44 protein-coding genes are annotated in these 57,671 nt (G+C 46.5%); 28 read left to right on the top strand and 16 right to left on the bottom strand.

Going from position 1 to position 57,671, the window contains the following annotated elements; genetic code table 11:
* The first annotated feature begins 62 nt into the window (after nucleotides 1-62).
* A complete protein-coding gene (locus tag QUA07_RS07870; RefSeq protein ID WP_333324001.1) occupies nucleotides 63-857 on the top strand; it encodes a pseudouridine synthase in 795 nt (264 codons plus the stop codon).
* Nucleotides 854-1,735, top strand: coding sequence for a RodZ domain-containing protein (locus tag QUA07_RS07865; protein WP_333323895.1), 882 nt, complete (start codon nucleotides 854-856; stop codon nucleotides 1,733-1,735). Before QUA07_RS07870 ends, QUA07_RS07865 begins: the two co-directional genes overlap by 4 nt.
* A 385-nt stretch (nucleotides 1,736-2,120) precedes the next feature.
* Here the strand turns inward: QUA07_RS07865 and malQ are convergent, their stop codons facing one another.
* From malQ to QUA07_RS07845, 4 genes are all read right to left on the bottom strand, one after another.
* Nucleotides 2,121-3,629, bottom strand: coding sequence for a 4-alpha-glucanotransferase (gene malQ, locus QUA07_RS07860; protein WP_333323893.1), 1,509 nt, complete (start codon nucleotides 3,627-3,629; stop codon nucleotides 2,121-2,123).
* Nucleotides 3,630-4,091: 462 nt separating this feature from the next.
* On the bottom strand, nucleotides 4,092-4,217 hold the full coding sequence (locus tag QUA07_RS07855; RefSeq protein WP_333053037.1) for a photosystem II protein Y: 126 nt from the start codon (nucleotides 4,215-4,217) through the stop codon (nucleotides 4,092-4,094).
* 175 nt (nucleotides 4,218-4,392) lie between these two features.
* Nucleotides 4,393-5,151 carry a MinD/ParA family protein gene (locus tag QUA07_RS07850; protein ID WP_333323891.1) on the bottom strand — a complete coding sequence of 253 codons (759 nt, stop codon included), beginning with the start codon at nucleotides 5,149-5,151 and terminating at the stop codon, nucleotides 4,393-4,395.
* 71 nt (nucleotides 5,152-5,222) lie between these two features.
* Nucleotides 5,223-7,013 carry a CHASE2 domain-containing protein gene (locus QUA07_RS07845; protein ID WP_333323888.1) on the bottom strand — a complete coding sequence of 597 codons (1,791 nt, stop codon included), beginning with the start codon at nucleotides 7,011-7,013 and terminating at the stop codon, nucleotides 5,223-5,225.
* Between the two features lie 336 nt (nucleotides 7,014-7,349).
* Here QUA07_RS07845 and QUA07_RS07840 point away from each other — a divergent pair, with 336 nt between their 5' ends.
* The 5 genes from QUA07_RS07840 to QUA07_RS07820 all read left to right on the top strand — a co-directional run bounded on the left by QUA07_RS07840 (nucleotide 7,350) and on the right by QUA07_RS07820 (nucleotide 11,971).
* A complete protein-coding gene (locus tag QUA07_RS07840; protein WP_333323886.1) occupies nucleotides 7,350-8,090 on the top strand; it encodes a DUF928 domain-containing protein in 741 nt (246 codons plus the stop codon).
* 142 nt (nucleotides 8,091-8,232) lie between these two features.
* Nucleotides 8,233-8,970, top strand: coding sequence for a DUF928 domain-containing protein (locus QUA07_RS07835; RefSeq protein WP_333323884.1), 738 nt, complete (start codon nucleotides 8,233-8,235; stop codon nucleotides 8,968-8,970).
* 227 nt (nucleotides 8,971-9,197) lie between these two features.
* Nucleotides 9,198-9,992, top strand: coding sequence for an HAD family hydrolase (locus QUA07_RS07830; RefSeq protein ID WP_333323999.1), 795 nt, complete (start codon nucleotides 9,198-9,200; stop codon nucleotides 9,990-9,992).
* Nucleotides 9,993-10,403: 411 nt separating this feature from the next.
* On the top strand, nucleotides 10,404-11,621 hold the full coding sequence (locus tag QUA07_RS07825) for a DNA double-strand break repair nuclease NurA (RefSeq protein ID WP_333323882.1): 1,218 nt from the start codon (nucleotides 10,404-10,406) through the stop codon (nucleotides 11,619-11,621).
* 131 nt (nucleotides 11,622-11,752) lie between these two features.
* On the top strand, nucleotides 11,753-11,971 hold the full coding sequence (locus tag QUA07_RS07820; RefSeq protein WP_006633087.1) for a hypothetical protein: 219 nt from the start codon (nucleotides 11,753-11,755) through the stop codon (nucleotides 11,969-11,971).
* A 140-nt stretch (nucleotides 11,972-12,111) separates the two neighbouring features.
* Here the strand turns inward: QUA07_RS07820 and QUA07_RS07815 are convergent, their stop codons facing one another.
* Entirely contained in the window at nucleotides 12,112-14,202 is a 2,091-nt protein-coding gene (locus QUA07_RS07815) for an ABC transporter ATP-binding protein (RefSeq protein WP_333323881.1), read from the bottom strand.
* A 445-nt stretch (nucleotides 14,203-14,647) separates the two neighbouring features.
* Between QUA07_RS07815 and QUA07_RS07810 the strand changes: the two genes are divergently transcribed.
* Nucleotides 14,648-15,166, top strand: a complete 519-nt coding sequence (locus QUA07_RS07810) for a GNAT family N-acetyltransferase (RefSeq protein WP_333323879.1) — start codon at nucleotides 14,648-14,650, stop codon at nucleotides 15,164-15,166.
* 73 nt (nucleotides 15,167-15,239) lie between these two features.
* On the opposite strand, the gene QUA07_RS07805 is transcribed toward QUA07_RS07810, so the two are convergent.
* On the bottom strand, nucleotides 15,240-16,574 hold the full coding sequence (locus QUA07_RS07805; protein ID WP_333323877.1) for a tetratricopeptide repeat protein: 1,335 nt from the start codon (nucleotides 16,572-16,574) through the stop codon (nucleotides 15,240-15,242).
* Between the two features lie 21 nt (nucleotides 16,575-16,595).
* On the opposite strand from QUA07_RS07805, the gene QUA07_RS07800 reads away from it, so the two are divergent.
* From QUA07_RS07800 to hisC, 4 genes are all read left to right on the top strand, one after another.
* Nucleotides 16,596-17,876 carry an esterase-like activity of phytase family protein gene (locus QUA07_RS07800; RefSeq protein WP_333323875.1) on the top strand — a complete coding sequence of 427 codons (1,281 nt, stop codon included), beginning with the start codon at nucleotides 16,596-16,598 and terminating at the stop codon, nucleotides 17,874-17,876.
* Between the two features lie 179 nt (nucleotides 17,877-18,055).
* Nucleotides 18,056-18,910, top strand: coding sequence for an alpha/beta hydrolase (locus tag QUA07_RS07795; protein ID WP_333323873.1), 855 nt, complete (start codon nucleotides 18,056-18,058; stop codon nucleotides 18,908-18,910).
* Nucleotides 18,907-19,620, top strand: a complete 714-nt coding sequence (locus tag QUA07_RS07790; RefSeq protein ID WP_333323871.1) for a glycerophosphodiester phosphodiesterase family protein — start codon at nucleotides 18,907-18,909, stop codon at nucleotides 19,618-19,620. The genes QUA07_RS07795 and QUA07_RS07790 overlap by 4 nt, the downstream gene beginning before the upstream one ends.
* Before the next feature lie 127 nt (nucleotides 19,621-19,747).
* A complete protein-coding gene (gene hisC, locus QUA07_RS07785; protein WP_333323869.1) occupies nucleotides 19,748-20,794 on the top strand; it encodes a histidinol-phosphate transaminase in 1,047 nt (348 codons plus the stop codon).
* Nucleotides 20,795-20,883: 89 nt separating this feature from the next.
* Here the strand turns inward: hisC and QUA07_RS07780 are convergent, their stop codons facing one another.
* The 7 genes from QUA07_RS07780 to QUA07_RS07750 all read right to left on the bottom strand — a co-directional run bounded on the left by QUA07_RS07780 (nucleotide 20,884) and on the right by QUA07_RS07750 (nucleotide 27,059).
* Nucleotides 20,884-21,351: a type II toxin-antitoxin system VapC family toxin gene (locus tag QUA07_RS07780; protein WP_333323867.1), complete on the bottom strand. Its 468-nt coding sequence runs from the start codon at nucleotides 21,349-21,351 to the stop codon at nucleotides 20,884-20,886.
* Complete coding sequence (locus tag QUA07_RS07775; RefSeq protein ID WP_333323864.1) at nucleotides 21,345-21,650, bottom strand: antitoxin family protein; 306 nt, start codon at nucleotides 21,648-21,650, stop codon at nucleotides 21,345-21,347. The genes QUA07_RS07780 and QUA07_RS07775 overlap by 7 nt, the downstream gene beginning before the upstream one ends.
* A 46-nt stretch (nucleotides 21,651-21,696) precedes the next feature.
* Complete coding sequence (locus tag QUA07_RS07770; RefSeq protein ID WP_333323862.1) at nucleotides 21,697-22,497, bottom strand: class I SAM-dependent methyltransferase; 801 nt, start codon at nucleotides 22,495-22,497, stop codon at nucleotides 21,697-21,699.
* Between the two features lie 143 nt (nucleotides 22,498-22,640).
* The gene (locus tag QUA07_RS07765) at nucleotides 22,641-24,281 is read right to left on the bottom strand and encodes a 2-isopropylmalate synthase (protein ID WP_333323860.1); all 1,641 of its coding nucleotides are present in this window, start codon (nucleotides 24,279-24,281) and stop codon (nucleotides 22,641-22,643) included.
* Nucleotides 24,282-24,476: 195 nt separating this feature from the next.
* Nucleotides 24,477-24,998: a LabA-like NYN domain-containing protein gene (locus tag QUA07_RS07760; RefSeq protein ID WP_006633075.1), complete on the bottom strand. Its 522-nt coding sequence runs from the start codon at nucleotides 24,996-24,998 to the stop codon at nucleotides 24,477-24,479.
* Nucleotides 24,999-25,336: 338 nt separating this feature from the next.
* A complete protein-coding gene (locus QUA07_RS07755; RefSeq protein ID WP_333081102.1) occupies nucleotides 25,337-25,987 on the bottom strand; it encodes a response regulator transcription factor in 651 nt (216 codons plus the stop codon).
* A gap of 646 nt (nucleotides 25,988-26,633) precedes the next feature.
* Nucleotides 26,634-27,059, bottom strand: a complete 426-nt coding sequence (locus QUA07_RS07750; protein ID WP_333323858.1) for a ferredoxin — start codon at nucleotides 27,057-27,059, stop codon at nucleotides 26,634-26,636.
* 404 nt (nucleotides 27,060-27,463) lie between these two features.
* On the opposite strand from QUA07_RS07750, the gene groES reads away from it, so the two are divergent.
* The 9 genes from groES to QUA07_RS07710 all read left to right on the top strand — a co-directional run bounded on the left by groES (nucleotide 27,464) and on the right by QUA07_RS07710 (nucleotide 35,258).
* Nucleotides 27,464-27,775: a co-chaperone GroES gene (gene groES / locus QUA07_RS07745; protein WP_332945088.1), complete on the top strand. Its 312-nt coding sequence runs from the start codon at nucleotides 27,464-27,466 to the stop codon at nucleotides 27,773-27,775.
* A 145-nt stretch (nucleotides 27,776-27,920) separates the two neighbouring features.
* Nucleotides 27,921-29,561 carry a chaperonin GroEL gene (groL, locus tag QUA07_RS07740; protein WP_333211804.1) on the top strand — a complete coding sequence of 547 codons (1,641 nt, stop codon included), beginning with the start codon at nucleotides 27,921-27,923 and terminating at the stop codon, nucleotides 29,559-29,561.
* A gap of 190 nt (nucleotides 29,562-29,751) precedes the next feature.
* Nucleotides 29,752-29,934, top strand: a complete 183-nt coding sequence (locus QUA07_RS30010; RefSeq protein WP_445305876.1) for a DUF6888 family protein — start codon at nucleotides 29,752-29,754, stop codon at nucleotides 29,932-29,934.
* 113 nt (nucleotides 29,935-30,047) lie between these two features.
* Entirely contained in the window at nucleotides 30,048-30,407 is a 360-nt protein-coding gene (locus tag QUA07_RS07735; RefSeq protein ID WP_333323856.1) for a hypothetical protein, read from the top strand.
* Nucleotides 30,408-30,509: 102 nt separating this feature from the next.
* Entirely contained in the window at nucleotides 30,510-30,695 is a 186-nt protein-coding gene (locus QUA07_RS07730) for a hypothetical protein (RefSeq protein ID WP_333323853.1), read from the top strand.
* Nucleotides 30,696-30,893: 198 nt separating this feature from the next.
* Complete coding sequence (locus QUA07_RS07725) at nucleotides 30,894-31,556, top strand: glutathione S-transferase family protein (protein WP_333323851.1); 663 nt, start codon at nucleotides 30,894-30,896, stop codon at nucleotides 31,554-31,556.
* Complete coding sequence (locus QUA07_RS07720; protein WP_333323849.1) at nucleotides 31,553-31,981, top strand: hypothetical protein; 429 nt, start codon at nucleotides 31,553-31,555, stop codon at nucleotides 31,979-31,981. The genes QUA07_RS07725 and QUA07_RS07720 overlap by 4 nt, the downstream gene beginning before the upstream one ends.
* Nucleotides 31,982-32,499: 518 nt before the next feature.
* A complete protein-coding gene (locus tag QUA07_RS07715; protein ID WP_333323847.1) occupies nucleotides 32,500-32,769 on the top strand; it encodes a hypothetical protein in 270 nt (89 codons plus the stop codon).
* Nucleotides 32,770-34,376: 1,607 nt separating this feature from the next.
* Entirely contained in the window at nucleotides 34,377-35,258 is an 882-nt protein-coding gene (locus tag QUA07_RS07710) for a glycerol acyltransferase (protein ID WP_333323845.1), read from the top strand.
* Between the two features lie 362 nt (nucleotides 35,259-35,620).
* Here the strand turns inward: QUA07_RS07710 and QUA07_RS07705 are convergent, their stop codons facing one another.
* Both QUA07_RS07705 and QUA07_RS07700 read right to left on the bottom strand, forming a co-directional pair.
* Nucleotides 35,621-37,030: a 2-polyprenyl-6-methoxyphenol hydroxylase-like oxidoreductase gene (locus QUA07_RS07705; RefSeq protein ID WP_333323843.1), complete on the bottom strand. Its 1,410-nt coding sequence runs from the start codon at nucleotides 37,028-37,030 to the stop codon at nucleotides 35,621-35,623.
* Between the two features lie 191 nt (nucleotides 37,031-37,221).
* Nucleotides 37,222-38,313 carry an RNA-guided endonuclease TnpB family protein gene (locus tag QUA07_RS07700; protein ID WP_333323841.1) on the bottom strand — a complete coding sequence of 364 codons (1,092 nt, stop codon included), beginning with the start codon at nucleotides 38,311-38,313 and terminating at the stop codon, nucleotides 37,222-37,224.
* A 301-nt stretch (nucleotides 38,314-38,614) separates the two neighbouring features.
* Between QUA07_RS07700 and QUA07_RS07695 the strand changes: the two genes are divergently transcribed.
* Together QUA07_RS07695 and QUA07_RS07690 are read left to right on the top strand one after the other, a co-directional pair.
* Nucleotides 38,615-41,713, top strand: a complete 3,099-nt coding sequence (locus tag QUA07_RS07695) for an MFS transporter (RefSeq protein ID WP_333323839.1) — start codon at nucleotides 38,615-38,617, stop codon at nucleotides 41,711-41,713.
* An 857-nt stretch (nucleotides 41,714-42,570) separates the two neighbouring features.
* Nucleotides 42,571-47,112 (top strand): response regulator, encoded by a 4,542-nt coding sequence (locus QUA07_RS07690; protein WP_333323837.1) that lies wholly within the window; start codon nucleotides 42,571-42,573, stop codon nucleotides 47,110-47,112.
* 130 nt (nucleotides 47,113-47,242) lie between these two features.
* Here the strand turns inward: QUA07_RS07690 and QUA07_RS07685 are convergent, their stop codons facing one another.
* Entirely contained in the window at nucleotides 47,243-48,904 is a 1,662-nt protein-coding gene (locus tag QUA07_RS07685) for a glycosyltransferase family 39 protein (protein WP_333323835.1), read from the bottom strand.
* Between the two features lie 74 nt (nucleotides 48,905-48,978).
* Here QUA07_RS07685 and QUA07_RS07680 point away from each other — a divergent pair, with 74 nt between their 5' ends.
* The 5 genes from QUA07_RS07680 to QUA07_RS07660 form a co-directional block, all read left to right on the top strand.
* On the top strand, nucleotides 48,979-50,466 hold the full coding sequence (locus QUA07_RS07680; protein ID WP_333323833.1) for a hypothetical protein: 1,488 nt from the start codon (nucleotides 48,979-48,981) through the stop codon (nucleotides 50,464-50,466).
* A gap of 68 nt (nucleotides 50,467-50,534) precedes the next feature.
* The gene (locus tag QUA07_RS07675; RefSeq protein WP_333323831.1) at nucleotides 50,535-50,708 is read left to right on the top strand and encodes a hypothetical protein; all 174 of its coding nucleotides are present in this window, start codon (nucleotides 50,535-50,537) and stop codon (nucleotides 50,706-50,708) included.
* A 118-nt stretch (nucleotides 50,709-50,826) separates the two neighbouring features.
* Nucleotides 50,827-51,231, top strand: a complete 405-nt coding sequence (locus tag QUA07_RS07670) for a hypothetical protein (protein ID WP_333323829.1) — start codon at nucleotides 50,827-50,829, stop codon at nucleotides 51,229-51,231.
* A 909-nt stretch (nucleotides 51,232-52,140) separates the two neighbouring features.
* Nucleotides 52,141-55,734 (top strand): DUF4347 domain-containing protein, encoded by a 3,594-nt coding sequence (locus tag QUA07_RS07665; protein WP_333323827.1) that lies wholly within the window; start codon nucleotides 52,141-52,143, stop codon nucleotides 55,732-55,734.
* Nucleotides 55,735-56,510: 776 nt separating this feature from the next.
* A partial coding sequence (locus QUA07_RS07660; protein ID WP_333323825.1) for a DUF4347 domain-containing protein occupies nucleotides 56,511-57,671 on the top strand: 1,161 nt, incomplete at its 3' end.

Here is a 57,671-nt window from a genome sequence, read left to right as displayed (position 1 = left end):
CAATTAACCGTGTCGTGTTTCCTCCCCACCGTTCGCTCGTTGGGGATTTCCACACTCCCGTCATGTCTGATGAAAGGCTGCAAAAAATCCTCGCCCAGTGGGGCATTGCCTCTCGCCGTCTTGCAGAACAGATGATTGTAGCTGGACGAGTCCGAGTTAATGGCAATATTGTTCGCTTAGGAGAAAAAGCGAATCCCGATCGCGATCTCATCCAAGTCGATGGAGTCCCGGTGAAACCAACGGATCGACCCGCAAAGGTCTATCTGTTGCTCAACAAACCGGCAGGCGTAGTTTCTACTTGCAGCGATCCAAGGGCCCGATCGAAAGTTCTCGACTTGCTGCCACCCCAACTGCGCTCGGGTCAAGGCATCCACCCCGTAGGACGCTTAGATGCGGATTCCACCGGCGCCCTCTTGCTCACCAATGATGGTAAGCTGACATTTTGTTTGACCCATCCGCGTCACTCGATCGCCAAAACTTATCAGGTTTGGGTGAGCGGCGATCCCCCGGAACCCATACTACAAACGTGGCGTCAGGGCATCATCTTGTCCGGCAGAAAAACTTTGCCCGCGAAAGTTAAAGTTCTCGATCGCGCGCGAGACCAAACTCTGTTAGAAGTCATTCTATCAGAAGGCAGAAACCGACAGATTCGGCGAACGGCCGAACAGTTGGGATATCCCGTGGTGCGCCTGCACCGCACAGCCATCGGCCCGATTCAATTGCAGCGGCCCGGTTCGCCAATATTGCCACCCGGCTGCTGCCGACCCCTAGAAGATGCGGAAATTATTTATTTATGGAATCTAGTCAACCTAACATCAATAAGCGTGCCAGTAAATTCCCAGGAGCACAGCATATGACAAAGAATTTATTGTTTTTATTCTTCAAAACCACTAAGCAGAAACTGCACTCCCAAGAGCCAGAAACAGCTCAGAAGAAGCTAGCGGAAATAGGAACTCAACTCCGCCAGTACCGCGAACAGCAGTCGATTTGTTTGGACAAAGTAGCCGTGGTAACAATGATTCGGCGGAATCTACTGCAAGCCATCGAGGATGGTCAACTAGACCAACTTCCCGAACCCGTCTACACTCAGGGTTTGATCAAGCGCTACGCTGAAGCAATGGGTTTGGACGGAACTCAGTTTGCCGACTTTTTCCCGATCGAACCGCCACCCCGATCGAGAACCAAGCTATCCTGGCAAGATGGGCCTCAGTTGCGGCCGATGCACCTCTACCTCTTTTACACATTTCTAATTATCTGTTCGGTCAATGTCTTATCTCAGTTGATGAGCGGTTCTGTTACCGCAAAAAACGGTGCCGGAACCGAAGAACTAGCACTTGGGCAGCAAGAAAAAGCTCGTTTAGCTGCTGAGGCATCAAGACCCTCACAAAATCAGAAACCGGATAGTTACGAGGCTGTCGAAGCAGTAAGAACCGGTCAAAATTTAAATAAATCTGGCAATAAACCAGTAATGGTTAGCGTCACTTTTAAAGCAGAATCGTGGATGCAGGTTGAAGTCGATGGTAAAACAGAGTTTGAGGGAACTTTGCCGACCGGGACTGTTCGCACCTGGGAGGCTCAAAAGCAATTAGTAGTGGTAGCAGGTAACGCCGGCGGGGTAATGGTTGCTCTTAATAACGGACAGGCCGAACCACTCGGAGATCCTGGAGTCGCCAAAGAAGTTGTTTTTAAAGCAAACGAACTCAAGCCTTCAGCACCGCCCAAGAATGAAGGTTGAGTGTTAATTGTTAATTGTTAATGGGTAATAGGTAATAGCGGGCAGTCCACAGAGTTTAATTAGAATGTCCGTCTTGATGCACTAATTACCAATTACCAATTACCAATTCTATCAAACCCGGTTGCATCGGAATAGTCAAATCCAGTCAACAGTCAACCACGGATGGTGCAACCGGAATTGATCTAATTCATCTGCGTTAATCTGTGTTTATCTGCCTGTCTCTGCGGTTTAAAAAAGAGAATTTCTTCACCGCAGATGACAAGGGATTGACGCTGATTCACGCAGATAAAGAGTAGAGAGATAGGAAGAATTCCGATGCTAACAGATTTGATATTACCCATTAACAATTACCAATTACCCACTGCCCACTACCCCTTACCGACGATCAATGTTTATTAGGAGCGCGCCCGCAGATGTAAGTCATAGTTTTTAGCCGATCCCTCACATCCCAATTCAAAGCTTCGGGTCGATACCGCCAGCCCCAATTTCCCTCTGGTTTCCCCGGAAAATTCATCCGCGCGTCAGTATCTAAACCCAACAAATCTTGAAACGGCACAATTGCCAAATTAGCAATAGAAATCCAGCCCATGCGGATTAAAGACCAGTGAATGCCTTGGGGATCGATGCAGCCCAAATAACGCAAAACCTCATCTCTTTCGTAGTGTTGCAGTTGATTGAACCAGCCGACAGTCGTGTCGTTGTCGTGGGTGCCCGTGTAAACTACGCAGTTGCGATCGTAGTTGAAAGGCAAAAAAGGATCGCCAGGGCCCGCGCCAAAAGCAAACTGCAAAATCTTCATTCCTGGAAACTCGTATCGATCGCGCAAAGCTTCCACTTCTGGAGTAATTACCCCTAAATCTTCAGCGATAATCGGCAAGTTGCCAAACTTCTCGTTAATTAGATCCAACAAAGCTGTTCCCGGCGCTTTAATCCACTCTCCCTCGATCGCAGTTTCTTGTCCGCGCTTCACCGCCCAGTAAGCCTCAAATCCTCGAAAGTGGTCGATCCGAGTCACGTCTACATAAGAGAAAATCGCTTCAAAACGCTGCACCCACCAGTCGAAATTAGTTGCTTGCAACTTCTCCCAATTGTATACGGGGTTGCCCCACAATTGACCTGTATTGCTGAAGTAATCTGGGGGAACTCCTGCCATTAAAGCTGGTTCTCCGCTGGCTTCATCCAAGCAAAATATTTCTGGATGAGACCATACATCGGCGCTATCGTGAGCTACATAAATCGGAATATCGCCAATAATTTTAATGTCCCGCATATTAGCATAGCGTTTCAACTCCGTCCACTGGCGAAAAAACTCAAACTGAACGTATTGGTAGTAATAAATCTCAGCATTTAGCTGCTGACGCCACTTCTCTACTGACTCTGGTTGTCGACGGGCAATTTCTGGTTCCCAATTGTTCCAGCTAACACCGCCAAAGTGATCTTTTAGTGCCATAAATAAGGCGTAATCTTCCAGCCAATTCTCTTTGCTTTGGCAAAAACCTGAGAATTCTTTTTGCTGGATCGGAGATGCTTTGGCTTTGAAGTTTTCGCAAGCTTTTTTGAGCAAAGGTACTTTCAGCGCGATCGCTCGATCAAAGTCTACATAATCCAGCGGAAATTCTGGCAAATTAGCGAAGTCTTCATCTCCGAGCAATTGCTGGTCCCGCAGCAGTTCTGGGTTGATCAGCAGCGGATTTCCCGCCATTGCTGAATAGCACGAATAAGGAGAATTGCCGTATCCTGTCGGCCCCAGCGGCAATACCTGCCAGTATTGCTGGTCGCTCTCTACTAAAAAGTCAATAAAGCGATATGCTTCTATTCCCATGTCTCCAATGCCAAATCGACTGGGAAAGGACGTGGGGTGGAGTAAAAGGCCACTCGATCGGGGAAAAAGCATAATCTATCTAAAGATATAGGAATTTAACATTGACAATTTGACCTCTCTTCCCTACTAATTAAACTTCGTAGTTTTGAGGGAGATTCTCAGGGCAAATTCTTTTGTGATTGTCTCATATTTTCTGCGATAACGTGCTTACCAAATATTTTTATAACACTCTACTCACAAGTCCTGAGTAGAAAGGAAAACATCACAATCTGAAGTTATGCGATCACCCTGCTTTCACAGCTAGGTTTTTTTACCCAGGCTCGTTTGCTGCAACAAAGTATTTTGCTTGAGCGTACCCGGTTTCTGCTTAATCTTTAAATATACTTTTCTTTTGTTTTCGCCCCATCTCTCTGCAGTCGTAAATTGCCCGCCAACAATCAGCCATCACTTAAGCAGAGCCAATGCACAAATCAGCCGGCTGTTTTGTATCTCAAAAAACAGCCGGCTGCGAAATTACGGGTGAAAATGCTTAGTTCACGCTTGCTTGTTCAACAATTTCTGCACTTGTTTGAGAGCTATAGCGCCGACGTTGTAAGCAGCCCAGCCGCCCGCCAACAATACGGGCATCAATACTATTAGTATGCGGAAGTCAAAATCCATGAGTTCTCCTCCTAAAGTTTTTTAACAAATTCTCATAATCTATTTGTATCTCATTTTGTCGCCATTCTCGTGACTCTTTAAGCAAATATTCGGGATACGCAGGAGCACATGGCTCCGCAAGAATTGAGAGCGAAAGCGAAACTCCTGGGCGGGCGATCGGCATTCGCTGCACCAATTATCCCACAATCTGTTTCGCAATCCCTTCCACAACCTTAGTTAGAGGGTCGTTAGGGAAGTGCAGCGCAAACACCCCCTTGCTGGCGAGCAGCATCATCTTGTCGCTGTGGGGCAGTACCCCTGCCACTGGGATTTTGTAAATATTCTCTACTTGCTGCTTCAAATCGTCGAAATCCAGCGATTCTGGGGCTTTGTTAATCGTCATCAAAATCTTGGGAACTTCTAATTTTCGGGCCACATCTACCGTGACAGCCGTTCCCTGAAAATCTTGCTGATCCGGACGCAGAATCAGCAGCAGGATGTCGGAAATGGTGATGCTGAGGAGGGTTTCTTCGTTGAGCCCCGGGTGCGTGTCTATAAATAGGTAGTCTAAGTTCAAAACCTCGATCAGTTCTTGAAAGCCGTCGGTAAGCAGTCCCACATCGTAGCCTTCCCGCAAAACTCGCGCTATCTCCCCTGCTTTAATGCTCGAAGGAATCAGGTAGAGGCTGCCGTTACTGGCTAATTTTGGCAGTAGCGAACTCACATTGTAGGCCGTATCCGCGATCGGACACCGGCCCCACAGGTAATCGTTCAGGCAGCGATCCATGTTGCTCTCGCTGAAACCGAACAGCACGTGAATCCCTGGTGATTGAATGTCTGTGTCCACAATGGCGACCCGATTTCCGCCGCGAGCGATAATAGATGCCAGGTTTGCTGTCGTGTTCGATTTGCCAGTTCCGCCCCGGTAAGAGTGGACAGAGATGATTTTGGACATGATCTGCGTATGAGGGTAAGAAACGGGGAGAACTCATTATGATGCAATTTTCGATGCATTCTAGTTCTCTGTCATTCTTCCTTGCCCCCCAAATCCTCCTTATCTGTTAAACTATCAATTTTTTCATCTTTTATCATCTTTTGGGCGCCCCTGCGCTGCCGCATCTGTTTGGCTTTGGTTTGCAAATCGCTGAACTCGTCATCATGTTTAGTTTCGGCTGAACTAGCACCACAACGGGTATCGTTCGGGACACCCGTTGGAGAACCGCTTTCCGATTCAGTCACGGTGGCGCGCTGCTTCTGGTGTTTGGATTTTTCCTGCAACTGAGCTAGGTATTCGTCTGTCTGACTTTCGACCTTGGGAAGCTCTGGGGTAATGGCAATTATTTCTTGGGGTTCGGAAGGTGCTTTTTCAGAGGTTTCTTGTTTGCTAATCCTCAGTTTATCTTTCTTTTGCTGCAATTCTTTAAAGAAATCAGATTCTGTGATTTCTGCGACTTGCTGTTCTTTTTTGGCTTGGTCTATTTCGATTTTGAAGACTTGTTTTACTCGATCGCTAATTGCTTTCCCGTATCCGGCTTTATTAAATCTTTCTGCTGATACAATGCTACCGCCAGTTAAGATTAATGCCAAGGCTGGCGCTGCCACAGGCACCCACCCTCCCAACAGAAAAATCCCAAAACTAATCGCGCAGCACCCGGACAGCACTGCTCCGAATGTCACCGTCAACTTCGCTGGGTGAGCCATCCGCGATGCCAACGTTCCTCCGACAATTGACCATGCCGAAATCCACAGGATTTCTGCCCATTCCGGCCAAAACCACAACATCGGTCTGTTGTCTAAAACGGCACTCAAAATTTGGCTGACTACTTGTGCGTGTGCCACAATACCAGGCATGAATTGGTTGCTTTGCTGTCGCCCACTGTAAGGAGTATAAAAGAAATCTTTAACGGTTTCTGTGGTGTAACCGATGAGCACTATTTTATCTTTAACTAAATTCGGGTCAACTTTCCCTTCTAAAACATCGGTGATTCTGACTTGGTGTGCGACTTGCTGCTTGGAACGATAGTTAATTAATATTTGATATCCCCTGACATCGGCATTTTTGTATCCTCCGTCATTGCTTGCTAGTTGTTTTAATTGGGTTTTTCCCAGCCATAAAGATTGATCTGGTGCAAGTTGGGGAGAGATTTTTTGCCCTTGCAGGTAGCGGAGTGCTAGCTGGAGGTTGAAGGAATATAAAACTTGAGAATCGTCATTGCAAAGATGTTTTTGGGCAGAAGAGTTGCCCTCAATTGTCGGTGGTTTCATAAATAATAAAGCCCTGCGGAGTATGCCACCCGGATCGACTCCGAAATCTGCAAATCCCACCCGGTTTTCTGGCAGCCCCGGCGCAGGCGGAGAACCTGGATTGTCGGGGTTCCCGTCGGTGACTAAACATACCCCGATAATGCGATCGCTTTTTTGTAAAATTTTGGTTAATTCCTCGCGCCCGTCTCCTAAAGGTACGTCTCGCAGTACATCTAAACCGATGACTGCCGGCTGCATTTTGTCGAGTTTTTGTAAGATTTCAGCTATTTTGCGATCGGATATTGGCCACTCTTTCAGTTTCTGAATGTCTGCTTCGGTAATCCCCACAACTAGCAAACGCGAGTCTGGCTGTTCATCGGGACGCCACCTCACCATTTGGTCGTAAGCGCTTAATTCTACTGGTTCGAGTATTCCTAGCTGTCTGGCCCCCATCAAGGATAATGTTACTGCCGCGCTGGCAATTAATACAGACTTAGCCAATGCTAGTGATGGTTTATACATTTGACTCAATTGAGCCACTGCCGATCGAATGTTGTTAGATATTTTACTCATTATCCCAGCATAAAAGTTTGACTCGTTTCTGGAACAGCAGTTGTTTCACATTTTCCGCCTGCTGGAGGCTTCCTCCATCTTAGAACACTCGGAAACTGCGACCACTTTGTTACAAAAATTTACAGTACATAGCGAGCAACTGTATCCAATGATACTTGCGGCCTAAGCAACCTGATTTTTCCGACAGAGAATCCCCTTGCCGCTCGAATTAATAAATGTTATTGATGATATGTCAAGGTATAAATTGTGTATCTGCGCCCTCGACTAGCAGCTCAAAAATATTTGTCGCCATCAGCCAATGCCTGTGTTTGGAATTATAGTGAAAGGTACAACAAAATGAAACGTTTTCTACATCGGGCTACACTTGCGGTCGCCGTATCTGCGATCGCAGCTACCGTACCCAGTTCACTTACACCGATGCGCGCACAATCTCAGCCGCTTCTACTGAGTCAAAATGTTAATTTCAAGCCTCCCGACGTAACAGCCCCGGCCGGCAGACAAGGAGGGACACATCGTGGCAACAAGCTTTGTCCAGCGGGTTTATCTATTACTCCTTTAGTGCCTCCAACTAATATCGGTTTAACCCTAACAGATTCTCCCACAATTTTTGTCTATATTCCTAACACCTCGCCCGAAATAGAGTTTACTTTGCTCAACGAAAAGGAGGACAAAGTGGTCTACGAAAAAACCTTTAAACTAGACAAATCCGGGATTGTTGGAGTTAGTATTCCGGCTACCGTGGACAACAACAAATCCCTTGAAGTTGGCAAGCGATACGTATGGTCATTTTCGATGGTTTGCGACCCCGATGACCGGTCTGCGGATTTAGTTGTTAAAGGGTTCGTACAGCGAATTGAACCGCAGGCAACTCTCAAGAGCGATTTGGCAAATCCCGACCCCATGACTAGGCTCAACGTTTATGCTCAAAATGGGATTTGGTACGAAACTCTCGCTACTTTAGCCCAAATGCGGCGTCAGACACCGGGGGATGTGAAGCTGACAGCTAAGTGGACGCAATTATTGCAGTCCCAAGGACTGGAATCTGTTGCAGCTCAACCACTGGTTGCGCCTCTTTAAATCTCGCTATTTCGGGAAATTTTGTCGGTCTGTCGATGGCGATGTGAAAATCGACCCATTTACTCGATCGCGCCCGGGGCTAAAACTCCGGGTTAACATTTAGAGATACGCTCTATAAATATTTCTACAAGTTGGTGAAAAAATGAAACGTTTTATACATTTTACTGCACTGGCGATGACTGTATTGGCGATCGCCGTTACTCTCCCCAGTTTGCTGACACCGATGCAGGCTGTGCCTGCACCCATGCTGCTGAGTCAGAATGTTAATTTCACACCTCCCGATGTAACAGCCCCCGACAACAGGCAAGGGGGGACGCATCGAGGCTGTAAGTTACGGGATGGTTTATTCATTACTCCCTTAATACCTGAAAGCAATATTGGCTTAACGCTAACAGAGTCGCCCACATTTTTTGTATATGTTTCTCAACCGGCGGCTCAAGTAGAGTTTATTTTGCTAAACGCAGATGAATCCGAAGTAGTCTACGAAACTACTTTAAAAAATGACAAAGCCGGAATTGTTGGAGTTAGCCTTTCTGAGAAAGACAAGACAAAAAATATTGAGGTTGGTAAACGATATGTGTGGTCGTTTGCACTAGCCTGCGATCCTCTGGAGCGTTCGGGAGATTATATTGTTAAAGGATGGATGCAGCGAATTGAACCCCAGGCAAATCTCAAGAACGATTTGGCAAATCCCGATCCTATGGCTAAGGTGATTGCTTATGCTAAAAATGGGATTTGGTACGAAACTCTTGCGACTCTAGCCGAAATGCGGCGCCGCGCACCCGATGATTCGCGGCTGACGGCCGAGTGGACGCAATTGTTGCAGTCCCAAGGACTAGAATCGATTGCCACTCAGCCGCTAGTTCAGTCTTTTGAATAACGACTCTTGACCAATCACTGCTGAGTGTTTGCATAGTCAATTCTTCAAGGATTCAATCCAGTGACCGAAAGCAGCCAGGGTACAAGCCCCCGTCTTTATCCTGGCACCACCAAAAAATAGTATCCGATAACAAGTCCCCGGATTCATCAGTGAGATCGCTTTCTTCAATTCTCAAATTCTTCAATTCTTCAATCCAAAATCTAAAATCTAAAATCTAAAATCGATTGATGGCTAATAACTTTCCGACAATTCTAGCTCTTGATTTTGACGGTGTGATTTGTGACGGACTAATCGAATATTTCCAAACCGCTTGGCGTACCTACTGTCAAATCTGGAAACCAGTCGAAACAGTGCCAGATCCAGATTTAGCTTTGAGTTTTTACCGAGTGCGGCCCGCCATCGAAACCGGTTGGGAAATGCCGCTGCTAATCCGCGCACTGCTGACAGGAATTTCCCCAGAGCAAATTTTGCTAGAGTGGCCCAATATAGTACCGCATTTATTGACCGAAAATAATTTAAAAGCGCAGTCTGTCGGTGCTATGTTAGACGGATTGCGCGATAATTGGATTGCTGAGGATTTAGCAGGGTGGCTGTCTTTGCACCGCTTTTATCCAGGGGTTGCGGATCGGTTGCACTCGTTGCAGGAGAGTTCGGTGAAAGTGGCGATCGTCACTACGAAGGAAGGCCGTTTTGTGCGGGAACTTTTGCAGCTAGCAGGGGTACAAATGCCGTCAGAGTTGATTTTTGGTAAGGAATACAACAAGCCTAAACACCAAATTTTGCGGGAATTTTTGGCCGCGTCTGGCAAAGATTCGACTATTTGGTTTGTGGAAGACAGGTTAAAGACTTTGCTGTCGGTGAAGCAGCAGCCGGATTTATCTCAGGTGAGGTTATTTTTGGCGGATTGGGGTTACAATACTTTACCAGAACGGGAATCTGTGGCTCAAAATCCACCAGTTCAATTGCTTTCTCTGTCCCAGTTTGCCGGAGATTTTGCAGATTGGCTGCCGATCGATTGTTGATGTTAGATTTGTTTACAGTAGTGATTTTTTTTTCGCTTTTCAGAGTCAAAAAAAATCACAAAATTTTACATCTTTTTTGTTGACTTTTGCGGCGTAGACATGGTATTTTAGTATAATGGGATGGTGGCAAAAATATTATTTTTGCCACCATCCCATTATAAAATAAATATAACAGAAATCCCTCATAAAAGCAAGGCGATAAACAAAAAAAAATGTTTTTTTTATAGACTATTGCAGGTACTCTTGACATCAAAAATCGGGTTTTTTTACTATTTATGCGGGCTGGTACGAAGTATTTTAGTTGCTCAAACCGCGTGGATGACAAAAAACCAAGCTTCGGAACCCAAAAATTGAAAAGTGTTTTGATAATTTCTCAGCTTGAAAGCTTTCTAATATTGAGACTTAAAACCCATGCTGGATTTAACTAAAGCAGCCAAGGCAATGCAGGGAATGAGCCAACATTTGAATGTGGAAGCGGCAGCCGCTCGCCAGCGTTTGGAAGTGGCTCAGAATTTGCTGGTAAAGGCTGCAGGCGAACAGGAAAAATTGGTGGAATTGCAAGAGAATTGGCGAGATCGCACTTTATTTAATGCTGCCACCCCGATCGAGCCATTGTCCGATCGCACCTACATCACCGCACCCCCCGCCGCTCACACAGTCTTTGCCACAGACGGATCGCAAATTTCCCCCAACCATCACGAAATAGCCTACTGCTACCTGCTAAACGTCGGCACAGTCATGCTGCACTACGGACAAAGCCGGCACCCAGTTTTAGACAGCGTACCCGAGGTTTTCTACAAAGCCGAAGACTTGTACGGTTCGCGGCAGTGGGGAATTAGAACCGAAGAATGGATGGGATATCGGCGCGCAGTTTCCGAAGCAATTGCCTTAGCAGAAATGGGCTGCAATTGGGCAAAAGTTAACGACAATAAATTGCCCGCGCCAGCTTTAGCAATGGTAGACGGTTCCCTAATTTATTGGTTTTTGGAACAGTTACCCACCGATGCGCGCGATCAAATTTTGCTACCAATTTTAGAATCTTGGGACAAGTTGCGTTTAGCAGGAATTCCGCTGTTAGGATACTTAAGCGCTTCTCGCAGCAGCGAAACCTTATCTTTTTTACGATTTGAAGCTTGCACCCACGAAGTACCAGACTGCATGACAAATTGCCCGAACGTCGGATTTGCCGCCACAATTTCTTTCGCCGAAAAAGCACCTTGTCAAGAATTTGAACCTTTGCGAGATGCCATATTGTGGGCAACAATCCTGTCACCGGGACAAAGAAGCCCTTTATGGAAGTCCCAAGCTCGAATTTTAGATTTGTACGGCGTTAATTCCGTCTATTTCTGTTACGTTCACGTTGGCACAGAAATTGCTAGAATAGAAGTGCCGGAATGGGTAGCACAAGATACAGCACAGCTAGATTTAGCATTAGGAATGATGCTGGCTCAAGTACACAAAGGCGGCGGGTATCCGGTGACGCTAGCAGAAGCTCACAATCAAGCGGTAGTCACGGGGGGCGATCGAAGTCGCTTTTTCGCTTTGTTAGAGCAGCAAATGATTAAAGCTGGCTTAAAAAATGTGGGAATTTCTTATAAGGAAACACGGAAACGCGGCAGTATTGCTTAAAGTAATAAGTAGAGTCCTGGAGGCAGAAACCTGGTTTTTTACGAAAATACTGAAATTGAGCCTTTAACACAGATAAAAAACCAAGTTTCTTTGGTTTTGATACGTAATTTATGTAGAGTTAAAAATGTTATATGCCAATAGAACTAATTATCTTAATTGCTTCGTTACTTGTATCTTGGTTAGTGTTTAATTGGGCGTTTAAAGTATTGAAAGCCAGCATCGGGACAGCGATTGGTTTAGCAGCAATTGTGCTGACGATGCAGTTATTGTTTGGCATCGGCCCAAATCAGTTGTTTCAACATATAATTCACCTGCCCGAAACCCTGGGGAAAATGATTTCGGGCAAGTGAGCCGATTTTAGATTTTAAATTTTAGATACCCGACTTCTTCCAGAAGCCGGGTATCAGGGGATTCCGAGAATTTTCCCTCTTCCTTCTTCCCTCTTCCCTCTTCCTTCTTCCTTCTTCCTTCTTCCTTCTTCCTTCAGATATTAACTTCCCAGCATTTGCAACTTGTACAAACTGGCATACAACCCTTCTTGCTGCAACAACTCTTCGTGGCTGCCAGACTCTACTAACTGCCCGCGTTTGAGCACTAAAATACGATCGACATTTCGGATAGTCGAGAGCCTGTGGGCAATAATTATCGCCGTTCTGTCCGCCATCAAACGCTCTAGAGCTTCTTGAATTAAAGCTTCTGTACCCACATCCAAACTAGCAGTTGCCTCGTCTAGAACTAAGATACTGGGATTGCGAATAGCGGCGCGAGCAAACGCTAATAATTGCTTTTGTCCCCCCGAAAGATTCGTCCCCCGTTCCCGCAATTGCGTGTCATAACCTTGAGGCAACTGTTCGATTAACCGGGCAACATTTGTCTTTTCTGCTGCTGCTTGAATTTCCTCAATCGAGTAACTTTCTCCCAGGCTGATATTGCTCTTCACGTCACCAGCAAATAGAAAGCCATCTTGGATAATTACGCCTATGTGCCTGCGTAACTCTGCTTGAGGCAAATCCCGAATATCGACATGATTAACCAGAATCCGTCCTCGGCTAGGTTCGTAAAGGCGGCACAGAAGACGGATAATCGAACTTTTGCCTGCACCGGTGGGGCCAACTAATGCTACTTTTTCGCCGGATTTGATGGTGAAATTGAGGTTTTGCAGGACATATTCGTCTTGTTTGTAAGCAAACCACACGTTGTCAAATTGGATTTCTCCCGATTCAGAATTCTGCGATTTGGCATTTTCTCCCCCCCGAAGCTTCGGGGGGTTGGCGGGGGGTGATGGGGGATTGTTGGGCAATAAACGATATTCTGAACTTGGTGGATTTTGAGGATTATCTGCCAATTCGCGATCGAACGGAGACAAGTTGTAAGCCGTTGCCTCTGGATGTCCAGTTATCAACAACGGTGAATAACCTGTCCTTCTTCCTTCTTCCCTCTTCGCTTTTCCTTCTTCCCTCTTCCCTCTCCCTTCAAACATCCGTGTATCCGTGTCAAAATCCGTGTTGTGCCCTTCCTTCTTTGCGCTGGTTGGATCTTTAATTTCGATCGGTTCGTTGAGAATATCGCTAATGCGTTCGACGGCGGTAAATCCTGCTTGAATGGCGGTAAATTTCTCAGCAAATTGCCGCAGCGGATCGAAGAGACGCTGAGCAAATAAAATGAATGCAGAGAGAGTACCAAAGTTAAGATTACCGGCTAAAACCCTTTGACCACCCATCCACAAAACCGCTGCAATAGCTACTAAAGCAATCCATTCTAAAGTCGCAGATACGGCTGAGTCGTAAAATATAGTTTTGTCAACTGCTTTAATGTAGCGTTTATTGGTGACGCGAAACAATTCTGAGTTGAATCTTTCGCGGCGGAATAGCTGCACTACGCCAATACCAGTCAAGTTTTCTTGCAGTTGGGCGTTGAGTTCGGAAAGTTCTTCTCTGGTATTGTAATTGGCTATGCGATATTGGTACTGGAAATAAATTATGACGGCGGTAATTGGTATCATCATCAGCACCAACATTAAAGCTAGTTGCCACTGCATGGTAAACATGAAAATAGCAATTACTAAAATTGAAAATAGATCGCTGACAATGCCGATCGCCCCTGAAGAGAAAACCTCTCCCAAAGCTTCTACATCGCTGGTGAGGCGAGTCATCAGTTTGCCGACAGGAGTGCGATCGAAAAATCTCACTGCTAGCGATGTGACGTGGGCGAACAAATCATTTCTAATATCTGTAGTAATTATTTGCCCTACTTTCGTGACGCAATAGCCTTGAAGTGATTGCAGTGCTAATCTAAGTGTTATAGTTAGCATCAGCAAAATAGCCAAAATATTCAAGGCAGCAGATAGAGGCAATCCCCGCAATAATTCGTAGGTAGGTTCCGAGCGAATTACCGAAATTGCCTGTCCTATGAGAATGGGTTGAATTGCTCCTGAGACTGCTAGCGGTACTAATAGTGCGATCGAAATAATCAGCAAGCGTTTGCTGCGGGTTGCATAAGATGCCAACCTCAGAAATAACCGCCAGTCTGTTTCCTGGCCGGATTTGTTTTTGGTGTCTGCTACTGGTGAGGAAATAGTCATCCGATTTTAGATTTTAGATTTTAGATTTTAGATTGCAAAAGCTATTATGCTGCTAAATTCGGCGGCTTTTGCTGAGGATATCGAGCGTTTTTTTCGCTGCGCGGCTTGTAGGGCGGGCGGCGAGATCGGTTCTGTCAGCTTTTAGCAAAAAAGCTGTACAATATATCCAACTAATAATTGTAGCAAATAGAGTCAGTCAAATTAGCAAATCTTCTACATAGCCAGCAAATTATCGAACCAGACAGCGCTCAGTCGCCCATATTTATTACAATTGCGGATACCCGCTACTTGCCACTTTATGCCTTTAGACATAGAGTTAGCCACGGGTTTTATTTGCTGGATCAAATGCTAGGTTTTCCAAAGGCAGTTCACTGCATTGAAGAGATTGATTTTACATTTCACCGTCGTCCCCAGGAAAGTGTATTAGACTTTTTGGTTAAAAGTTATGCAAGAAATAGAGACAGCCCGATTGTATCTGAGACAATTTACGCCAGACGACTTAGATGAGCTGTACCGTATTTACAGTGATGCAGAAATAATGAAATACTTGAGAGGAGTTAAAACTAGAGAAGAAACAGAAAGTGCCATTCATAACATGGTCCAACATTGGGCAGAAAACAATTTCGGAATGTGGGCTTTAGTACATAAAATAGACCGTAAAATGATTGGCCGCTGTGGACTGGCTTTTCTGGATCAGACACCGGAAGTTGAGCTGGGCTATGCGCTAGACAAAGTTTATTGGAATCAAGGATTGGTAACAGAAGCATCTTTTGCTAGTCTTAACTATGGATTTCAAATATTAAAGTTGGAGAGAATAGTTGCGATCGCCCGCCCAGAAAATATCGCCTCCCAGCGGGTGATACAAAAAGTTGGCATGAAATATGAAAAAAATGCTCGTTATTACGAAACTGATGTACTATATTACTCTATCTCGCGAGAAACCTACGAGTCAAAAGTAGTTTAGTAGGGTGTGCAATGCACACCTTACTGCATTTAAATTACTCACATTGCAAATTGTCATTATTGCCTGCTGACAACTACGAACTTCTTTGCAATTGCTTGTTAACTTTTTGAATTTTCTTAGCAAAATACTCTTGTCTGTGTCCCAATTTTTTAGCCACGTCTAACCCTTTTTGATAGGATTCCAAAGCTTTATCGTAAGCCTTCATCTCTTGATAAACTTGACCGATATTGTCATAAGTGTTCATCAATCCGTAGAAATTGTAAGCCCGCTCTTCTAACAGCAACTGCATTTGATAAATCCGCAAAGTCTGCTCCCACTGCTTTTGCGATCGATAAAGTAATGCTAATTTATCTAAAGCTTCGCTAGCTTGGGCATACTGTTGAATAGGGACGGCTAAATTGTAGGCTTCCTGATAGTATTGAGCGGCTAAATTGATTTGACCTATGGTTTGGTAATCACTGGCGATCGCAATTTTGAGCGGTGGTATAGCGCTGGGGTTTTGTAAGTTAAGATACACCGATGCTAGTTTTTCCCTAGCTGCGATCGCCTTTAGGGGTTGTTTCGACTGCTGGTAAACGTAGGCCAACTGTCTCAGAGTCTCTACCTCAGTTGGAGGAGTTACAGGCTGCGGCGGCGCACCGTTTCCCGCAACTACAGCAGAACTTTGCACAGCAGAATTAGCAGCAAATAAATCCCGGTTTTCCTGAATTAAAGTTGCCAATTCCTCATACACGGGAGCAGCTTTATCGTAACTCAACCAATTGATATGAATCAGCCCGATCGCCTTCAAAATCTGACCTTGAGCCAATATATCTTGGTTTTGGCGCGCATTTTCGAGAATTTCTTGGTAAACTTCTACAGTCGGCCCTTTAGCGCGCACCTGCTGAAAAGCCGCAGCGAAGACGGGGAGCAACTCAGTATTAAGTGGTACTTGGGATTTGACTTGTTTTTGAATTGCTTGCAACCGTTTGGTAATAAGCTGTAGTTCGAGGTTTTTACCATTACTCCAAGCAACACTTCCCACCCGACTCAAAGCAGCAATTTCCGCCGCCGGCCCCAGATACCTCCGCAGCCGCAATTCTCGGAACCAAATTTCAAAAGCACCCGCGCCGTCTCCAGCTTGCAGTTTAGCCGCTGCTTCTAAGTTTAACTCTTCCAAAGCCGCTGTCAGTTCGTCCCGCTGAGTGCTGCTCAAAGATTCGTTAGCGGGAGTTAGGGGATCGGGTGTGGTAATTTCTAGAGGATTAGGAGAAAATTGATCGAGGCCTGGTGAATTAGTTTGGGCGCTAGCAATAGAACCAGCACACAGCCACAAAAAAAGCAAGCACCCAATTGGCACAGAACTTCTGATTCTCAAAATTTGCTTGCCGCGATTCGGCATCTTTTCTGGAAACATCAAGTTTTGCATATCTACAAAACGGTATAAATTATGTCACAAAGATGGCACAAAAGCAAACTGTTCAACAAGAGCAACAAAATAAATTTTACCGCACTGAGCAATTGTTTTCAGTTCAATGCGTTGGGCGATCCTCTTCCAGGGCTTCGCCAACGTATTTTACGATTATTCAGTCTAGCCCTAATTCTCTTAACTGTTTCCACAGCTTGCGCCCCCCCTCCCGCAGTTGGAAAAGACCGCTCTTTTCCAGAAATGTCCCTAGAATTTTTGGGCGACTACCAATTGCCAAAAATGAATTTTGAAGGAGTACCAGTCGGCGGTTTGTCAGGAATTACCTACGATCCGAAAGGTATTAGTGCAGTCACTTCCAAAGCTTATCGCTTTTACGCTCTTTCCGACGACCCCAGCGAAAACGGAGAAGCGAGATTTTACAGTCTCAGACTCGACCTCACATCAAGTGATCCCGGCAATATTCGCTTGAAAAAAGTTACCGTTGAAGGCGTTACCTCCCTCAAAAAAGCAGACGGTGAAACCTTCTCTTGGGGCTCCATCAATCCCGAAGGCATCGCCCTTTCTCCCCGCAACTCAGTATTTGTCGCCAGCGAAGGCGTTACTCATGTGGGCATACCTCCTTTTCTCGGAGAATTCGACATCAAAACCGGGCAAATGCGGGGAAATTTGCCGATACCAAAGCGCTATATTCCCGATGCCAGCGATGAAAAACAGCAGCAAGGAGTTGTGGACAATTTAGGTTTTGAATCTTTAACCATCGACCCAGAAACTTTTAGTCCAGGCGGTCTCGATCCGTTTCGTTTGTTCGCAGCTACGGAAGCGCCGTTAATGCAAGATTTAGACCCCGAACAGGCAAGTAAACTCCGTATTTTACATTATATCATCGTCGATAAAACGCCGCAATTAGTCTCAGAAAATCTTTACAATCTCGACCAAGTTCCCATGACTATTTTGAACGGTTTAACAGAATTAGTAACTGTCGGTAGCGGTCAGATTCTGAGTTTAGAACGTTCTTTTGGGCTGTCGGGATACAGCGCTAGGATTTATCAAGTAGCGGTTGGGGCGGCTACAGATACTTCGAGAATCCAGAGTTTTAAAGGGCGAGTGGCGGTGGAACCTGTTAAGAAAAAGTTGCTCCTAGACTTAAGCGAACTCGGAATTCCGCTGTACAATTTAGAGGGGATGACCCTCGGCCCGCGCTTGCCAGATGGCAGCCAGAGTCTAGTTTTGGTCAGCGATGACAATTTTGATGAAGCGCAGAAAACTCAGTTTATCTTGTTGAGTTTGAAGGGCAAAGGTTAAGTTAGAAGGGCGGGCTAGGAGCAACGGCCCACCCCACAAAAAGATTTATTCTTTGTGAAACAGGCCCGCAAGCCTGTTTATGAAAACAGTAGAAAAAAATTCACTCTTTGTGGAACAGGCATCTTGCCTGTTCATAAAAAAGTTAAATCAAATTTATCCAAATATAAAACCCCATAATCATGCCAACTCGTAACACTTTGCACTTACCAGAAATCGAGCTTTCATACCTAGAATGGAATCCAGAAACAGGGAAAACCAAAGTTCCGCGTTTGCTATTGTTACACGGTTTAGCAGATAGTGCTTGTGTCTGGACTAACTTGGGCGATTATTTGTCGAACCGCTATCATATTGTAGCGCCAGATATGCGCGGACACGGAGAGAGTAGCAAACCGAAAACAGGCTATACTTTTGAAAGTGCGATCGCAGATTTAGAAGCTTTGATGACACATCTCAACTGGTCTGACGCACACATTTTAGGACATTCTTGGACGGGAAAACTAGCACCGATTTGGGCGAGGCAAAATCCCGATCGCTTTTGCAGTATGATTTTAGTAGACCCCATCTTCATCACCAAACTGCCCGCCGCGATGAAACTCACCCTGCCAATTGTTTACCGAAAATTAGACTGTCTCAAATGTGTGGGCCCGTTTGCGACTTTAGCCCAAGCAGAAGCAGCAGCAAAACAATCGGGAGAATACGCAGATTGGAGTGACGTGCAGCAAATGGTATTCCAAAACCAAATCGAACAAAAATCTGACGGAAATTGGGGCAGTAAATTTACAATGGCAGCCAGAAATCAGATATTTGCAGAAGTGATGAAAGTTGCGGGTTTAACTGAAAATATTGAGATACCGACTTTGTTTGTACAGCCGGAAAAAGGCGTAAATCGCATGGCTTGGCAAATGCAGCCATACAAGAGATACTTGAAAAATCTTACCGTTGCAAAAGTACCGGGGAACCACTGGTCTTTTTTGACTCAACCAGAAACTTTTAATCAAACTGTGGCAGATTTTTTAGAGGGTACAAGACAGTGAATTTAGAAATTATTGCACATCGGGGATTTTCGGCGATCGCCCCGGAGAATACTTTAGCAGCTTTTGAACTGGCGATCGCCCGTGGAGCTCATTCGATCGAATTTGACATCCAGCTATCCGCCGACAACGTACCAGTAATTTTTCACGACGCAACACTGGATAGAATTACTGGAGTTTCTGGCAAAGTTAGGGAAACAACTCTGTCTGAATTGCAGACACTTAATGCGGGAAAATGGTTTAGCGATGAATTTTCACCAGAAAAAATTCCTACTTTAAAAGCCGCATTAACCATACTCAAAAATGTTGGCAAATTTCTTTACTTTGATGTCAAGCCGCACTGCGACTGGTCTAACGCAGATGTCGCGGATTTTGTCAAGACTTTGAAGGGCGCAGAGATCCAACATAAATGCGTTATTAGCTCCTTTAACGATGGATTTCTGGAACAAGTGCGGCGGCTATCTGGCGATTTGGCGATCGGACATATTGTTGCTAATCTAGAAGCGTACAAAACTCAATTAGCTCAAGCTGTGACCTATCAGGATAATTTGATTAGCAGCCAGTATCGCGTTTTGCTGGAAAACCCCGCACTAATTCAAGAAAGCCGGAGTCAGGGAGTTGACATTGTGGCCTGGACGGTGGACGATCGAGCAGATATGCAAAAGTTAATTGATTTGGGTATAACGCGGATAGTCACTAATTGTTTGATATAATCTTTTTAACTTGATGTCTTGCACCATTATCAAGAACGGGCAAGATGCCCGTTCCACAAAACTCAATATATCTTGCACCATGATCAAGAACGGGCAAGATGCCCGTTCCACAAAACTCAATTAATAGATGAATTATTTTCGCAAAAGCATCCACGAAATGTCTGGCTATGTGCCGGGGGAACAGCCACCGCTAGGCACAAAAATTATTAAACTAAATTCTAATGAAAATCCCTATCCACCTTCTCCCAAAGCCTTAAAAGTGCTTCAGGAAATAGACGGAGAAATGCTGCGGCGCTATCCAGATCCAACTGGCAAAAGTTTCCGCATTGCTGCTAGTCAAGTTTTAGGAGTACCTGACGATTGGATTGCGGTAGGTAACGGCAGCGACGATTTATTAAACTTGATTGTTCGCGCTGTGGGCGAATCTGGGAAACAGATAGTTTGTCCCGCGCCTACCTACGTCTTATACCGCACTTTGGCAGAAATTCAAGATGCAGAATTTGTCGAAGTTCCTTATCCCGACGACTACAAGTTACCAGTCGATTTGCTAATAGCAGCCCAGGGTGCAGTGACATTTGTAGCTTCGCCAAACAGTCCATCGGGAACAGCCATATCTGTTGCAGATTTGGAGAAGCTGGCTAAAGAGTTATCGGGTATTCTTGTTATCGACGAAGCTTATGTAGATTTCGCCGAAGAAAATGCTTTGCATTTGACAAAAAAGTACAGTAATGTTATAGTTTTGAGAACGCTTTCAAAAGGTTATTCCCTAGCAGGACTGAGGTTGGGTTTTGGCATAGCAAACCCGGCGCTGCTGGCAGAATTAAATAAAATCAAAGACAGCTATAATGTGGATGCTTTAGCCTATGCAGTGGGGGCGGCTGCGATCGCAGATCAAGACCACAAAACAGCCAACGCCGAAAAGATTAAGGCCTCGCGAGCAAAACTAGCCGTTAGTTTCGAGGAATTAGGCTTTGAAGTTTGGCCCTCGCAAACCAACTTTTTGTTAGTTAGGCCACCAAACGGCGATGCAGAAAGAATTTATCAAACAATGAAAGTACGGGGAATCTTGATTCGATACTTCCATCAGCCGCGATTAGAAGACAAATTGCGGATTAGTGTAGGTACGGAGGAACAGAATCAAATATTGGTTAAAACTTTGAAAGAAATTCTCTAAATAACGATCGCACTAAAATTAGTTTCTAGTGATGACTTTAGTCCTCTGATTGGTATGAAGACTTGCATTCCTCACTACAAACAGCTTGATTACGGATAATCATTAGGATTATCAATCACCAACCCTTCTGAATGAGCAATATTCAGCAATCGATTGTCCGCCGAAACAAAAACCAGTTGAGTATCTGGCACGGAAACGAGAGTAGATTGAACGCGCAAAGCAGCCGCTAATTGCACAGAATCATAAGCCCGCAGTGGGTTTTGCATCACCAGTGCGCCGGCTATTTCTATCAAAGTGCGATCGACTTCAAGAACTTCATACTGGTTGTCAAAATCCGTGCGAAAATCTCCCATAAGTTGGTCAACCTCATCGACAGATAGAGTACCCTCTCGTTGACGGCGTGAAAAAGCGCTGCATACCTCCACCCAAGTAATCTGAGAAATCGCGAGAAAGTTACCTGCTGCAGGAACAGTAATGGATTGAATCCAATTACTTCCCAATTCAGGCACATACCGTTTAACCAAAGCGCTGGTGTCTAAGAAATAGGCATTTACCACGGGCCGCGATCCTCAATAACGATTTCAGAAAGAGGTTTCCCCACTCTTCCCTTGAGTTTTTCAAACAGGTCGCGCCGCTTTTGTTCTGCGGCTGCATCTAGCTTAAACTGTTTTGTTGGCAAACCCATCAATTTTCGTAAATCCATCAACTTAATCGCTTTTTCGCGATCGCCCTTGAGTTCTTCCGGCGACACTTCCGCTACAATTGTTATTTCCACAGTTTCCCCATCATTCAATGACAAAGGACTCAAGGGACGAAAAACCCCGTTTTCGTAGATAGCAGTAATAGTTTCTGGCATAATTAGCCTCTTAATTAAATGCTTTGACTTATTGTACTTCTTTTAATTACTTCGTTGCCACCACAGCCAAGTTCCAAGCCAATCGCTTCATCAAAGGCAACTTCTTCAAAAAGCCATCCCACCCTTCTAACCGAGAATATTCCGGTTTCAATCTCTCTTGTTCAATGATAATCTTTTTCCAATAACGCTCCTCATTGGGATGCACTTTTTCGATTAAATAAAAGCGCAAAAAAATCCACAACGATGTCAGCCAAAACGTATCATAAGCCGTCTCGGAAAACAAAGAATTGACAAAATTTACAATATTAATATCCAAAGGACTTTCATCCTCCGTCCGCACCTCAGTCGCCATCCTACGGTAAACATTAATCACCGGATTGTGCTTCATCGGGTCCCAAAAACAAGCTTTACCCCCAGGCTTCAGCACGCGGTGCATTTCGCGAATTGCCTTTTCAGGTTCCGGCAAATGGTGCAACAAATTAGAAGCGTAAACAATATCAAAACTATTATCCGGGAAATCCATGGCCATTGCATTCACCGTGCAGCCGTCTATTTTGACGCCGTTTTTCTCAGCCAATTTCAGAGCAACTTCTACCATGCCCTGAGAATAGTCCGCCGCGACACAATTGGCGCCTTTTTTAGCAAAATAAACGCTATTTTCTCCCGCGCCGCAGCCTAAATCTAACAGGCGTTTGCCTGTAATATCGCCCATTTGCTGGACGATAAATCTATTTTCTGGGGCGGTACAAGCTTCAAAGTAATCATTAACTCGAATGCCGTCAATATCGATTGTGGATGCCCAAGCATCGTGGAATTGCCGCTCTTTTTTTAAAGTTTCTTCTTGCATTTTTCAAGAGTTGGTTATGAGTAAAAAAAAGTAATTTTAAACCGCAGATAAACCCGGATAAAGGCAGATTAATTGAGATTTATCTGCTTCGATCTAGGTTCGTCTGCGGTTTGTTTCAAGAAAAATGGCTGACAATAAATTTATCAGCGCTGTGCTTTTGCAACAACTTGATTTCCGATCGCAGTTGGCTGTTCCGAGGATTTTTCAGTAGTATGCTGCAATGCCTGATACAGGCGATTTAAAGCGCTGATGTATGCTTCTGCGGAGGCTACAATAATATCGGTATTTGCTGAGTGACCGGAAAATACTTTGCCTTCGTGCCGCAAGCGAATTGTTACTTCGCCGATCGCATCTATGCCCGCTGTTACCGATTGTACAGAAAACTCGATCAACTCGTTCGGTACGTTTACCACCCGGTTAATTGCCCTGTAAATCGCATCCACAGGCCCAGTGCCGATCGCAGCATCGGTCAATTCTTCCCCCGCCGGATTCCGCACAGTGACAGTTGCTGTCGGGCGAGATTTGTCGCCGCAGGAAACTTGCACCAATTCTAACCGGAACAGTTCCGGTGCTTGGTGCACTTCGTTATTGGCTATCGCCTCTAAATCCCAATCAGTAATCTCTTTTTTCTTGTCTGCCAAATCTTTAAACTTGACAAAAGCCTTATTTAGCTCATCGTCTGCCATTTCAAAACCCAACTCTTTCAAGCGAGTGTGAAATGCGTGGCGGCCGGATAATTTGCCCAAGACGATTTGATTTTCAGTTAAGCCGATCGACTCAGCGTCCATAATCTCGTATGTCCGCTTATTTTTCAGCACCCCATCTTGGTGAATTCCCGACTCGTGAGCAAAAGCATTTGCCCCGACAATCGCCTTATTTGGCTGCACCAACATCCCCGTCAAATTGGAAACCAACCGCGAGGTTTTATAAATTTGGCGCGAGTCAATATTTGTCAGCGGTTCCTCAGAATCTGCAGGCCGGCCCAAGAACGGATTATAATATTGGCGCCGCACGTAAAGCGCCATTACCAACTCTTCCAGAGCTGCATTTCCCGCCCGTTCGCCAATCCCGTTAATCGTACATTCTAACTGTCTGGCGCCATTTTTCACAGCTTCCAAAAAGTTAGCAACAGCCAATCCTAAGTCATTGTGACCGTGAACCGAAATAATTGCGCGATCGATATTCGGCACATTTTCCTTAATTCCCCGAATCAAAGCCCCAAACTCGCTCGGAGTCGTGTAGCCGACAGTATCGGGAATATTAACAGTAGTCGCACCCGCTGCGATCGCCCGTTCTAGAACCTGATACAAAAACTCCGGTTCCGATCGACAAGCATCTTCCGGCGAAAACTCCACATCATCCACAAAAGACTTAGCGTAAGCTACCATTTCCGGCACAATTTCCAGAACCTCAGCCCGCGTCTTTTTCAGCTTATACTCCAAGTGAATATCGGACGTAGCCAGAAACGTATGAATTCGCGAATTTACTGCGGGTTTCAGAGCCTCGGCTGCTGTTTTAATATCCTCCTTTCTCGCCCTCGCTAAACCGCAAATTGTCGGCCCATTTTCTGTGCCAACCGATCGGGCTATTTTTTGGACTGCCTCGAAATCTCCCGTGCTGGTGAAAGGGAAACCCGCTTCAATCACATCTACGCCCAATCTCGCTAACTGGCGAGCGATCGTCAGCTTTTCATCCACATTCAGAGATGCACCCGGAGATTGTTCTCCGTCTCGCAAAGTCGTATCGAAAATAATAATCCGGTCTTGACTTGGTTGAGTTTTCATAGCTCTAAAAAAGTGTTTTCCTGATTTTTACTTGTCCGTTTTTCTGGATTTTTAGCCTCCAGTCACCAGTCCCCTGTCTCGCGCCAATAACGAATAATTAATAACCCATAACCCATAACTACTGACTAATGACTGCTGACTAATGACTAATGACTAATAACTAATGACTAATGACTAATGACTAATAACTACTGACTAATAATCCATCTTCTCGATATGTTCCCTAATTTCATTTAGGTCTATATACCTATCTGTAGCATTTCGTAACTCTCTAGCAATCATTCCTTCGGTTGATACCACAGTAATATGAGTATTTTTCGAGCGGAGCAGCTCGATCGCCCGCTCAAAATCCCCATCCCCGCTAAACAGCACAACTTGGTCGTATTGATCCACGGTATTAAACATATCAACCACAATTTCTATGTCTAAATTAGCCTTTTGAGAATATCTGCCCGAAGCATCGTCGTAATATTCCTTAAGAATTTTAGTGCGAACCGTGTAACCCAGACTGATCAAAGCATCTCGAAATCCCCTTTGATCTTGGGGGTCTTTGAGACCCGTATACCAGAAAGCATTGATCAAGATGACATTCGGCTGCGAAGTTTTGAAATATTCGAGCACCCTGCGAGGATCAAAAAACCAACCGTTCTTTTGTTGAGCGTAGAACATATTGTTCCCGTCCACAAAAATAGAAAGGCGGTTCATTAAGTTTGTCATAGAAACTTAGACCTAATAATTGTAGAAAGAAGTTAATCTAAATATCACATTTTAGCAACATGGAGCTAACTGAGGCAATAGATTAGACTTCAGAAAACTCCATCTCCCCAGTATTTCATATTTTCGGCTCTACCGCCAGAGGGTTCTTTTAACCCTGCTTGCATTTGAGCGAGGGGCCCTCACAAACTATACGCCTAGTAACTCAATACCGGCTGCCGTGTCAAGGTTAATGGCGCCTTCAAACTACCGTGCCCACCGCCCTACCGCCAAGCAGGCATACGCCCAGCGCATAGCAGTAGATTTTGCTCCCCTGATTTCATAGCGCAGACTACCTCCGCTCAAGCCTTTTTGCTTTCAAGAGCCCAGCGAGCTAACTCTGTCCGGTTGTGCAGACCTGTTTTGCCCAGCATATTGCTGACGTGGCTTTCGATTGTCCGCTGGCTGACATTCATCACGTCTGCGATCTGGCGGTTTGCCATACCCTGCGCTAGCAACTGTACGACCTTTAACTCAGTGGGAGTCAATTCGACATTGCGGCGCGCCTTAATTTTTGGGCCACTGTCCATACCGGGATTTGAGTGGCTAATCAAGCGGGATGCTGCTTTCAGAGAAGATTCCACTTGGGCCACCAGTTCTTCTGGTTCAAAAGGCTTGACTATATAAACGTCAGCCCCAGTGCTCAAGCCTTTTACTCGGTCTGAACTTTGACCTTTTGCGGACAAGAAAAGAACCGGAATCCAGCTCGTGCGAGGGTCTTCTCTGATGTGTTTGACTAAAGTGTAGCCATCCATTTCCGGCATCATCACGTCGCAGATCATCAAGTCGGGAACTTCTTGTTCTAGTTTTTCCAGAGCGTCTCTGCCGTTTTCTGCTGTAATGACGTTGTAACCCCGAAACTCCAAGTAGTCCTTGACCAGCAAGATCAAATTGGGGTCGTCGTCAACCAGCATCAGCCGTTTTTGTTCTCCTGAATTATTGTCCTTTGTCATGTTTATTCCCGCTAAAGTATCCCGCATACTTCCTTCTTTTCACTTCTGTTTTTTCGGTCAGTCCCCCGCCACCCGGCTGGGAGTGGAGGACGACGATCGACTGAAGGGATGGCGGTGAGGGAAAGCGGGGCGGGTATTACCGCTTCCCAACCTGTAATCGACGGCTGTTTCTGAGTGTCTTACGACCTGGAACGCAGCCAAAACCAGTAATGGACGATCGCCCTGTCAAGATCGGCCTTGATTGATTGGAGATTGCCTAACAGAGCGCAAGTTAAATATTTAATCTCGATCGGTTCAATTTCAGGTTAATGCCCCGGTTTTAAATGATACTTCTGATATAGAGAAATTTAAGCAGACTCCCTACTTACGTATTTAACTGTTTCTAGTGTAGTTTGGCAACCTGCTTAGTGTCTGCCACTGAGAAATTTTTGCACAAAATTTCACAGTTCCTCCGATCGATTTTTTTGGTGTACCTTTTGAGAAACACCAGAAACACGGGAAGCCACCCAGGGAAGACAAGAACCTAACTACAGTTTTATGGAGCTGTAGCGGGTGCGATCGCCCGCAAGCCAAACTGTCTCAAATTCTCACCCTTAACCTTAAATTTAACCTTTAATTATACCCATGTACTTTAACAGCGCTATAATTAGACGTTTTGCTCCGCCTCAGCAGGCACTGGCAAAGGATGAGTCAAGAAAGCGTATTCTTGAACGACCTTTGAGTTTAGGAGATGTTCCTGAATAATTCTCTCAATGACGGGTGGAGTAACGTCGCGATACCACACTCCGTCTGGATAGACTACCATAATCGGGCCAGACGCGCACACTCGCAGGCAATTGGCTTTGGTGCGAAAAACGCAGGTTGGTCGAGTGGCACTTGGCTTGTCCAACCCCAATTCTTGCAAGCGTTTTTTTAAGTAATTCCACGCCTCCAGACTGGTTTGCCGATCGCAGCACTTGGGCACGGTTTGGTCGGCACAGATAAAAATATGCCGCTCGATTTGAGCGATTCCCAGGCTTTGGACGCAAGCGCTCAAGCCTTGGCTGCAATATTCCTGGTTATTTTCTGTCATTTTATTCATCACTCAAAAGTAATTGGTTAGCGGTCTAAAGTCATCACCACAGCGTCCACTCCCAGGGCGGTTTCATTCTCTTGTAGGGGCTGCCCCCCGTGGCTGCCCCTACCTATGAAATAACCGAAAAATCGTCGGTGGGGAGGGTAGGCACGGGGGCACTACCCCTACAAAATCCTCGTTTTTTGGAGAATGAAACAGCCCTGCACTCCCCCCTCTCCTTCCCTTCAACTCATGCTCGGTTCGGGAACCCGTACTGACAACTAAGTTGCGATCGCCCCTTTCTAGAGCTAAATTAGCACTCAGGAGTCGAGAGTGCTAATATGTCAGTTGTAAGTAGTCCGCTGTTGCTTTCATCGTGACCCCTGACGACTGACGACAATCTGTAATCTGGAGATTTATTTATGGCAGCAGTATCACTGAGTGTTTCTACCGTTAAACCGTTAGGCGAGCGCGTGTTCGTAAAAGTAAGCGCTAGCGAAGAAAAAACCGCCGGCGGCATCCTTCTGCCCGACACAGCTAAGGAAAAGCCCCAAGTAGGCGAAGTCGCGGCCGTGGGCCCCGGCAAGCGCAATGACGACGGCACCCGCATTGAAATGGAAGTCAAAGTCGGCGACAAAGTTCTCTACTCGAAGTACGCCGGCACCGACATCAAACTCGGCACAGACGAATACGTCTTGCTTGCAGAAAAAGACATTCTGGCGATCGTTAACTAATTAATCATTAGTCATCAGTCCTTAGTCCTTAGTCATCAGTCATTAGTTTAAAGCGAACGCCGCCAAACAACTAATGACACGGGACAAATGACTAAAATCCATCATCCCCCATCCAAAATCTCAAATCCTCTCATCCCCAAAAACTATGGCTAAGCGTATCATCTACAACGAAAATGCACGTCGCGCCCTCGAACGCGGTATGGACATTTTGGCCGAAGCAGTGGCCGTAACCCTCGGCCCCAAAGGCCGTAACGTGGTTCTCGAAAAGAAATTCGGAGCTCCTCAAATCGTCAATGACGGTGTTACCATCGCCAAAGAAATCGAACTAGAAGACCACGTAGAAAATACAGGCGTTGCCCTGATCCGTCAAGCAGCTTCCAAAACCAACGACGCAGCAGGCGACGGTACCACAACAGCTACCGTTTTGGCTCACGCCATGGTCAAAGAAGGTCTGCGTAACGTAGCAGCCGGCGCAAATGCGATCGCCCTCAAGCGCGGTGTTGACAAAGCAACCACGTTTTTGGTAGAAAAAATTGCCGAACACGCCAAACAAGTAGAAGATTCCAAAGCCATCGCTCAAGTCGGCTCCATCTCTGCTGGTAACGACGATGAAGTCGGCCAAATGATTGCTAACGCAATGGACAAGGTGGGCAAAGAAGGCGTGATTTCCCTGGAAGAAGGGAAGTCTATGACCACCGAATTGGAAATCACCGAAGGGATGCGCTTCGACAAAGGCTACATTTCTCCCTACTTTGTCACCGACACCGAACGGATGGAAGCGATTCTCGAAGAACCCTTCATCTTGCTGACAGACAAGAAAATCGGCTTGGTACAAGACTTAGTACCAGTGCTCGAACAAGTAGCCCGTTCCGGCCGCCCGCTGTTGATCATTGCAGAAGACATTGAGAAAGAAGCTCTAGCTACCCTCGTTGTCAACAAACTGCGCGGTGTGTTGAACGTGACTGCTGTTAAAGCACCTGGTTTTGGCGATCGACGCAAAGCCATGTTAGAAGATATCGCCGTATTGACCGGCGGTCAACTGATCACCGAAGATGCCGGTTTGAAACTGGAAAACACCAAGCTGGAAGTAATCGGCAAAGCTCGTCGCGTCACCATCACCAAAGACAGCACCACAATTGTTGCCGAAGGTAACGAAGTCGCAGTCAAATCTCGCTGCGAACAAATTCGCCGTCAAATGGACGAAACCGAGTCTTCCTACGACAAAGAAAAGCTGCAAGAACGTTTGGCCAAATTGGCTGGTGGCGTCGCAGTCATCAAAGTCGGCGCGGCTACCGAAACAGAAATGAAGGATCGCAAACTGCGTCTTGAAGATGCGATCAACGCAACCAAAGCTGCTGTCGAAGAAGGAATTGTTCCTGGCGGCGGTACAACTTTGGCTCACCTGACTCCTCAATTGGAAGAGTGGGCTAATAGCACTCTCAAGGGCGAAGAATTGACCGGTGCTTTGATTGTGGCACGGGCTCTGGCTGCTCCTCTGAAGCGGATTGCTGAAAACGCTGGTTTGAATGGCGCTGTCATTGCTGAGCGCGTCAAAGAAAAGCCGTTCAACGTTGGTTTCAACGCAGCGACAAATGAGTTTGTCGATATGTTTGAAGCTGGTATCGTTGACCCTGCGAAGGTAACTCGTTCTGCTCTGCAAAATGCCGCATCTATTGCTGGTATGGTGCTGACAACCGAGTGCATCGTCGTTGACAAGCCTGAACCGAAGGATGGCGCTGCTGCTGGCGCTGGCGGCGGCATGGGCGGCGGCGACTTCGATTACTAATCGATAGTTTGATGGGGCGGGCTTTAGGGTCCGCCCTGTTATTTTGGTAACGGTTTTTAGCATAGGCATAACTTTAACTCTGAAGCGAAATTAACTAAACGCACAATCTATAAGGCCCCGTGCCTCTGTACTCAAACGCGAGGTTACCCAAAACCTAACCCTGCGTTAGTTAAAAAACAGAGGAGTTAAAATGAACCTGCCAACTGCTGAACAAAGCATCAAGTGTGTCATACTATGTCAATCCTTAACCAATAAATTCACCATCCCTGTTTTCATCTGCCTAGACGAGCGAACAGGTAATCTATTTATACGGTCAGGAGATAATATAGAGATAGAAATCGATCGCGATGGTTCTTTGTTAGACAAAAATTAGAGCAACTGAAGACGAGTTAGCTCTAAAAAAGCGATCGCCCCTTGCCTGAAATGGTGAGGGATTTTTTTTTCTGCGATACAATCAAGACAGCACTTAAAAAGCGTGATTTAAACATGGTAACAAGCTTAAATGTATTGCAATCCCAACCATCTAGCCAATGGAAAGTGACACTCCTGTTAGAAACTCTCTCATCAGGACAGGTTTCTGCTTCTGTTTTCGAGTTTCCGCACTGTCGAGTTGAAGCAGCAACTCGGGAAGAAGCCATTACCCAACTTCAAACCACATTGTTAGAAAGACTTAACCATATTGAAGCTATTTCCTGGGAAGTACCGATTCAGGCTTCTGAACCCACCTGGATGCAATTTGCGGGTGTGTTTAAAGACGATCCAGATTTTCAGGGAATTATGGACGAGATTCGTGCCGAACGTACCTCTGACGATGACTCTGAAATCGAGCCCTCATACTACCTGTAGAGGTGATTTATAGGATAGTAAGCTAACATTAATCTATCATTTAAAGATTTAAAGTTTATTATAGAAGCCATTGAACATCAAATCAATGCCTATCAAGAACGTTTGCAGGTAATTGAAGAGGTAGATGAAGATGAGGCTGCCGATATAGGGAACGATATAAAATTTTTAGAGCTTCTCCACGCAGACATGACGACAAGTTTAGAGCAGAATTTAGAGCAGAATACTTCAGTCAAAACTTTAAGTTATGGTGAGGTTTATTCGCCAGCTCAGAATAATAAATTTTCATAAACATCCAAAAAAATATCGTTTATACTCGTTACCAGGCAGAGCCTGGTAACGCATATCCGGAGGCTCTGTCTCCATTGTCGCAGCCGAGGCAGAGCCTCTGGACATCGGTTCCCAGGCAGAGCCTGGGAACCAGTTAACCAGTTATTGAAACTGATTTAAGATTGCTATATTACCTTTCAATAATTACCCCCACCATTTATGAAACTTTATCACACCCCAATTTCCGCTAACTCCCGCCGCGTGTGGATCGCCCTCTTAGAAAAAAACCTCGATTTTGAAGTGGTAGAAATCCACTTGGACGGCGATCACTTGCAGCCTGAGTTTGTCGCAATGAATCCTTTTCACCGCATCCCTGTTTTGGTCGATGATGACTTCACTGTCGTCGAGTCTCTGGCAATTCTTGACTATCTAGAAACAAAGTATCCCGAACCGGCAATGCTGCCAAAAGAACCGAAAGATTTGGCAGTTGTGAAAATGGTAGAATTGGTCACGGTTAACGAACTTGCGCCGGCACTTTACCCCCTCAGCAGTGAAAAAATGGGCTGGGGAATTCCTGAACAGCAGGAAATCGCAAAGGCTAAGGAAAAAGTCGATACTGTGTTGAAATTCTTTGAAGGTTTGTTGGACGATCGCCCTTTTTTCGCTAGCAACACTGTTACCTTTGCCGAGTGCGTTGCCGGCACCGTCGTGCCCTTGCTATCTTGGGTTGATGTGTCCCTAGACGGCTATCCTAAAATTAAAGCTTGGTGCGATCGACTGCTTGCCCGCCCCTCATGGCAGCAAACTCAATTCACCGAAGCAGATTTGGCGGCTTTCGCGTCTCGGAGACAAAAATTTCTCGCAGAATCGGAAGCCTCATGAACAAATCAATTGTCAAGCGATCGCTCTTTTTCCTAGCTGTTTTCGCCTGCATCCAAATTCCCATCGCAGCAATGGGGCAGCCCGCCGCCCGATCGAACTACGAAGAAATTAACGCTAAACAGTTCCTTGTCGATCGCAAAATTACCGTCTCCAACCCCAAAGATATCGCAGCAAAACTCTTTAGCAGTGACCGAGAATCTGAAGGCCGAAAAAGCGACCAAATTGCAGTTGAATATCCCACGGGAGAAACAGCAGTAATTGTGCATACAGTCGTCGGTTTAGCTGACGATTCTGTTGCCGGAATGCGAGACCGAATCGAACTCAGACTCAGGCAAAATAAGTGGGAAATTGTCTGGATTGGCCGACAATCGAAGTGTCAACCAAATCGCGGACACCGAGATTGGGCAAGCGGGCTCTGTAGGTAGAAAGGTCGATCGGCTTTTTGCTTAAATTTCTTCACCCCGCCTTCGTTGCGAGGAAGCAAGCTAGGACTTTACGCAACCGATGATGAAAAACAGAGGCCCAGAAAGATTAGCTACCGCTGACTCGCGACAGAAATCAGTTATTCCTGCGTAAGTCCAGGAAGCAATCTGGGATCGGCGTTGTTTCCTGGCTGCGCCACAATAACTTAAAACTATTTTCGGTGTCGATCGCTCTTTTAGTCAAAAAGAGCGATCAAACTCAGAAGTTTACTTGCACATGATCAAATTTCCAGCCGAGATGAATCCGGGCACAGGGCCTGAAATCTCAAGCCAATTGCGCTGTTCTCCATTCTTATCTTTCACTAATTGGAAATTGGGAACAAGCGTTACTTGACCGTTAGCCGCTACGCTGCCTTTAACAGCAGAAGTCTTTGAAGGCTCCGCGCGGATAACTAGACCCTTCGGCGCTACGCGAGGTTCTACTTGGCGACACAGACTTACAGGGCCCACTGCAGGGGCTGGTGCTGGGGCTGGGGCTGGTGCTGGCGCTGGTGCTGGCGCTGGCGCTGGTGCTGGCGCTGGTGCGGGCGCTGGCGCTGGTGCTGGTGCTGGTGCTGGTGCTGGTGCTGGTGCTGGTGCTGGTGCTGGTGCTGGCGCTGGTGCTGGCGCTGGTGCAGGTGCTGGCGCTGGTGCGGGACTTGGGGAAGGTGCCGGTGCAGGCGCTGGTGCTGGTGCTGGTGCTGGCGCTGGTGCTGGCGCTGGTGCAGGAGTTGGGGAAGGAGTTTGACTAATTGTGCACGAACCTAAATTACTTTCGTCGTTGGGATAGCCACTAGCCACATACCCTGTGACGGGAGCGGTAATTTGAATCCAGAGGCGACCGTCGGAGGCTTTAACAGAAGTAGCACCTTGGGACAGCGTTACCTGTGTGTTAAGTGCTACCCCGCCAACTCTAGGGGATTTGGGGTCTGGGTTCTGACGAACCGTCAAACCTTCTTTGGGAGTGACTTTGCGGCAAAGGTTGCCAGCCTGGGCTATTTGAAACGTGGCGCTATCTTCAAAGGAAATATTTTCAGCATCTTGACTGACAGTGGATGTTGATGGGGCGGCAACACCGATGGCATTCGCCTGCAAACTTCCGGCTACGATCGCGAGCGCGCCCAGCAATGCAGCGGGTTTATTCCAGCAATTCAAGTTTTTCATCCGTTCAAATCCTCACTTAACCACAATAATTATCTTAATTGCAGGTCAATATAGCAAAAAAATCGATTTGTCTTCCACAAAAAAGCTTTATATAACTTTTTTATGACCGCAAGTCAAGTTTTATTGATATTATTTAATGTTTCGTGAGTTGAGCGAAGAGACATAAAGCTGCTACGCCTATAAATGGCTCATTATGGCAGAGCGGGATAGGGGGAGAAGGCCAGAGTGTCCGAGTCGGGGAATGGCAGAGGGGGAACGTCAACAGTTAACTGTTTAAATGCGGGACAGTTTACTAGGAATCACAGTCATGTGTTGTCCGCCAATATCTTGTCAGGTGTTCGTTAAACCATTTAGCTGCCTGTTGTTGCAGTTGAGTAATATGGGGCTACATTTCAGGTGAATTCTTGGCAGCTTCGAGAGCGAGATTGTGCTGGACATGCTCCAAGATTCAGATTGACCAAGAATTTCTTGATGGTGCAAGCCCCCGGATTTATCCGTGGAATCAATCCCAAATCGAAAATCGAAAATCCTCAAGCCCCCGCATTTATCCGTGGGGTCGCCTCTAAAATCTAAAATCTAAAATCGATTGACAGGCGATTGGCGCGATCGACCCCATCGTCGCAGTGGGTTGTCGGAAGCCGGATACAGTTCTTCGATCTCGCTGACATAACTCCATTGTCGATCGTACCTTACTTAAAATTGTGGTAAACAGCACCAATCGCTAGCATTGACCCGAGGGCTGGCGTCAATTTGATAAAATCTTCCAAAACGGAAACTTATCGGCTTGAGGCACAGTTGTGTTTTTCTGGCTAAAGTCGCCCCGCCATCAGCGACAGTTGCTGTAGCTGTTTGCAAACGGTTTTGTTCCTGTGGAGACAACCAGCACAAAACCTCCGAACAAAAGCAGCCCGCTCACATCAGAAACCAAATATTTGCGCCAATTCTGATTTAATTATATTGCTATAGCAACCGCGCTCCATGTTTATGAGGTTTTTACTGGCTAAAACTAATGCGGTAGATTCCTTCGGAATGGGATCATATTAATGATATGAATTGTTTTTTTTGAGGGCGATCGGGATTAGCACACTCACAAGGAGAAGAAAAGCCCAACTAATCTCCTCCCTTATTCCTTCTGTCCCAAATAACTAAAGCCTTCTCTATTCGAGAGTTAAAGCTTTCTTCCTTCTACTATATAATGACCAAAGCGTTAAATATTTTTGCAGTGACAAAAACTACTAACAAAAAAGACGGCAAATCCTCTAAATATCCCTTTGACGGTCTATCTTTAGACGATCGCAATCCCGACTTCATTCAGCTTTTGTTGCCACTCTGGGAATGGCTGTACCGCTACTACTTTCGCGTACAAAGCGACGGCTGGCACCACGTACCCGCCAGCGGAAAAATGCTCGTGGTTGGTTCTCACAACGGGGGACTTGCCGCTCCAGATATGTTTATGTTCCTATACGAATGGTTCCGCAGGTACGGAACTGAACGCTTGGCCTACGGATTGATGCACCCCACTGTTTGGCAAGTTTCTCCTGATGTTGCTAGCATGGCGGTTCAGTGTGGAGCCCTCAAGGCGCATCCGAAAATGGCGATCGCAGCTTTGCGGAAAAATGCCCCGGTTCTTGTCTATCCGGGCGGCGCCCAAGATGTTTTTCGCCCCCACCACTTGCGCGATCAAATCTACTTTGCGGGACGCAAGGGATTTATCAAATTAGCATTGCGAGAAGAAGTGCCAATTTTACCAATTATATCCCACGGTGCCCACGATACTTTGATAGTTTTGGCAGATTTGTACGAACAAGCAAAGCAATTGCATGAATTGGGAATGCCGTGGCTATTTGGCATCGATCCAGTGGTATTGCCAGTGTATTTGGGATTGCCTTGGGGATTGAGTATTGGGCCTTTGCCAAACCTGCCTTTACCCGTGCAAATTCGGACTCGCGTGTGCGAACCGATTGTATTTGAGAGGTATGGTTCGGAGGCGGCGCGCGATCGCGATTATGTTGATGCTTGTTTCGAGCGAGTTACCGCCCAAATGCAAGAACAATTAGATTGTTTGGCTGGCAAGTAACAATTGCACAAGCCTAGATTATTCTCTGCAGCAGAAACCGATTTTTTTACGACAAAATAGCGTGAGTCGCGAGGGATATGGGTAAAAAAACTGGTTTCTCGACTCTTGTGGGTAAGTCGTGACTGCAAACAGTTTTTGAAATAAATCTAATGATTTATTTCAAAAACCGACAATTGCGGTAATAAATCGGATTTTACCCATCTTAATTACGTGAAATACCCGAAAACCGCAGTCGCCAAAGTGATACTTTTTATCATGCAGGTGGTAGCGGACATCATATCAGGTTAAATCAACGCAGATGAAAAGGATTTCATCTGCGTTTATCTTCCTTACTCGGCGGTGAAAAAATAGACTTGGCAAAACTAACCTGATTCTGTATAAACTCTTGATCTTAATTCTGCCTTCTGTCGAACGGTGACTAATTGCCCGATCGCCTTAAGCGCAATACTGGGAGAAAAAAGTACAGCCGGCGACTCAATCATGTGCACAACTTCCACAAATGCTTGACAAACTTTAGCATCTGGGACCAGCACTTTTAACACCAAATCCATGTAATCAATTGTCAGTCGCGTAGCAAGGTTTAGTTTTGCACCTGTACTTCCCGGATAGCGAGAGTCCTGACTGATGGCAAACATCCAAGGAATAGTGTGTAATTTTGCTAGTTTTTGTTGAAATTCTCGCGCAAAGCCTGTTAAATCGCCTTCTGGATACCGCTCTCTTTGCTTTTGCAAACATTCATCTAGCATCTGAGCATCCAGTGCAGCAACCGTCATTCCGTGTCCGTATATCGGGTTAAAAGCGCAAACTGCATGACCGATAATTATTAAGTTTTCAGGAGAACGACGGAGGCGCTCGTAGTGGCGCCAACGATTTTCTGTACCTCGATAGCTATAAATAGGTGTTATTGGTTCTGCATCTTTAATCGCATCATAAATTGTCGGGGTTGGCAGACTGCGGGCAAATTTTACAAAACCTGCTTCGTCTGTGGGGGGATAATCGCGATCGCCCCCGTCGAGAGTCACCAGCCAGCGATTGCCTTCGATCGGAAAAATTGCACCGCCACGAGTGCGAACTGGCGGGGCTAGTGACACAAATACTGGCGCTGTTTCTGACAATTTACCGCTGCATTTATAGATGCGGCTGGCATAGCCGACAAAAGCATTGATAACAGTTTCTTGTGGAGGTTCATAGCCCAAACTTTTCAACCATTTAGGTGTTTTGGAAACTTTGCCACCAGCATCGACTACTAAATCTGCATACAAATTCTCTGTATGGATGTTACTAGGGTTGTGGCGATCGCGAAAACGCACCAACACGCCAGCAACCTCCGTGTGCGAGGCATTCGCCAGCAACCCCGTTACTGTACCTCCTTGGAGGAAATGCACGTTCGTATTTTCAGCCAAGCGGCGGCGAATTTGCCAATCAAGTAAATCCCGACTGAACATAATTAAATCATTTAGATCCGGGCTAAATTGCGGGGCCCAACCCGCCGGACTAAACCACCCGATCGACCTCGGATCTAAACTAGGAGCACCAGCAGCTACCAGTTCGTTTTCCAAGCCCGGAAAAAACTCTTCTAGGATCATTTTTCCCCGATTTAAAAGGATGTGAAGGTGACGGGATTGAGGGATACCGGGGCGAGGTGCGGGTTTTTCTGGAAAAAAATCTCGTTCAACAATACTTACTCGGTCGAAATGTTTTGCTAATACTCTAGAGGCCAACAGTCCTGCTAAACTGCCGCCAATAATAATTGCATGACTTTCTCGGTGCACTATCGAATTCCTTGGAAGCTAATTTGCTATGGCATTGGTAGATGAATTGTGAACAATTTGTCTGGGCTTCTGTGCCGACTGCTTCATAAAACTTACCTAAACGTATCTAAAGCCATCTTTAGATACAATTCATGTTTACTTCCTACGCTGTTGGGTAGACGGCTAATCCCAAGATAAGTAGGCTATCCCCCTCAAGCCGAGGGTTCCCAGTTTAAAATGTTCAGACTTGCATTCAAATCGCGATCTAAAGATATGCCACAAACAGGACAGTCGAAAGTCCGAATGCCTAGTGGCATATCTTTTTTAGTGCCACAATTCGAGCAAGTTTTAGTGCTGGGGAACCATTTGTCTACCAGCACTAAATGTGCCCCATACATTTTGCACTTATAATCGAGTTGGCGTTTGAATTCGTAAAACCCTATATCCGATATTGCCCCGGCCAACTTGTGATTCCCCATCATTCCTTGAACGTTCAAGTTTTCAATCTTGATTAGCTTAAAAGTTTTGGCTAAATAAGTTGTTAACTTGTGAAGGAAATCTAAACGAATACGAGCTATCCGTGCGTGAATTCTGCTGATTTTATGGTAGGTTTTGCGCTGACTTTGGGAGCCTCTTATCTGTTTTGAGGCTTTGCGTTGCAAGGTAGCAAGCTTGGTTTTCGCTTGTTTTAACGGCTTTGGTGCATCAAATACCTGTTGGTTTGACAGGGTGGCCGCATATTTAATGCCCACATCGATTCCTACAGAGTTCTCAGGCTGTCGAACTGGCAAACGTTCTGCATCAATGCAGAAGGACACAAACCAGCGACTTCCTTCTTTTAAAATCGTAAAAGTTTGAGATACGAATCCGCATTCTAATGGTTCATAAAGTCGAAAACTTCCCAAGGTAGGAATCTTGATTGTACTGCCAGCAGCCAATAAAACTTTGCCGTTAGACGAATCGACCGTAAAAGATTGACCGGATCGGCGACGAGCAAATTTCGGATGACCTGCTTTCCCCGAACGATACCTACTAAAAGCATCTTTCAAGTCAATCAAAGCGTTTTGATAAACTCGACTAGATAACTGGTTCATCCAACCAAATTCAGGCTGTTTCTTGACGTAGTTGGTGAGAACTTTTTTAACTTCGTTGAGCACTTTCGAGTCTGTGAATTGCCCCTCGCTATACATTTGAGTCCGCAAGGTTAACCCAAAGTTAAATACTACGCGCCGGAATCCTGCGTGTCTTGCCATCAAACTCGCTTCGTTGTTATTCAGTTTGAGCGCTCGTTTGAGGGCAAACACAAAACTTCCTCTCAATGATTAACTATGGAGAATTTTAGCAAACTATTTGGCACTTAAGTATTGCTCTTAATATCGATCGACCACAGATTCTCCTCTGCGATTATTTTAATCAGACTTACATAGCACAAATATTCCTAAAGTGACAGCCGGCTGCAGACATATTTTTACACTTCCAACTGTAGGGGGATGCTTTAGCTCGTCAATAAGGCGATGCTTGCCATTGGGGGCATGAGTCTAAAACTATACATTGGTTAACTTGCGCCAATGAGCGCGCGCACCCACTCTTAACGAGGAATATACTATGTATCAAAATTTGCCAATAAATCCACAACTGTATAACATCGGGTTCTGGCTGGCCCAAGTGCCAGTAGAGCAGACTACTACAAACACAGCAGAAGACGCAGCACTCCTTTATTCCGGGCCGCAATTTTTTATCGCCTTGATAGCTGGAGTCGTACTAGCCTGCGCTTTCCAACTCTTGCTAACAAATTTATCAGTAGCTGCGGGCCTTTCGTACATGGGACAATCCCACGACGACGGCCACCACTCGGATAGCGGCAGCCCCCCAGTCCGCCACATCGGCCGAAAGGTAGGTACTTGGACGCTAATCACCGTCACCGTTGCCCTATTCTTTGCTTGCTTGCTAGCAGTTAAGCTCAGCTTGATTAGCAGTCCCGGTTTAGGTGCGATCGTCGGTTTAGTCGTCTGGGCAACCTATTTCTCAATGCTCGTCTGGGTGAGTTCCACCACCGTTGGTCAGTTGATCGGTTCCCTCGTCAACACCGCGACATCAGGCTTTCAAGCCATTGTCGGCACCGCAGCCTCGGCCATCGGCGCCAAAGCAGCCAGCAACCAAGTAGTCGCCACAGCCAAAGCAGCAGCAGCAGCAGTGGGTCATGAACTGGGTAGCGCGATCGACCCCACAAGCTTGCGCGAAAACGTCGAAGACTACATCCAAAGCCTCAAACCGCCAGAATTAGACATCAAAGGGATGCGTAGCGAGTTTGAAAAATTGCTTAATGATCCGCAACTAAAAACTATTGCAGCCGAAAATTTGCCGAATCTCGATCGGCAAACTCTCGTAGATTTAGTAAGTTCGCGATCGGACTTATCAAAACGCGACGTAAACCGGATTGTAGACCAACTTCAAGATGCTTGGAAACAAGTAGGAAAACAAGGGCAGCAATCAGACGGCATCGCCCAATTAGTAGACTATCTCAAATCTGCCAAATCTGGAGATTTGGTCTCAGATAAATTGGCAAGTAGAGTAGAAAAAGCCCTCAGCAATCTGGGCGGTCAAAATTCTGGACAAAGCCCGACCATGATGTCCCAAGCAACGACAATGGCAGTCAATGCTTTAATGGGAATAGTATTGGGTCGCACGGATATTTCTGACTTGGATGTGGAAAAAGTAGTCGGTCAGCTCAAAGAAGCTAAAGAGAAAGTTACCCAGCAAACTGATAAAATTACCGCTCAAGTCAAAGGCGAACCCGTAACTTACAGCCCAATTCGTGCGGACGTAGAAAACTACCTACTCAACACTTATTCGTGGCAGATGAACCCCCAAGCCATCGAGCGCGAATTTCGGGACGTTCTCTACGATCCTACAGCCGATCCTGGAACTGTGCGCCGCGAATTAGAAAAACTAAAACAGTCTAATTTTGCCGAAATTCTGGCTAGTAGAGGCGTTTTTACCCAAGACAAAATTAAAGAAATTTCCCAGGAATTAGAAGCAATTAGACAGCGCGTTTTACAAACCGTGATCTTTGCGGAGGAGCAAGAAAAATCTCGCGATTTGCAGTGGCGGTTGGAAACTTATTTGAAGCTGACGCCGAAAGAAGAACTGACAGCAGCAGGTATCGGGAGCGATTTCAAAAAAATCTTAGAGGATTCCGACGCTAGTTACGAACAGTTGCGCGATCGGCTTTCTCCTTACACCCGCGACAGTTTTGTGCAAATTCTCCGAGGCCGCGAAAACTTCGGATTCCAGGAAGTAGAACAGATTGTTCAAGAGTTGGAAAGGACGCGAGATGTAGTTTTAGCAGATGCTAAAGGTCTGCAAGAAGCAGCGCAAGCCCGACTAGACAACCAGTGGCAAAGAGTACAAGAATACTTGAAGTCTACGGGCAAAGAAGAACTTAATCCCGAAGGCATCAAGCGCGATTTGAAAACGCTGCTGGACAACCCGGAAGCGGGAATGTGGGCGCTGAGAGCTAGAGCTTCTAAGTTCGATCGCGAAACTTTGGTAAAATTGCTATCTCAGCGGAAAGACCTCAGCGAAGACCAAGTAAATCACCTTCTCGACAGCGCCGAAGAAAATTGGCACAGCGCGGTGCATGCGCCGCAAAAGTTGGCCGAAAAAGCTAAGGATCAGTACGACCATACAACAACCGCCCTTGCAGATTACCTCCGCAATACGGGCAAATCAGAACTCAATCCTGAAGGGATTCAGCGGGATTTGACAAAACTGCTGCAAAATCCCAAAGAAGGAGCTTTAGCGCTGCGTGGCCGTCTGTCTCAAGTCGATCGCGATACTTTGGTAAAACTGCTTTCTCAGAGACAAGATTTGAGCGAGGAACAAGTCAATCAAATTATCGACCAAGTGCAGGAAACCCTTGGCTCGATTGTGAAAGCGCCGCGCCGTTTGGCAAAGCGGATGCAAAGCCAAGTGCAGGATTTTCAGAGCGTTTTAGAAGATTATTTGCGTAATACGGGCAAGGATGAATTAAATCCCGAAGCCATCAAGCGCGACTTGCAACTGCTGCTGCATGACCCGAAAGTCGGCGCTTACAGTTTGGGCGAGCGCTTGTCACACATCGATCGAGCTACAGTTGTTTCTCTGCTGTCTCAGCGGCCGGATATTTCTGAAGCAGAAGCCAATCGCATTGTCGATGGAATTTTGTCGGTGCGCGATGAGTTCGCAATGCAAATTCAGAAAATACAGGAGGGTATTCAGTCGGTAATTGACGGGATTCTCGGAAAAATTCGGGATTACCTCAATTCGCTTGATCGCCCTGAACTCAACTACGAAGGCATTACGCGGGATGTGCGGAAGTTATTTGACGATCCGCAAGCCGGATTTGATGCTTTGCGCGATCGGCTGGGTCATTTCAACCGCGATACTTTAGTAGCACTAATGAGTTCCCGCGAGGACATTTCCGAAGCAGATGCCAACCGCTTGATCGACCAAATTGAAAGAAGCCGCAACAGCGTCTTGCAAAGAGCAGAACGCTTGCAGCAAGAGGCACAGCTTCGCCTCGAAAGCATCAAAGTGCAAGCTGAAAAACAAGCCGAAGAAACCCGGAAAGCAGCAGAAGTTGCCTCTTGGTGGCTGTTTTTCACCGCTCTTACTTCGGCGGCAGCAGCAGCCGGCGCCGGTGCTTTAGCCGTCATCCGATAAAAAAAACTCAAGTTGCGATCGGATTGCATATAGTGCCTGATGTGAGTTTCTACTGACATCAGGCACTAATGTTAGTAAAGGATTTGATCGGGGAGTGGGAACGGGTTTTTATTAATTTGTTAGTACGGTTGAATAATGTTATGGTAAACCAGTTCCTACCCGTTTTTTGAGGCTGGTGCCAACGGTGAATCTATACATTTTAATTAGCAGTTTTGATTAATTTAAAATATAAAAGTGAAAAGCCGATTTTATTGATTGTTGTATATTTTGTTTGCAGATGTAATAAATAAAAAGTCGCCGGATATTCATTGCCTCTCCTATCACAATTTTTGAACGGGGTTCAGGTTTGCAGGCTGGATTTGCTTTGAGGCAGATTCTACAACTGTTGCAAGGATTACTGAAGAATGACAAAAATCAAAACAGTTATTGGAGTGAAAACCTTTTGGCAAAGCAAACTTCGCGGGCCAGTTCCCTCTCTCCTCAATATTTTTTAGGTACAATAATAGAGAGGGTTCTCCACCCAGCACGCCTGTTCTCCCAACCGCCCACATCCCTGGCTGCGTCAGTATCAAACGCGAATTGTTTTGAGTTCGATCGGCGGTTTATGTTGAAGATGCCGATCGTCAGGTTATAACTTGTAGGTCATAGGTTGTAAATAATATGGAACTAAAGCTGTGAAAATACTACACTGACTGTGGGGGGCAACATACCGGATACCTTGGAAATACCAAGGGCTTTGCTTTCGTCAGCCCAGAAAAGTCCAAACACGCAGGCCCTGCGATCGCCAATGCTAAACAACCTACGTCTCAAACCTCTCCTGGCTAGTTGCCTATTAGCACCGTGAGGAGGGCGACGCCATGCAACTCCGAAAAAAAACACTATTAATCATCGGTGCAGCGCTGATCAGCCTGATTGTGGTTCTATATGCCACTGCATCAACTATTTTGCTGCATGATTTTCACAACCTGGAGGCACAGTACGTCCGCCAGGATGTCGCACGGGCTTTGGACGCATTAGATGATGACTTGTCGAATTTAGACACCAGCGCCCAAGATTACGCCGAGTGGGACGATACTTACTCTTTCGTCGAAACACGGAACGAAAAATTTGTCAAGTCAAATTTCGTCGATTCGACATTTATTTACTTGAGACTAAACTTATTGGTGCTGCTGGACTCCAACGGTAAGACGATCTTCAGCAAAGGTTTCGACCTCAAATCCCAAACAGAAATCCCGATTCCCGAAAGCTTTAAACAGCACTTGACCGAGGCACTACTAGACTCATCTACAGTCGAGGGCGATCGCCCCGCAGCCAAAACAGGCGTCCTCACCTTGCCAGAAGCCAGACTGCTGATTGCCGCCAAGCCCATCTTCAACAGCAACGCCCAAGGCCCGTCGCGGGGAACGCTGATCTTGGGACGCTACCTCGACAGCAGCGAAATCGGTTTGCTTTCAGAACTGACTCACCTGTCAGTGGATTTTAGATTGCCGAGTTTAGATTTTAAAGTTGGAGCCGCGAACTACTCCGGGCACAGCGCCAAGGGGCTGGCTCGATCGAGGCAGGAGCTGGAAAATGTCAAACTCAAAATTTCCAACCTCAAATCAGTAGAAATTTTAGTCGAGCCACTCAGCGACAGCTTAGTCGCAGGATACGCCCTGATTCGCGACATCCACGGCAACCTAGCGCTGCTGCTGCGAGTAGAGACAGATCGCATCATCTACGGCCAAGGTCAGGCTACCTTGGAGCTGTTTACCTTATCAATACTGGCAGTAGGTTTAATATTTAGCGCCATCACCCTGCTGTTGCTAGAAAGATTAGTCTTGGCGAGATTGGCTTCCTTGAGCACCAGCGTCAGCAACATCGCAGCCAACGGCGACCCAAGCTTAAGAGTTCAGATGACCGGAGCAGATGAGCTCGCAAGCTTGGCCGACGGCATCAACCGAATGCTAGAAGCATTGGGCAATTCTCAAGTCGAACGTAATGAAAGCGAAGACCGCTATCGGTTGATGGCCGAAAACTCAACCGACATGATCACCAGACACGACCCCACAGGCGTGTTTGTCTACGTCTCGCCCGCCAGCCGGGCTTTACTGGGATACGAACCTTCGGAACTCATCGGCCGCGTCCCCAAGGATTATTTTCACCCCGACGATTTAGAAACCATTGCCAAAGCTCACTGGAAAGTCCTGGCCCTCCCAGTTACTTACACCGTCAGCTACCGTATCCGCCGCAAAGACGGCAAATACATTTGGTTTGAAACCACCGGCCGCACGATCAGTGATCCCCAAACCGGCGAAGTCCAAGAAATTATCGGCATTTCCCGCGACATCAGCGTGCGGAAGCAAACAGAACAAGAACTGCGAGAAAGCGAAGCTGCCATCAAAGCTTTGTACCAAGTAACTTCGGCTCCCCGTACAGACCCGCTCAACCACCTCTCTACCTTTGATTTGCGCCTCCAAGAACTGCTGGGAATGGGATGTCGGCATTTAGGCCTGTCCGTGGGAATTTTGTCCTGCATTCAAGGCGACAACTATCAAATAATGGCTGTTGAGTGTCCCGACGGGTCGATCGTCAAAGACCAAATCTATGATCTGGAAAAAACTTTCTGCGTCGCTACGTCAATGGCAAAAGAACCGATTTACTTTGAGTCGGTGCGATTTTCGGGTTTTTCCTTCAACAGCGACGATCGAGCTTTCCCCATCGAAGCTTACATGGGCATTCCCGTCACGGTGGGAGGTGAAGTTTACGGCACTCTGTGCTTCTTTTCTCCGACTCCTGTGACAGAACCGTTCCGAGCTGTAGACAGAGAGTTGGTGAAACTGATGGCTCAGTGGGTGGGAAGCGAACTCGAACGCCAGCAAACAGACGTAGATTTGGCAAAAGCTCGCGATCAAGCACTGGCAGCTACTAGAGCCAAAAGCGAATTTTTAGCCACCATGAGCCACGAAATTCGCACTCCGATGAATGGAGTCATCGGCATGACCGGTTTGCTGCTGGATACGCCCTTAACTCGCGAACAGCGCGATTTTGTAGAAACTATCCGCAGCAGCGGCGATGCCTTGCTGACGCTGATCAACGATATTCTAGATTTCTCGAAAATTGAGTCGGGCAAATTGGATTTGGAGGAACATCCGTTTGACATCCGCACTTGCATTGAGGAATCTCTAGACTTGGTAGCTGCTAAGGCTGCAGAAAAAAAACTGGAAGTGGGTTACTTGATCGATCGTACTGTACCAGCAACGGCGATCGGCGATAGCACCCGCTTGAGGCAAATTTTAATCAACTTGCTCAGTAATGCTGTTAAATTTACCGACGCTGGAGAAGTGGTGGTTGCTGTGACTGCCAAAAAGATTTCAGTGTCGGCGGCTAACGCTAAAGAACCCCCATTAATTGCTGGCGAATCGGTAGCAATTAACCCAGCATACGAAATACATTTTGCGGTCAAAGATACCGGTATCGGCATTCCGAGCGATCGCATGGATCGGCTATTTAAATCTTTCAGTCAGGTTGATTCTTCAACGAGCCGGCAGTACGGCGGTACCGGATTGGGTTTGGCAATTAGCAAGCGTTTGGCCGAAATGATGGGCGGCCGGATGTGGGTGGAGAGTATGGGTAGTGTCGCGGGCAATCCTCCTGCAGATTTTAGATCATCGGCAGTTTTTGATTTGGGATGGGCAGAATCTTGCGAAATTGCCGAAAAATATGGCTATGGCAAATCTGTACTCAGTAACAAGCCGATCGGCCACAATACGCAATCCGTTGGCTCTACTTTTTATTTTAGTACGATCGTTTCTGGCTGCAAGAATTCCTTACCACTTAACTTGAGCAATTCTCAACCTGAATTAGCTGGCAAGCGAGTCTTAATTGTCGATGACAATGCTACCAACCGCAGAATTTTGACTCTCCAAGCTCAGTCTTGGGGAATGGTGGTTAGGGCTTCAGCTTCGGCTCGTTTGGCTTTAGATTGGCTGGCTGCTAAAGAGATGTTTGACTTGGCAGTTTTGGATATGCAAATGCCGGAAATGGACGGGTTAGCTTTAGCGGCGCAAATTCGCCGATATCCTGATTGCGAAAAGTTGCCGTTAGTGATGCTAACTTCGATCGGCAGGCAAGAAATTAACCCCCCTGCTATGGAGATGGATTTTGCTGCTTTTTTGAATAAACCCATCAAACAATCTCAGCTTTACAATGTTTTAATCAATATTTTTGGAGAACAGACAACGGAATTTAAAGGGCAGCGCACTACCGGGTCTTTCTTGCAAACCATACCCGTGCTGGCGGAGAAATTACCCCTGCGGATTCTGTTGGCTGACGATCATTTGGTGAATCAGAAGGTGGCTTTGCAAATTTTACAGCGGATGGGGTATCGCGCGGATGTTGCGGGAAACGGTATCGAAGTGCTCGAAGCTTTGCGCCGCCAGCCTTACGATGTGGTGCTGATGGATGTGCAAATGCCGGAAATGGACGGACTGGAAACTACCCGCCACATCCGCGAGCAATTTTCAGCAGATTTAACTTTAGAAAATCCCACGGGAGAATCAGAAATTTCCGCAACAGATGAGCAGTCTAATAATCGAAAATCGAAAATCGAAAATCCCAAATTGACTAACGAGGAATCTAACAATCGAAAATCGAAAATCGAAAATCGAAAATCGACTGAGGAATCTAACAATCGAAAATCGAAAATCGAAAATCGAAAATCGACAAGACCTTGGATTGTGGCGATGACGGCAAATGCGATGCAGGGCGATCGCGAAGAGTGTATGGCTGCGGGGATGGACGACTATTTGAGCAAGCCGATCGCAATTGATCAGTTGGTGCGAGCTTTGATCGCGTGTAAATCTCGATCAAACTCCGCATTCGATCGTCTGCAGCCGATCGTTTGTTTGGATGCCCAGGCGGAACAGATCGAAGGAACGAGTGAATTACAAGTGCGATCGAATGTGGCTGTTGCGGGAAATCCACAACTGACAATTTCCAATTCGCACGCAGTCGTCGATGGTGGTGAATCAAATCTCGATCGGGCTTTGTCACATAGCCACGATTCCCTGAGTGCAAAGATTATAGAGGGACTGCGAGAAGTGGAAGCTTTGGACGAGGCGATCGAGATTTACCTCGAAACAGCTCCCGAACTGCTGCGAGGCATCTCTATGGCTCTGTGCAACGCCGATCCGCTGGCTTTGCGGCGATCGGCTCACTCTTTAAAATCGATTAGCGGTACTCTCGGTGCTTTTCGCTTGTATGAGCTGTGCGAGGAACTCGAAATCATGGGCCGCATGGGAACAAATGCTAACCAGCCTTTACCAGATCCGGCCTGCGCGCTTTTAGAAGAGGTTGAGGCCGAGTATCAAAGAGTCGAAACGGCGTTAAAAATAGAAATGCAGTCTGTTGATTGTTAGCGGTTAGATCCTGTTCGATTGATTTCTCATAAATTTAAGTCCACTCCGGGTAAGGCTGTCAATCTGAAGCAACATTAGACACTCGAAAGTTATCTCACCCACTCTAAGGAGGGGACTGTTAACTATTAACTTACTTTTTAGTTACCAAAACCCAATCGTCGGCTGTTTTGACAACCTCAGCATTCTGCAAACGTAAATGTTTTAAAACGGGTTTTTCTAACAGAAAATAAGGTTTAGGAAGAGATTGCCATTTCTTTTTGAGCGTCGGCGCGTCGGCGACAATAACTTGGCGTTGACTGTAAAAATTCAGCGAGGGACGGCCCAAGCGGTGAGAAGTAAACACTTGTTGACCGGCCGGAGTTCCTGTGCGGACAATTTCGGCGATCGGCTTAACGGGATAATCCTCCGCCAGTTCCCAAACCCAGTTATCTGAAGCCACCAATACTAACAGCGTCAGGTAAGTTCCCCAAATTAAAACTAATATAAACTGCCTGTCTTGGCGGTGCAGCAACACGGCCGCCATTGTCATTGTCAAACCTACAAACAGCAGCATTAACTGCAAATCTCGCTCCATCGGCACAATGTATTTCCCAATTTGCACTAAGCCACTGAAGTAAATGCAGCCGACAACACCAACTACACCCAGCAGTGCCAAAATCGCGGGATGAGGCAACAAAGAAATAGCATCAAAACGTTCTTCTGCTTCCTCTTTGAGCGGTTCTGGTGGTAGCCATAGTTGCTCCCAAACTTCAGCGATATAACTGCCAACAGCAAGAGCAAAAGCTGGATAAATTGGCAAAACATACCAGGGCAATTTAGTAGTCATCACAGAAATAGCCAGCAGATATACTCCACTCCAAACCAATACTAATTTTGGCCCGGGAAAATTGCGATTTTCCCAACTCAAACGCAGCCCTTGTAGCCAAAATAACTGCCACGGCCAAGCTAATTTTAAAATTTCTAAAATATAATACCAAGGCGGGCCTTTGTGACTGCTCACAGGTTCCGAAATGCGTCGGAAAGATTCGTTAACTAAATTAGCGTGGATGAAATATTGGCCGTAGTGCAGCCATTGGGCAAAATACCAAGCCACTACTGGCAATGTTCCGATCGCGAATCCGGCCCAAAGATACCCAGAAGTGAGGAGTCGCGGGGTATCCCAAACCAAAAAAATACAGCCCATCCCAGCCAGCAGCAGCCCCAACATCACGCCTTTAGTGAGGCAAATGAGTCCGAACCCAATCCCCGCGCCCAAAGCGTAGCGCAAGTCGCGGCGTGATCTTAACAAACACCACATCGCCGCCAGCAAAAAACACAAAACTGCCCCATCCAACATCGCCAAACGTCCATGCCGCACCACCGGTAACAGCGTCAGATAAACGAGGGCAGAAAAAATGGCGATCGAACGCGGCGGAAACAACTCCCTGCCAATGGCGTAAAGCAGCGGCACTGAAGTGGCTGTCAGCATCGCCGGTACCAACCTCGCCGTCAATTCGCTGACACCGCCTGCTGCAAAACACAGCCCGATTAGCCAGTGTACCAGTGGCGGTTTGTTGAAATAGGGCATAGAGTCGATCGTCGGATACAGCCAATTTAAGTTGCCGCGCCAAATTTCGCGACTTACCTGCGCTGCAATGCCTTCATCCCAATCCCGCAAAGCCACGCCGCCCAGATTCACCCCGAAAATCAGCACTGCAGCCAACAGAAAAGCCAGCATCCACACTTTGTCTGTCAAGCTGTCATTCCAGCGATTTTTCGGTTTGCGGTTCAAGAATGGAAAGATTTCTGACATAAGTTAAGAGAGTTTTGAGCGTCCCAAACTGCAGGTAAACTTAGACAGCAGTTATTTGCGACTAGGAAAATACCATGAACTTGCCTGTAATTATAGATATTATCATTGGCTTAGTCTTTATCTACCTGACTTTAAGCTTGCTAGCTTCGGAAATTCAGGAACTGATTGCTACTGTTTGGCAGTGGCGGGCGGAACATTTAAAGAAGTCGATCGAAGTGCTGATTTCTGGAGGCAGCGAAGGCGCAAAAGATCCCCTGCAACTTAAGAGAGTTGGACAGTTGGCTCATTCGATTTACGCCAATCCGATTATCAAAGATTTGAATCAGGGAGCGAAAGGGCTGTTATCAGAGGGATTCCGCTCTGTTACGCACCGCATGGGGGATTTTTACCACGGAGTTACGGGTACTAAAAATGTTTTCGGCAATAAATCCAGTGGGCCTTCTTATATTCCAGCCGAGTGTTTTTCTGCTAGCCTTTTGGAGACTTTAAAGGTTTCTAGTTTGCTCAGCTCTATCTCTAAAACCCGATTGGAAAGATTTAAGGATTTACAATTAGCCCAAATTAAACAGATTGGACAAAATCTGAGTTTGCCGGATGCTACTAAACCGATTATCGAGCAAGAATTTAGGTGGCTGACTGCGGAGTTCAATCGAGTTGTTGAAGATTATCAAAACAATTTAGCAAGTTTGAACAACAGCTTAGATCGGATGTCAGAAAAGCTAGGATTTTATATTAAGGATTCTCAGGTTTATCTACCAGAAACAGAGCTGGCAGGGAGAGAATTTCAGAGGCAGATGGCATTTGTGAAGGCTCGTTTTGACAGCAGAAATGAGCGGGTGGCGCTGCTAGGGCAACTACAACCGAGTTTCAGCAATCTGTTAAATACTGTTAAAAAAAGTCAAGAGTCGGCAGCAGAAATTATGGAACTCAAAGAGGAGAGTCCGATTTATCAACAAATTCAAGAAACCTTGGACAGTATGCCAGAATCTTTGAAACGCAGCCTTTATATTTTAGCGCAGCGCGCTGAAAAAAGCGGTGGAGATACTCAAGAGCAGTTGCAGCGGTTTCAGAAAGAAATTGAAATTTGGTTTGACCAATCGATGGAGCGTGCTTCTGGTGTTTACAAGCGGAATGCTAGAGGGGTTGCGATTTTGCTCGGAACTGCGATCGCTGTAGCTGCTAATGCTGATAGCATTCATATTATTAATCGGTTGTCGAAGGATTCGATGTTGCGATCGACTGTTAATGTGTACGCTGAGCAGTTGGTGGAAAAAAATGCTAAGACTAAATTAGATAATTTAACAAGTCTGAGAAAAGTTCAAAAGGATGTAGATATAGCTTTGGATGAGGTAGCCCTCCCTTTTGGATGGAGCGAACAGAACAGCTTGGAACGAGATGCCAAGGGGAATTTATTGTGGCTGGCTTTGATTTCCAAATTGTTTGGTTGGATATTAAGCGGCGTAGCTATTTCTATGGGGGCTGCTTTTTGGTTTGAGGCGCTCAACAAGATTATTAATATTCGCAATGCAGGGAAAAAACCGCCATCTTCCACAGAATCTTGAGCGGTGCAGTTGCGAGGCCCATCTACTAAGTGTCATACCCTTTTAGATTTTAGATTTTAGATGGGGGCATGACTGAAGACTATCGAGGTTTGAAGCACCGGCTTACAGTTGGATTCTTTTTTGAAAGTGGGATCACGGATAGGATACCGGATCGATCGGTAATTTGGCGTTTGCCGGAAGTCAGGGAAAACACGCAGAATATAAATTCCGTGCGATCGCGGATGGCAGTGCTGCAGAAATAGGGGAAACTAATAGATAGGTTAAATAAGAATGGGCGAAATAAACAAGGTCGCTGGCAGTTTCAGAAGCTCTGACTCCAAGGCTGTATCTACCGCTAAACACACTTTTGGAGGACGGAATATGTTAACTTCTTTCAGGGAAACGACTCCCGCCTCGGAATACGCAGATCCCCCATCCCAAAGCTTTGTATTCAATGACTCCAGCATCAATGAAGGTGGATATTTTGTTTCCAGAATTTTGGCTGGGGAATCTGAGTGCATCGAGAAAATCACCTCCGCACTTCAAAAATCTGCCTCTATCCTTAGAGAGATTGACAAATTTGGCTCGACTTCTGGCGGCAGCTCGAACCAAGTGCAATTAGGCTTTGTTATCCTCAGTTCAGATTACCTGGAACCATACAAAAGTCAATTGTCAAAATCGCATACCTCTATGACTCAAAACAACGGACTTGGTTCGTGTTATGCCGATCAATATAGTGGTACACTCAGCAACGGCGGTGGGAGCGATCGACTGTTTGCTAATTAAGGAGAGTAATTTAATGGAGGGTATCGAACCTACCGAGAGCGACTGAACCCGAATACAATTTTAATTAGGGAGGCAGGCGCGATCGCAATCAACGATTTCGATCTGACTAAATCAGCAATCATCTCAATTCGCGCTGAATAACTTGAATCACTTTTGCAGTGAGGATGGCAGTCCTCACAGTGTCGGTAGCACCCCATAAGCCAATTGATTTCCAGCCATAGGTTCCACTTAATATTAGATCGTTTTGACCGCAAGCATCCAGGATACAAGCCCCCGGATTGATCAGTAGAGAAATAAAAAACCTGTATCCGATGAAACTTGCCCCCGAATTTATCCGTGGTGTCAATGCTTCAATTCTAAAATCTAAAATCGATTGACTGTTAGTAAATGCAACCAAACGTCCTGGTAATCAGTATTTAGGTGTACCGCCCACCTAGCAGCTTCAAAGCATATAGAATTCTTCAAAATCTACATAATTCAGTTTTCCCTTGGATGAAATACAGCTAGGGAAACTCTAGTGCATTGTGCCTCTACGTAAAATATCACAATCAAATAAAAACTACTCAATATAATTAAGAGGAGTTATTCTGGGGGAAATTACCTCCACCCTTTCCGACTACCTGAAATCAGGCTACTTTTAGCCAAATAATGTCGCAAAAATTTGATGGTACAACCTAGATTGATTTATTTAAATCTGCAATATAAATATTGTAATATCTTCCCATCGGTAGAGGTCATGATTTTCATTATGATCAATAGATAAAATGTAAATGTGGCTCAAAATAAATCAACAAAAATATTTTTAAAATGATGCCATTTCCAAATTAGGTGTTAAGATATAATCAAATAAGTCTGATGAGATTACTCCGGGGTGTATCTACTAATAATGCCCTTAATGGAGTCTCCAATATGAGTTCTACATTCGCTCAAGTTAACTCACAATCTGCTTTTGAAAAAGTGCCACTGCGCTCCTTAGTCTTCATTGACTCCAGCGTGGAAGATTACGAGTCACTTACAGCGGGAGTGCTGCCGGGACAGCAGGTAGTAATACTCGATCGCACCAAAAACGGCATCGAACAAATCAGCTCTGAAATTGAAAAATACGCCTCTACTAACGGGGCGATAGACTCGGTTCACATTATTTCTCACGGCAATTCTGGCAGCCTACAACTCGGCAATACTGCTCTGGGTTCAGATAACATAGAGCAATACAAAAGCCAGTTGGAAAAGTGGCAAACTTCACTAGCCCCACAAGCAGACATCATGCTTTACGGCTGCGATGTAGCAGGCGGTACAGGTGCTAATTTCGTCGATCGCTTCAGTCAATTAACCGGGGCTGACGTTGCGGCATCCACCAACACAACCGGCAGCGGCGGCGACTGGAATTTAGAATTTGCTTCTGGCCAAATTGAATCTCCCTTAGCCTTGCAGGCCGATGCGATGGCAAGTTACCAAGGTAATTTAGCTACGATCGTAGTAGCCAACAATAGCGATAGCGGGCCCGGTTCATTAAGAGCTGCGATCGCCACCGCTGTTGCAGGGGATACAATTACCTTCGCTCCAGGTTTAGCCAGCCAAACCATTACCCTCACCAGCGGTCAACTCGATATTCCCGTTGGCAAAAACATCACGATTGACGGCGCCGCCGCACCCGGTTTAACTATCAGTGGTAACAACGCATCCCGCGCCTTTTTTGTCAATGCCAACGTTGCGACTGCTACCACTTTTGCGGTCAAAAACCTGATTATTACTAACGGCAAAACGGCTGATCGAGGTGGCGCGATCGGCACAACCGACGAAGTAAACCTCACAGTAGAAAACGTTCAGTTCAACAACAACGTCGCCGATCAAGGCGGTGGCGCAATTTTCGGTAATTTCAACAATACCCTGACTGTTACCAACAGTAAATTCAATGGCAACGTGGCTACCGCAGCTAACGATGAACGTGGTGCAGGTGCGATCGGCTTTTTGAGTTTCAAAACTTTTACAGTCACCAACAGCGACTTCACCAACAACAAAGGAATTAACGGCGGGGCAATTAACAGCCTTCAAGGTAAGCTGACAATTGACAACTCTCGATTCATCGGCAACGACACCACAGCAGCCACTTTCGCCACAGGGCAGCCCAATTCTTTCTTAAGAGGTTTCGGCGGCGCACTTTATACCGATCGAGCCAGCAATCCGAGCGAAGCTTCCGGCACAATTAAGATTACCAATAGCGTATTTCAAGACAATAAAGGTCGAGGTGAAGGAGGCGCAGCTTATCTGTTCACCGGCAGCCAAGACAAAGTTATTTTGGAAAAGAGCACCTTCCAAAATAACGAAATTCTGGCGCTACCCGGTGGAAACCCTGGAAACGGTGGTGGGGTAACGATTTTGAGCGACAGCACCAACCAGGGATTGACCATTACCAGCACCACCTTTGCGGGTAACAAAGCCGGCAATCAAGGTGGCGGCCTGTGGACACGCAATGCCCCTGCTACGATTACTAACAGTACGTTTTCTGGCAACTCCACGGCGTTTGCTGCTGGTGATTTCAACAAACTCGGCGGTGCAATGACTCTTGGTGCACCCACAACCATTCTCAACACGACGATCGCCGATAATTCTGCAGGCTGGGTTGGTGGAGGTATCTTCGCCGATGCCAATAATGTCACCCTCAAAAACACGATTCTTTCCAACAATACAGCGGCTAACGGAGGAAACCCTTGGGGCATTCAGCAACACGCCACCGCCCAATATAGCGATCAAGGAGGGAATTTTCAGTGGCCGGTGATTGACACCGATACCAAGGTGACGACAAGTGTGACGATCGCAGACCCCTTACTTGGCCCTTTGCAAACCCTCAACGGCGCTTTAGTCAGGCCGCTGCTGATAGGAAGTCCGGCAATTGATAAAGGGGTTGCCACCGGCGCACCCACTACGGATCAGCGCGGCGTGACTCGCCCTCAAGATGGCGACAGCATTCCAGGTGCGATCGTGGACAGCGGCTCTTTTGAATTGGGAGGTAGTGTCGTCCCAGTGCCAACTCCCACACCCGCGCCGGCGCCAACTCCCACACCCGCGCCAGTGCCAACTCCCACACCCGCGCCGGCGCCAACTCCCACACCCGCGCCGATCCCAACTCCCACACCCGCGCCGGCGCCAACTCCCACACCCGCGCCGGTCCCGACTGAGACTCCGACTCCGGCGCCAACTCCCACACCCGCGCCGGCGCCAACTCCCACGCCCGAACCGGTCCCAACTCCCACACCCGCGCCGGTCCCGACTGAGACTCCGACTCCGGCGCCAACTCCCACACCCGAACCGGTGCCAACTCCCACGCCCGAACCGGCGCCAAGTCCCACGCCCGCGCCGGTCCCGACTGAGACTCCGACTCCGGCGCCAACTCCCACGCCCGAACCGGTGCCAACTCCCACGCCCGAACCGGTGCCAACTCCCACGCCCGAACCGGTGCCAACTCCCACGCCTGCGCCGACTCCGCCGCCAACACCAACTCCCGCACCGACTCCTACTCCGGCCTCGGATGATTCCCTACTCGATAGCCTCAACGCCCCGCAACTAGATCCTGCCACCATCACCCCCAACCCCGTCCAACAAACTATCAACGGCGCCGAGGATACCGATTTCATCATGGGCGGTGTCATCAACGAGTCAATTAACGGACAAGCCGCCAACGATACTCTCTACGGCATGGGCGGCAATGACAACATCCAAGGCGGCGCAGATAACGACTCAATCTTCGGCAATGAAGGCAGCGATTTCATCTCTGGCGACGCTGGCAACGATACCATCTACGCTGGCAAAGATAATGACACTGTTGTTGGTGGTGAGGGCGACGACTTTTTGAGGGGAGATCTCGCCAATGATACAGTTGCCGGCGGCGGTGGCAACGACACGCTTTTTGGTGGCAAAGATGACGATATCTTACTCGGTGAAGATGGTGACGACTACATTTTAGGCAACTTAGGAAATGACACAATTAATGCTGGAAACGGCAACGATATTGCCTTTGGCAATGAAGGTGGAGACCTGATTTTTGGCGACATCGGCAATGATACCCTGTACGGCGGCAAAGAAAACGACAGTCTCGATGGCGGTGAGGGCAACGACTTGCTGTTGGGCGGCAATGAAAACGATGTGCTGTTCGGCGACACCGATAACGATACGCTTTACGGCGGTAAGGGTAATGATATTCTCAGCGGCGGTGCTGGGGACGATTTCCTTTCCGGGGATATGGGGGACGATACTTTGACTGGTGGTTCGGGAAATGATGTGTTTTTCCTCAATCAAAGTTCGGGTAGCGACATCATTAATGATTTCCGCAAGGGAGAGGATTTAATTGGGTTGAATTCTGGTTTGAGTTTCAATCAACTCAGTATTACTTCCAGCAACAATCAAACTTTGATTACTGTGACGGACACCAATCAATTGTTGGCGAAGCTTAACAATATTACCCCCGGTATTCTCACTGCTAGCGATTTCACTCAGGTAACAATCTAACTGCCTGGGGTAGGGTGCGCTATAAGCAGCCAGCCCGCTTAGAAGTGGTGAAGATAGCTCCCAAACTCCTGAAATTTGGTGGATGACGTTAGCGCAGCCCGCCCCTAGGGGGGCTACGCCAACGAATAGGAGCTATCTGATTCTTTTCAACTGCGATCGGTAATAAATCTTGTTTATTGCCGATCGCCCACACCTAGAATGAGGCACATCCGTCTATTGCAATCCTGAGCTGGCTAGCCATAAGTAGCGCCCGAATAAAGCCAGCTTTCTCAACACTAAATGTCAGATTTTTGGGAACTTTTTTCCAGATAGTAAAAAAGTTAAATTAATCAAAATTTTAGGAAATTTTCCTGGTTTTATCTAATGTGAATGTATCAGGTACTAGCTAGAGCAATTCTCAGGAATTCCGAAGTCCAGAAAATCTTTTCTGGATTTTACCTGACCAAGGCTTCCCAATGGTTTGATGCACTACTTATCTGGCTAAGGACGTGCATGGCAAATCTACATATAGAGGTTCCCCGTGTCCGACTATTTACATTACATCCTCTGCTGCATTTAATTGCTAAAAAAATCTCAATTTTCACCCAGATTAAACTGATTATGGAGACCAGTATCGGATTTCACTTAGGGATAAAATTAAAGTTTTTCCCTAAACTTTAATCTCCCCGATGGATCACCGAGGTTTTAATTCTGCCTTCTGCCTTTTGTATCTCTAGCCTTCTGCTTTCAAGGTGAATCTACCAGCAAATAGCAAACATTCTCATAGGGTATGCGAAATGAACTCAACTTTTGCCAGTATTGATTCACAATCTGCGAGCCGCAATTCTCGTTCTAAATCTATTGTCTTCATTGATTCCGAGTTAGATGACTATCAAACTCTTACGGGTGGCGTGCTTCCCGGTGCAGAGATCATCATTTTAGATAAAAATGGTAACGGAGTCGAGCAAATTACTGCGAAACTGCAAACAATTTCTGCTGCGGGGCGAACTGTAGACCAAGTTCACGTTTTTTCTCACGGCAATTCTGGCAGCTTGCAGCTAGGTTGTACGACGTTGAATTTGGATAATTTACCACAATATGAAAGTCAGTTGCAAGGGTGGCGAAATGCGCTAAGCGACAAAGCAGATATTGTGCTTTATGGTTGCGATGTTGCTGCGGGTTCGGGAAGCGATTTTGTCGATCGCCTGGGCGAGTTAACAGGGGCTGATATTGCGGCATCTAGCGATCGCACTGGTCGCGGTGGTAACTGGAATTTGGAGTTTGCCAAGGGTGATATTGAAGCACCGCTAGCCTTGACTCCAGAGGCAATGGCGAATTATCAAGGGACTTTAGCGACGATCACCGTTACTAACAATAATGATAGCGGGCCCGGTTCATTGAGAGATGCGATCGCCTCCGCAGCAGCCGGCGATACCATTCAATTTGCCTCGACTCTGGCCAGCCAAACAATTACCCTCACTTCTGGTCAACTTGTCATCAACAAAAACTTGACAATTGATGCAGTTGATGCAGCGAATTTAACCATCAGTGGCAACAATACTTCGCGGGTAATCCGCACAGAGAGTGCAACAAATGTTACTCTAAAAAACCTGATTATTGCCAACGGCAAAGTTTCTGGAACCGATCAGAATAATGAGGCAACTAGCGCCGGTGGTGGCATTCAAACAGGAGGTAGCAGCACTTTAACTTTAGAAAATAGCCAAGTCAATAATAATGTTGCCGGTTTTGGTGGCGGCATTTACACGGGTTTCCGCAGCACGACGACTGTAATTAACAGCAAGTTTAGCGGCAATGATGGTTCACTAGCGGATAATACCGAACGTGGTGGCGGTGCGATCGCAACTAAAAGCGGCGGTGTTTTGACTATCAGAGATAGCGAATTTACCAACAACAAAGGCAGCTACGGCGGAGCTGTTAATAACCTGTTGGGCAGCATG

Origin of the sequence: Microcoleus sp. T3_A4 (genome assembly GCF_036700465.1) — a bacterium.
In the GTDB taxonomy this organism is placed as follows: Bacteria; Cyanobacteriota; Cyanobacteriia; order Cyanobacteriales; family Microcoleaceae; genus Microcoleus.
This window is presented reverse-complemented; position numbering and strand designations above follow the sequence as displayed.

Bases quoted from the DNA above. Each gene is read 5' to 3' on its own strand.
- QUA07_RS07865 (WP_333323895.1), top strand. From the start codon at position 854: ATGACAAAGAATTTATTGTTTTTATTCTTCAAAACCACTAAGCAGAAA.
- QUA07_RS07825 (WP_333323882.1), top strand. From the start codon at position 10,404: ATGCTGGATTTAACTAAAGCAGCCAAGGCAATGCAGGGAATGAGCCAA.
- QUA07_RS07690 (WP_333323837.1), top strand. From the start codon at position 42,571: ATGCAACTCCGAAAAAAAACACTATTAATCATCGGTGCAGCGCTGATC.
- QUA07_RS07710 (WP_333323845.1), top strand. From the start codon at position 34,377: ATGACCAAAGCGTTAAATATTTTTGCAGTGACAAAAACTACTAACAAA.
- hisC (WP_333323869.1), top strand. From the start codon at position 19,748: ATGAATTATTTTCGCAAAAGCATCCACGAAATGTCTGGCTATGTGCCG.
- QUA07_RS07675 (WP_333323831.1), top strand. From the start codon at position 50,535: ATGACTGAAGACTATCGAGGTTTGAAGCACCGGCTTACAGTTGGATTC.
- QUA07_RS07755 (WP_333081102.1), bottom strand. From the start codon at position 25,987: ATGACAAAGGACAATAATTCAGGAGAACAAAAACGGCTGATGCTGGTT.
- QUA07_RS07835 (WP_333323884.1), top strand. From the start codon at position 8,233: ATGAAACGTTTTATACATTTTACTGCACTGGCGATGACTGTATTGGCG.
- QUA07_RS07735 (WP_333323856.1), top strand. From the start codon at position 30,048: ATGGTAACAAGCTTAAATGTATTGCAATCCCAACCATCTAGCCAATGG.
- QUA07_RS07725 (WP_333323851.1), top strand. From the start codon at position 30,894: ATGAAACTTTATCACACCCCAATTTCCGCTAACTCCCGCCGCGTGTGG.
- QUA07_RS07805 (WP_333323877.1), bottom strand. From the start codon at position 16,574: ATGCAAAACTTGATGTTTCCAGAAAAGATGCCGAATCGCGGCAAGCAA.
- QUA07_RS07870 (WP_333324001.1), top strand. From the start codon at position 63: ATGTCTGATGAAAGGCTGCAAAAAATCCTCGCCCAGTGGGGCATTGCC.
- QUA07_RS07695 (WP_333323839.1), top strand. From the start codon at position 38,615: ATGTATCAAAATTTGCCAATAAATCCACAACTGTATAACATCGGGTTC.
- QUA07_RS07810 (WP_333323879.1), top strand. From the start codon at position 14,648: ATGCAAGAAATAGAGACAGCCCGATTGTATCTGAGACAATTTACGCCA.
- QUA07_RS07750 (WP_333323858.1), bottom strand. From the start codon at position 27,059: ATGACAGAAAATAACCAGGAATATTGCAGCCAAGGCTTGAGCGCTTGC.
- QUA07_RS07775 (WP_333323864.1), bottom strand. From the start codon at position 21,650: ATGCCAGAAACTATTACTGCTATCTACGAAAACGGGGTTTTTCGTCCC.
- QUA07_RS07845 (WP_333323888.1), bottom strand. From the start codon at position 7,013: ATGAGTAAAATATCTAACAACATTCGATCGGCAGTGGCTCAATTGAGT.
- QUA07_RS07665 (WP_333323827.1), top strand. From the start codon at position 52,141: ATGAGTTCTACATTCGCTCAAGTTAACTCACAATCTGCTTTTGAAAAA.
- groL (WP_333211804.1), top strand. From the start codon at position 27,921: ATGGCTAAGCGTATCATCTACAACGAAAATGCACGTCGCGCCCTCGAA.
- QUA07_RS07795 (WP_333323873.1), top strand. From the start codon at position 18,056: ATGCCAACTCGTAACACTTTGCACTTACCAGAAATCGAGCTTTCATAC.
- QUA07_RS07720 (WP_333323849.1), top strand. From the start codon at position 31,553: ATGAACAAATCAATTGTCAAGCGATCGCTCTTTTTCCTAGCTGTTTTC.
- QUA07_RS07855 (WP_333053037.1), bottom strand. From the start codon at position 4,217: ATGGATTTTGACTTCCGCATACTAATAGTATTGATGCCCGTATTGTTG.
- QUA07_RS07830 (WP_333323999.1), top strand. From the start codon at position 9,198: ATGGCTAATAACTTTCCGACAATTCTAGCTCTTGATTTTGACGGTGTG.
- QUA07_RS07820 (WP_006633087.1), top strand. From the start codon at position 11,753: ATGCCAATAGAACTAATTATCTTAATTGCTTCGTTACTTGTATCTTGG.
- QUA07_RS07770 (WP_333323862.1), bottom strand. From the start codon at position 22,497: ATGCAAGAAGAAACTTTAAAAAAAGAGCGGCAATTCCACGATGCTTGG.
- QUA07_RS07815 (WP_333323881.1), bottom strand. From the start codon at position 14,202: ATGACTATTTCCTCACCAGTAGCAGACACCAAAAACAAATCCGGCCAG.
- malQ (WP_333323893.1), bottom strand. From the start codon at position 3,629: ATGCTTTTTCCCCGATCGAGTGGCCTTTTACTCCACCCCACGTCCTTT.
- QUA07_RS07680 (WP_333323833.1), top strand. From the start codon at position 48,979: ATGAACTTGCCTGTAATTATAGATATTATCATTGGCTTAGTCTTTATC.
- groES (WP_332945088.1), top strand. From the start codon at position 27,464: ATGGCAGCAGTATCACTGAGTGTTTCTACCGTTAAACCGTTAGGCGAG.
- QUA07_RS07685 (WP_333323835.1), bottom strand. From the start codon at position 48,904: ATGTCAGAAATCTTTCCATTCTTGAACCGCAAACCGAAAAATCGCTGG.
- QUA07_RS07850 (WP_333323891.1), bottom strand. From the start codon at position 5,151: ATGTCCAAAATCATCTCTGTCCACTCTTACCGGGGCGGAACTGGCAAA.
- QUA07_RS07670 (WP_333323829.1), top strand. From the start codon at position 50,827: ATGTTAACTTCTTTCAGGGAAACGACTCCCGCCTCGGAATACGCAGAT.
- QUA07_RS30010 (WP_445305876.1), top strand. From the start codon at position 29,752: ATGAACCTGCCAACTGCTGAACAAAGCATCAAGTGTGTCATACTATGT.
- QUA07_RS07760 (WP_006633075.1), bottom strand. From the start codon at position 24,998: ATGACAAACTTAATGAACCGCCTTTCTATTTTTGTGGACGGGAACAAT.
- QUA07_RS07840 (WP_333323886.1), top strand. From the start codon at position 7,350: ATGAAACGTTTTCTACATCGGGCTACACTTGCGGTCGCCGTATCTGCG.
- QUA07_RS07765 (WP_333323860.1), bottom strand. From the start codon at position 24,281: ATGAAAACTCAACCAAGTCAAGACCGGATTATTATTTTCGATACGACT.
- QUA07_RS07800 (WP_333323875.1), top strand. From the start codon at position 16,596: ATGTCACAAAGATGGCACAAAAGCAAACTGTTCAACAAGAGCAACAAA.